Origin of the sequence: Polynucleobacter sp. CS-Odin-A6 (genome assembly GCF_018882095.1) — a bacterium.
GTDB lineage: Bacteria > Pseudomonadota > Gammaproteobacteria > Burkholderiales > Burkholderiaceae > Polynucleobacter.
Window position 1 is genome coordinate 623,507 of sequence record NZ_JACVPD010000001.1, and the last position, 56,283, is coordinate 679,789.

Annotated in this window: 61 protein-coding genes (1 of these 61 running past the window's edge); 44 read left to right on the forward strand and 17 right to left on the reverse strand. The window is 46.0% G+C overall.

Translation table 11 applies throughout. The features are described from left to right. The 4 genes in view from ICN15_RS03180 to ICN15_RS03195 are tightly spaced (at most 31 nt apart) and all read right to left on the reverse strand, a layout consistent with a single transcriptional unit that may run on beyond the window. On the reverse strand, window positions 1-681 hold the 5' portion of the coding sequence (locus ICN15_RS03180) for a glycosyltransferase (RefSeq protein ID WP_216201179.1). It extends 291 nt beyond the left edge of the window; the window shows 681 of its 972 coding nt (coding positions 1-681); it begins with the start codon at window positions 679-681; the stop codon falls past the left edge of the window. Between the two features lie 31 nt (window positions 682-712). Continuing rightward, complete coding sequence (locus ICN15_RS03185) at window positions 713-1,894, reverse strand: DegT/DnrJ/EryC1/StrS aminotransferase family protein (protein WP_216201180.1); 1,182 nt, start codon at window positions 1,892-1,894, stop codon at window positions 713-715. Window positions 1,895-1,910: 16 nt separating this feature from the next. Beyond that, a complete protein-coding gene (locus ICN15_RS03190) occupies window positions 1,911-3,605 on the reverse strand; it encodes a glycosyltransferase family 39 protein (protein ID WP_216201181.1) in 1,695 nt (564 codons plus the stop codon). Further along, complete coding sequence (locus tag ICN15_RS03195; protein WP_216201182.1) at window positions 3,605-3,982, reverse strand: MTH938/NDUFAF3 family protein; 378 nt, start codon at window positions 3,980-3,982, stop codon at window positions 3,605-3,607. The genes ICN15_RS03190 and ICN15_RS03195 overlap by 1 nt, the downstream gene beginning before the upstream one ends. Window positions 3,983-4,061: 79 nt before the next feature. Between ICN15_RS03195 and ICN15_RS03200 the strand changes: the two genes are divergently transcribed. Genes ICN15_RS03200 through moaE form a run of 6 tightly spaced genes read left to right on the forward strand, consistent with a single transcriptional unit; the run spans window position 4,062 to window position 10,121 of the window. Further along, on the forward strand, window positions 4,062-5,330 hold the full coding sequence (locus ICN15_RS03200) for an aminotransferase class I/II-fold pyridoxal phosphate-dependent enzyme (protein ID WP_216201184.1): 1,269 nt from the start codon (window positions 4,062-4,064) through the stop codon (window positions 5,328-5,330). After that, on the forward strand, window positions 5,327-6,637 hold the full coding sequence (locus ICN15_RS03205; protein ID WP_216201185.1) for a homoserine dehydrogenase: 1,311 nt from the start codon (window positions 5,327-5,329) through the stop codon (window positions 6,635-6,637). The genes ICN15_RS03200 and ICN15_RS03205 overlap by 4 nt, the downstream gene beginning before the upstream one ends. 8 nt (window positions 6,638-6,645) lie before the next feature. Then, complete coding sequence (thrC, locus tag ICN15_RS03210; RefSeq protein WP_216201186.1) at window positions 6,646-8,088, forward strand: threonine synthase; 1,443 nt, start codon at window positions 6,646-6,648, stop codon at window positions 8,086-8,088. 24 nt (window positions 8,089-8,112) lie between these two features. After that, the gene (gene glp, locus ICN15_RS03215) at window positions 8,113-9,354 is read left to right on the forward strand and encodes a gephyrin-like molybdotransferase Glp (RefSeq protein WP_255532841.1); all 1,242 of its coding nucleotides are present in this window, start codon (window positions 8,113-8,115) and stop codon (window positions 9,352-9,354) included. A 44-nt stretch (window positions 9,355-9,398) separates the two neighbouring features. Further along, window positions 9,399-9,656, forward strand: a complete 258-nt coding sequence (moaD, locus tag ICN15_RS03220) for a molybdopterin converting factor subunit 1 (protein WP_216201187.1) — start codon at window positions 9,399-9,401, stop codon at window positions 9,654-9,656. After that, window positions 9,657-10,121: a molybdopterin synthase catalytic subunit MoaE gene (gene moaE / locus ICN15_RS03225; protein WP_216201188.1), complete on the forward strand. Its 465-nt coding sequence runs from the start codon at window positions 9,657-9,659 to the stop codon at window positions 10,119-10,121. On the opposite strand, the gene ICN15_RS03230 is transcribed toward moaE, so the two are convergent. Together ICN15_RS03230 and ICN15_RS03235 are read right to left on the reverse strand one after the other, a co-directional pair. Further along, the gene (locus ICN15_RS03230) at window positions 10,111-11,127 is read right to left on the reverse strand and encodes an NAD(P)/FAD-dependent oxidoreductase (RefSeq protein ID WP_216201190.1); all 1,017 of its coding nucleotides are present in this window, start codon (window positions 11,125-11,127) and stop codon (window positions 10,111-10,113) included. The two genes, moaE and ICN15_RS03230, sit on opposite strands and share 11 nt — an antisense overlap. Then, window positions 11,124-11,753: an alpha-ketoglutarate-dependent dioxygenase AlkB gene (locus tag ICN15_RS03235; RefSeq protein ID WP_255532842.1), complete on the reverse strand. Its 630-nt coding sequence runs from the start codon at window positions 11,751-11,753 to the stop codon at window positions 11,124-11,126. The genes ICN15_RS03230 and ICN15_RS03235 overlap by 4 nt, the downstream gene beginning before the upstream one ends. A gap of 88 nt (window positions 11,754-11,841) precedes the next feature. On the opposite strand from ICN15_RS03235, the gene ICN15_RS03240 reads away from it, so the two are divergent. Continuing rightward, a complete protein-coding gene (locus ICN15_RS03240) occupies window positions 11,842-12,033 on the forward strand; it encodes a hypothetical protein (RefSeq protein ID WP_216201191.1) in 192 nt (63 codons plus the stop codon). Between the two features lie 15 nt (window positions 12,034-12,048). On the opposite strand, the gene ICN15_RS03245 is transcribed toward ICN15_RS03240, so the two are convergent. Together ICN15_RS03245 and ICN15_RS03250 are read right to left on the reverse strand one after the other, a co-directional pair. After that, complete coding sequence (locus ICN15_RS03245) at window positions 12,049-12,915, reverse strand: oxygenase MpaB family protein (protein ID WP_216201192.1); 867 nt, start codon at window positions 12,913-12,915, stop codon at window positions 12,049-12,051. A 5-nt stretch (window positions 12,916-12,920) separates the two neighbouring features. Further along, the gene (locus ICN15_RS03250; protein WP_216201194.1) at window positions 12,921-13,568 is read right to left on the reverse strand and encodes an LON peptidase substrate-binding domain-containing protein; all 648 of its coding nucleotides are present in this window, start codon (window positions 13,566-13,568) and stop codon (window positions 12,921-12,923) included. A gap of 110 nt (window positions 13,569-13,678) precedes the next feature. On the opposite strand from ICN15_RS03250, the gene ICN15_RS03255 reads away from it, so the two are divergent. The 4 genes from ICN15_RS03255 to ICN15_RS03270 all read left to right on the forward strand — a co-directional run bounded on the left by ICN15_RS03255 (window position 13,679) and on the right by ICN15_RS03270 (window position 16,448). Next, the gene (locus tag ICN15_RS03255; RefSeq protein WP_216201195.1) at window positions 13,679-13,831 is read left to right on the forward strand and encodes a hypothetical protein; all 153 of its coding nucleotides are present in this window, start codon (window positions 13,679-13,681) and stop codon (window positions 13,829-13,831) included. A 36-nt stretch (window positions 13,832-13,867) separates the two neighbouring features. Then, a complete protein-coding gene (locus ICN15_RS03260; RefSeq protein ID WP_255532843.1) occupies window positions 13,868-14,281 on the forward strand; it encodes a DUF2244 domain-containing protein in 414 nt (137 codons plus the stop codon). A gap of 125 nt (window positions 14,282-14,406) precedes the next feature. Then, the gene (locus ICN15_RS03265) at window positions 14,407-14,973 is read left to right on the forward strand and encodes an Rrf2 family transcriptional regulator (protein ID WP_216201198.1); all 567 of its coding nucleotides are present in this window, start codon (window positions 14,407-14,409) and stop codon (window positions 14,971-14,973) included. Between the two features lie 65 nt (window positions 14,974-15,038). Then, a complete protein-coding gene (locus tag ICN15_RS03270) occupies window positions 15,039-16,448 on the forward strand; it encodes a 3'-5' exonuclease family protein (RefSeq protein WP_216201199.1) in 1,410 nt (469 codons plus the stop codon). Window positions 16,449-16,455: 7 nt separating this feature from the next. Here ICN15_RS03270 and ICN15_RS03275 read toward each other — a convergent pair whose 3' ends face one another. Next, window positions 16,456-16,713 carry a GIY-YIG nuclease family protein gene (locus tag ICN15_RS03275; RefSeq protein WP_216201200.1) on the reverse strand — a complete coding sequence of 86 codons (258 nt, stop codon included), beginning with the start codon at window positions 16,711-16,713 and terminating at the stop codon, window positions 16,456-16,458. 103 nt (window positions 16,714-16,816) lie between these two features. Here ICN15_RS03275 and clpB point away from each other — a divergent pair, with 103 nt between their 5' ends. From clpB to ICN15_RS03305, 6 genes are all read left to right on the forward strand, one after another. Further along, window positions 16,817-19,411 carry an ATP-dependent chaperone ClpB gene (gene clpB / locus ICN15_RS03280; protein ID WP_216201202.1) on the forward strand — a complete coding sequence of 865 codons (2,595 nt, stop codon included), beginning with the start codon at window positions 16,817-16,819 and terminating at the stop codon, window positions 19,409-19,411. Window positions 19,412-19,454: 43 nt separating this feature from the next. Further along, window positions 19,455-20,693, forward strand: a complete 1,239-nt coding sequence (locus ICN15_RS03285) for an MFS transporter (protein WP_216201204.1) — start codon at window positions 19,455-19,457, stop codon at window positions 20,691-20,693. 269 nt (window positions 20,694-20,962) lie between these two features. Continuing rightward, window positions 20,963-22,261, forward strand: a complete 1,299-nt coding sequence (gene aceA, locus ICN15_RS03290; RefSeq protein WP_216201205.1) for an isocitrate lyase — start codon at window positions 20,963-20,965, stop codon at window positions 22,259-22,261. Between the two features lie 145 nt (window positions 22,262-22,406). Then, a complete protein-coding gene (locus ICN15_RS03295; protein WP_370625386.1) occupies window positions 22,407-22,847 on the forward strand; it encodes an HIT family protein in 441 nt (146 codons plus the stop codon). 39 nt (window positions 22,848-22,886) lie between these two features. Continuing rightward, window positions 22,887-23,759, forward strand: coding sequence for a DMT family transporter (locus ICN15_RS03300; RefSeq protein WP_216201207.1), 873 nt, complete (start codon window positions 22,887-22,889; stop codon window positions 23,757-23,759). A 169-nt stretch (window positions 23,760-23,928) separates the two neighbouring features. Further along, on the forward strand, window positions 23,929-24,339 hold the full coding sequence (locus ICN15_RS03305) for a BLUF domain-containing protein (protein WP_216201209.1): 411 nt from the start codon (window positions 23,929-23,931) through the stop codon (window positions 24,337-24,339). A gap of 6 nt (window positions 24,340-24,345) precedes the next feature. Here ICN15_RS03305 and ICN15_RS03310 read toward each other — a convergent pair whose 3' ends face one another. The 5 genes from ICN15_RS03310 to ICN15_RS03330 form a co-directional block, all read right to left on the reverse strand. Continuing rightward, window positions 24,346-24,771: a DUF1841 family protein gene (locus tag ICN15_RS03310; RefSeq protein ID WP_216201523.1), complete on the reverse strand. Its 426-nt coding sequence runs from the start codon at window positions 24,769-24,771 to the stop codon at window positions 24,346-24,348. Then, window positions 24,764-25,420, reverse strand: a complete 657-nt coding sequence (gene nth, locus ICN15_RS03315; RefSeq protein WP_216201522.1) for an endonuclease III — start codon at window positions 25,418-25,420, stop codon at window positions 24,764-24,766. Before nth ends, ICN15_RS03310 begins: the two co-directional genes overlap by 8 nt. Next, entirely contained in the window at window positions 25,420-26,097 is a 678-nt protein-coding gene (gene rsxB / locus ICN15_RS03320; RefSeq protein ID WP_370625415.1) for an electron transport complex subunit RsxB, read from the reverse strand. The genes nth and rsxB overlap by 1 nt, the downstream gene beginning before the upstream one ends. Window positions 26,098-26,182: 85 nt before the next feature. Further along, complete coding sequence (locus tag ICN15_RS03325) at window positions 26,183-27,481, reverse strand: polyhydroxyalkanoate depolymerase (RefSeq protein WP_216201211.1); 1,299 nt, start codon at window positions 27,479-27,481, stop codon at window positions 26,183-26,185. Window positions 27,482-27,523: 42 nt separating this feature from the next. Then, window positions 27,524-28,723: an amino acid aminotransferase gene (locus ICN15_RS03330; protein WP_216201212.1), complete on the reverse strand. Its 1,200-nt coding sequence runs from the start codon at window positions 28,721-28,723 to the stop codon at window positions 27,524-27,526. 160 nt (window positions 28,724-28,883) lie between these two features. On the opposite strand from ICN15_RS03330, the gene uvrB reads away from it, so the two are divergent. From uvrB to ICN15_RS03380, 10 genes are all read left to right on the forward strand, one after another. After that, complete coding sequence (uvrB, locus tag ICN15_RS03335; RefSeq protein ID WP_370625387.1) at window positions 28,884-31,037, forward strand: excinuclease ABC subunit UvrB; 2,154 nt, start codon at window positions 28,884-28,886, stop codon at window positions 31,035-31,037. A gap of 117 nt (window positions 31,038-31,154) precedes the next feature. After that, window positions 31,155-31,724 carry a Fe-S cluster assembly transcription factor gene (locus ICN15_RS03340; protein WP_216201213.1) on the forward strand — a complete coding sequence of 190 codons (570 nt, stop codon included), beginning with the start codon at window positions 31,155-31,157 and terminating at the stop codon, window positions 31,722-31,724. A gap of 43 nt (window positions 31,725-31,767) precedes the next feature. Further along, window positions 31,768-33,027: an IscS subfamily cysteine desulfurase gene (locus ICN15_RS03345; RefSeq protein ID WP_370625388.1), complete on the forward strand. Its 1,260-nt coding sequence runs from the start codon at window positions 31,768-31,770 to the stop codon at window positions 33,025-33,027. Window positions 33,028-33,078: 51 nt separating this feature from the next. Continuing rightward, window positions 33,079-33,465 carry a Fe-S cluster assembly scaffold IscU gene (iscU, locus tag ICN15_RS03350; RefSeq protein ID WP_216201214.1) on the forward strand — a complete coding sequence of 129 codons (387 nt, stop codon included), beginning with the start codon at window positions 33,079-33,081 and terminating at the stop codon, window positions 33,463-33,465. Between the two features lie 19 nt (window positions 33,466-33,484). After that, window positions 33,485-33,808 carry an iron-sulfur cluster assembly protein IscA gene (gene iscA, locus ICN15_RS03355; protein ID WP_216201216.1) on the forward strand — a complete coding sequence of 108 codons (324 nt, stop codon included), beginning with the start codon at window positions 33,485-33,487 and terminating at the stop codon, window positions 33,806-33,808. After that, entirely contained in the window at window positions 33,786-34,313 is a 528-nt protein-coding gene (gene hscB, locus ICN15_RS03360; protein ID WP_370625389.1) for a Fe-S protein assembly co-chaperone HscB, read from the forward strand. The genes iscA and hscB overlap by 23 nt, the downstream gene beginning before the upstream one ends. 18 nt (window positions 34,314-34,331) lie before the next feature. After that, window positions 34,332-36,197, forward strand: coding sequence for a Fe-S protein assembly chaperone HscA (gene hscA, locus ICN15_RS03365; RefSeq protein WP_216201219.1), 1,866 nt, complete (start codon window positions 34,332-34,334; stop codon window positions 36,195-36,197). A gap of 18 nt (window positions 36,198-36,215) precedes the next feature. Continuing rightward, entirely contained in the window at window positions 36,216-36,554 is a 339-nt protein-coding gene (gene fdx / locus ICN15_RS03370; RefSeq protein WP_216201221.1) for an ISC system 2Fe-2S type ferredoxin, read from the forward strand. A gap of 49 nt (window positions 36,555-36,603) precedes the next feature. Then, window positions 36,604-37,719, forward strand: a complete 1,116-nt coding sequence (locus ICN15_RS03375; RefSeq protein WP_216201227.1) for a DUF3300 domain-containing protein — start codon at window positions 36,604-36,606, stop codon at window positions 37,717-37,719. Window positions 37,720-37,737: 18 nt separating this feature from the next. Continuing rightward, window positions 37,738-38,106 (forward strand): Rap1a/Tai family immunity protein, encoded by a 369-nt coding sequence (locus tag ICN15_RS03380; protein ID WP_216201229.1) that lies wholly within the window; start codon window positions 37,738-37,740, stop codon window positions 38,104-38,106. A 153-nt stretch (window positions 38,107-38,259) separates the two neighbouring features. Here the strand turns inward: ICN15_RS03380 and ICN15_RS03385 are convergent, their stop codons facing one another. Further along, the gene (locus ICN15_RS03385; protein ID WP_216201231.1) at window positions 38,260-39,321 is read right to left on the reverse strand and encodes a LacI family DNA-binding transcriptional regulator; all 1,062 of its coding nucleotides are present in this window, start codon (window positions 39,319-39,321) and stop codon (window positions 38,260-38,262) included. 172 nt (window positions 39,322-39,493) lie between these two features. Here ICN15_RS03385 and ICN15_RS03390 point away from each other — a divergent pair, with 172 nt between their 5' ends. From ICN15_RS03390 to ICN15_RS03425, 8 genes are all read left to right on the forward strand, one after another. Continuing rightward, window positions 39,494-40,192: an ABC transporter permease gene (locus ICN15_RS03390; protein ID WP_255532845.1), complete on the forward strand. Its 699-nt coding sequence runs from the start codon at window positions 39,494-39,496 to the stop codon at window positions 40,190-40,192. After that, window positions 40,189-40,977 (forward strand): ABC transporter permease, encoded by a 789-nt coding sequence (locus ICN15_RS03395; protein ID WP_255532846.1) that lies wholly within the window; start codon window positions 40,189-40,191, stop codon window positions 40,975-40,977. The genes ICN15_RS03390 and ICN15_RS03395 overlap by 4 nt, the downstream gene beginning before the upstream one ends. Window positions 40,978-40,980: 3 nt before the next feature. Next, window positions 40,981-41,778 carry an ABC transporter ATP-binding protein gene (locus ICN15_RS03400; protein ID WP_216201232.1) on the forward strand — a complete coding sequence of 266 codons (798 nt, stop codon included), beginning with the start codon at window positions 40,981-40,983 and terminating at the stop codon, window positions 41,776-41,778. 32 nt (window positions 41,779-41,810) lie between these two features. Continuing rightward, a complete protein-coding gene (locus tag ICN15_RS03405) occupies window positions 41,811-42,875 on the forward strand; it encodes an ABC transporter substrate-binding protein (RefSeq protein WP_216201235.1) in 1,065 nt (354 codons plus the stop codon). Window positions 42,876-42,958: 83 nt separating this feature from the next. Beyond that, window positions 42,959-44,272, forward strand: coding sequence for a histidinol dehydrogenase (gene hisD / locus ICN15_RS03410; protein WP_216201236.1), 1,314 nt, complete (start codon window positions 42,959-42,961; stop codon window positions 44,270-44,272). A gap of 8 nt (window positions 44,273-44,280) precedes the next feature. Then, a complete protein-coding gene (locus tag ICN15_RS03415; RefSeq protein WP_216201238.1) occupies window positions 44,281-45,042 on the forward strand; it encodes an SDR family NAD(P)-dependent oxidoreductase in 762 nt (253 codons plus the stop codon). Window positions 45,043-45,053: 11 nt separating this feature from the next. Next, window positions 45,054-46,058: a galactitol-1-phosphate 5-dehydrogenase gene (locus ICN15_RS03420; RefSeq protein ID WP_216201239.1), complete on the forward strand. Its 1,005-nt coding sequence runs from the start codon at window positions 45,054-45,056 to the stop codon at window positions 46,056-46,058. Window positions 46,059-46,088: 30 nt separating this feature from the next. Next, complete coding sequence (locus ICN15_RS03425; protein ID WP_216201240.1) at window positions 46,089-47,237, forward strand: iron-containing alcohol dehydrogenase; 1,149 nt, start codon at window positions 46,089-46,091, stop codon at window positions 47,235-47,237. Here ICN15_RS03425 and ICN15_RS03430 read toward each other — a convergent pair. Beyond that, the gene (locus ICN15_RS03430) at window positions 47,232-48,107 is read right to left on the reverse strand and encodes a LysR family transcriptional regulator (RefSeq protein ID WP_216201241.1); all 876 of its coding nucleotides are present in this window, start codon (window positions 48,105-48,107) and stop codon (window positions 47,232-47,234) included. The genes ICN15_RS03425 and ICN15_RS03430 overlap by 6 nt on opposite strands. 82 nt (window positions 48,108-48,189) lie before the next feature. Between ICN15_RS03430 and ICN15_RS03435 the strand changes: the two genes are divergently transcribed. The 7 genes from ICN15_RS03435 to ICN15_RS03465 are packed head-to-tail and all read left to right on the forward strand — an operon-like array spanning window position 48,190 to window position 53,601. Then, window positions 48,190-48,921, forward strand: a complete 732-nt coding sequence (locus tag ICN15_RS03435; RefSeq protein WP_216201242.1) for a succinate dehydrogenase/fumarate reductase iron-sulfur subunit — start codon at window positions 48,190-48,192, stop codon at window positions 48,919-48,921. Next, window positions 48,918-49,268, forward strand: coding sequence for a succinate dehydrogenase (locus ICN15_RS03440; RefSeq protein ID WP_370625391.1), 351 nt, complete (start codon window positions 48,918-48,920; stop codon window positions 49,266-49,268). The genes ICN15_RS03435 and ICN15_RS03440 overlap by 4 nt, the downstream gene beginning before the upstream one ends. Beyond that, window positions 49,265-49,624 carry a succinate dehydrogenase, cytochrome b556 subunit gene (gene sdhC / locus ICN15_RS03445; protein WP_216201243.1) on the forward strand — a complete coding sequence of 120 codons (360 nt, stop codon included), beginning with the start codon at window positions 49,265-49,267 and terminating at the stop codon, window positions 49,622-49,624. Before ICN15_RS03440 ends, sdhC begins: the two co-directional genes overlap by 4 nt. Window positions 49,625-49,647: 23 nt before the next feature. After that, complete coding sequence (locus ICN15_RS03450; protein WP_370625393.1) at window positions 49,648-50,511, forward strand: fumarate hydratase; 864 nt, start codon at window positions 49,648-49,650, stop codon at window positions 50,509-50,511. 8 nt (window positions 50,512-50,519) lie between these two features. Further along, a complete protein-coding gene (locus tag ICN15_RS03455) occupies window positions 50,520-51,131 on the forward strand; it encodes a fumarate hydratase C-terminal domain-containing protein (protein WP_216201245.1) in 612 nt (203 codons plus the stop codon). Further along, entirely contained in the window at window positions 51,128-52,846 is a 1,719-nt protein-coding gene (locus tag ICN15_RS03460) for an L-aspartate oxidase (protein WP_216201246.1), read from the forward strand. The genes ICN15_RS03455 and ICN15_RS03460 overlap by 4 nt, the downstream gene beginning before the upstream one ends. Before the next feature lie 11 nt (window positions 52,847-52,857). Further along, a complete protein-coding gene (locus tag ICN15_RS03465) occupies window positions 52,858-53,601 on the forward strand; it encodes a sulfite exporter TauE/SafE family protein (protein WP_216201247.1) in 744 nt (247 codons plus the stop codon). Between the two features lie 66 nt (window positions 53,602-53,667). On the opposite strand, the gene ICN15_RS03470 is transcribed toward ICN15_RS03465, so the two are convergent. Then, window positions 53,668-54,654, reverse strand: coding sequence for a tripartite tricarboxylate transporter substrate binding protein (locus ICN15_RS03470; protein ID WP_216201248.1), 987 nt, complete (start codon window positions 54,652-54,654; stop codon window positions 53,668-53,670). 302 nt (window positions 54,655-54,956) lie between these two features. Here ICN15_RS03470 and ICN15_RS03475 point away from each other — a divergent pair, with 302 nt between their 5' ends. Continuing rightward, on the forward strand, window positions 54,957-55,967 hold the full coding sequence (locus ICN15_RS03475) for an Ldh family oxidoreductase (protein ID WP_370625394.1): 1,011 nt from the start codon (window positions 54,957-54,959) through the stop codon (window positions 55,965-55,967). Between the two features lie 32 nt (window positions 55,968-55,999). After that, entirely contained in the window at window positions 56,000-56,281 is a 282-nt protein-coding gene (locus tag ICN15_RS03480) for a flagellar biosynthesis protein FlgA (RefSeq protein WP_216201250.1), read from the forward strand. The last annotated feature ends 2 nt before the right edge of the window (window positions 56,282-56,283 follow it).

Consider the following 56,283-nt stretch of genomic DNA (forward strand, 5'->3'; position numbering starts at 1 on the left):
GCGAATCAGTTGATAAAGGCTGTATTTCGATTCACCCGCAAACCGTTCTTCATGCTTAACGGTGATTTCAGTCGGGTTAGCTGCAAAGGTGTAAGCCAGGGCTGGAATAAAGGTATTGCTTTCATCGCACTGCCCCACGAGATCAACAATGCGACGGCTATAGCCACGCAACATGCATCCTTGATCAGTCATTGTGATGCGCGTAATTTTTTGGCGTAACTGATTCATAGCGCGGGAAGCGAATTTTCTAAAGATACTATCGCGACGATGCGCGCGAATGGTACCAACATAGTCGTGACCTTTGAGTAATTCATTGGCAAGAGCATCAATTTCTTCCGGAGGATTTTGTAAGTCAGCATCCAAGGTGATGATGTATTCACCACGAGAGTACTCAAAGCCAGCCATGATGGCCATGTGCTGACCAAAGTTACTGTGAAATAACACGGCACGGGTTACATCAGGACGCAAATCCACTTGTTTCGCCAAGATGCCAGCGGAGCGATCTTTGCTGCCGTCATTGACGAACACGACTTCATAGGTGATGGTACGTTTACTAGCCATCGCATCCAGCGCTGGATAGAGGCGATCGAAAAGGGCTTGGAGACCGTCTTCCTCGTTATAAACGGGGATGACAATACTTAGTGTGGGATTGCAGGTCTGGTCAGCTAAATTTGCAGTCATACTGCAATTTTGCCTGATTCTGCCCCCAAGACTAATTTTTACGATGTTTCTTCAGAATTCCTACTAAAGACCGAGCGATGCGGGCAATATCCTCATCCGCCATCCCTGGAAAAAGGGGGAGGGTAAGGATCGAGCGACCTATCCGCTCCGCAATCGGGGTAGCCCCTGTTTTATAGCCTCGCTTTTGGTACAGCGTAAATCCAGTAATAGCGGGGTAATGAACACCTGTGCCAATACCTAAATCCTTGAGCTCCGTCATCACTTGCGCGCGATCCGCATTCAGTTGCTCAAGCGGCAAAACAACTTGGAACATATGCCAATTGCTATCAGTGAAATTTTCTACTGGAAGTTCTAAATGGAGGCTATCTAACCCAGCAGATTTCATCTCAGTGCGAATGACATCAAAGTATTGTCTGGCCAAAGATTTTCTACGAGCCTGAAATTCGGGGAGTTGTTTGAGTTGATGTAAGCCAATCACTGCATTGACATCGGTAAGGTTATCTTTTCCACCAAGCACATCCACATCCATGCCATCCATACCTTGGCGCGTCACTCCTTGTAAACGCAACTTCTCTGCGAGCTTCGCTTCATCAGGATTGTTGAGCACAAGACAGCCACCCTCAACAGTCGATAAATTTTTATTAGCCTGAAAACTAAAGCTGACTAAGTCACCAATGCTGCCAATCTTTTGACCCTTCCATTGCGAGCCAAATGCTTGAGCGGCATCTTCAATCACGCGGAGCTTGTATTGCTTAGCTAGGGCATAGAGTTGATCCATATCGACTGGTAGGCCAGCAAGATAGACCGGCATGATGGCGCTGGTTTTAGGGGTAATGGCCGCAGCTACTTTATTGAGATCGATATTGCGTGTGATGGGATCAATGTCTACAAAGACTGGTGTTGCACCTACACTCAGAATGACATTTGAAGTGGCCACCCAAGAAATTGGAGTGGTGATGATTTCATCGCCAGGCCCGATGCCAGCGACCTGCAAAGCAATCTTCATCGTTGCAGTGCCATTGGCAAAGCAGCGCACAGGACGGCCGCCAAAATAGGCACTCAATGCAGCCTCAAACTCCGCTAACTTAGGGCCTGAAGTAACCCAACCAGAACGCAAGACCTCAGCAACGGCATCAATCGTTTCTTGATTGAAGTGGGGGCGCGTAAATGGAATGAAGGGAATCAATGGGAGCGTGATTTCGTTGGTCGACATAGTTGATCCTAAGATCTTATTGTGGGGAAGTACTAGCAGATTCAGGGTGCTTCACAATGACGCGTCTTGAATCACGCCCCACTTCTTGCATTGGTACATTGAGTTTTTGTAGTTCAATATATTGCTCTGGAACCATTAGCGCGTATGCCGTTTGGTCTTCTTTCCAGCGCTCAATAAATGCACCTAAGGTAGGCAGCCATAACTCAGGCTCTTGCTTGACACCAAACTCGAGTTCATCGGGAAACTCCACCATCGTCATGGTTCTGCCTAGATAGAAAGGCACTGTGTGGTCTAAGATCCGAACAGAATAAAAGTTTACCTTTTCAGGAATGCCTGCCTTGACTTGCTCTACTAGGTCGATACCAGAAACTGCCCGCCCTAGAGTCTGATGGCCCGTTCCTGCAATGAGTGCGCAGAGAAAAAAACCACTCGCAAAACTGGTAATGCTGGACAAGCCATTCCGTTTACTTTGGATGAGTGCCAAGAGGCTAAATGACATTAATGCAATGAGTGCTGCAATGACCCAATAAGTGTAATGTGCATACGATTCAATTTCATCGGGTCGGGCTTGTTTGCCAACCTCACCCAAAAAGAAAAATCCAATGCCCCCTAAGATTGCAAAGAAGAGGGTTTGCAATTGCCATGGCAATGCGAGTGCATTACTAAATCCGAGATTACGATCTAAGCGATGGCCGACGATCATGGCTAAAGCTGGGAAGATCGGGATGATGTAGCCCGGCAACTTTGATTGAGAGATACTAAAGAATCCCAGGATCACGGCAAACCAACAGGTGAGTAACCAGCCGCTAGAGAACTCGCGATTACGCTCTTGCCAACTTTGCCAAATTGCCCCGGGGACTTGCGCGATCCAGGGTAAGAAGCCTGCCAGCAGTAGCGGTAGGAAGTAATAGATCGGTCCTGTTCTACTGTGGGCCTTCTGAGTAAAGCGCTGCAAGTGCTCATGAATAAAAAAGAACTCCAGAAATTCTGGATTGCGTTGCGCAACTAAAACAAACCAAGGGGCAGTAATTGCCAGGAACAAAATGCTGCCACTAATAATGTGAAGACGCTGCCAAATTTTCCAATCCCAGGCAGTGATGGAATACACAACAAACACCATGCCAGGTATAGCCACCCCAATAACGCCCTTGGACATCGAAGCTAGGGCCATGAAAGCCCAGCAGGCCCACATCCAATATCGACCATGCGTGTTGTTGCGTGAAGTCTGTGCTAATAACAGACTACAGAGCGCCGCAACTAGAAACGCTGAAAGCCCCATATCCAATGAGTTCACATGGCCGCTGATGACCCACATGGGGCTGGATGCTAAGGCAATCGCTGCCAGCCAACCGGCTCTGGCGCTATAGATGCGCGCTCCAGTGAAGCCAATAAAAATAATCGTCAAAAATCCCGTGAGTGCAGTCCACAACCGTGCTTGCCAATCGCCAATGCCAAACAAATGGAAGGTGGCAGCAGTAGCCCAGATTTGTAGCGGAGGCTTTTCAAAATATTTGTAGCCGTTATAGCGAGGGGTAACCCAATCTCCGGTAACTAACATCTCACGGGCAATTTCAGCATATCGACCTTCATCCGATGGAATGAGGTGACGGTAGTTCAGAGTACCAAACCAGAGCGCTGCGTATACCAGTACCAATATCAAAATAGAGACTGGGTTGAGTGCGCTTGATTGCCGAACTTGACTAAATTGCATTAGAGAGCTTCCACGATCAAGGCTAGTAAGACTTGGCGACCTTCGCCAACCAGAATGTTGTAAGTACGGCAGGCTGCTTGTGAATCCATTACCTCAAAGCCAATTTTGGCTTCAATCAGGGTTTTTAGTAGCTCAGGTTTAGGGAAGCGCTGGCGCGTGCCGGTTCCGATCAGGATTAATTCAGGCTTGAGGGCGGCCATTTGACTGAAATCTCCGACACTCAGTTCGTCAAAGGATTTCACGGCCCACTCGAGGATTTCACCATCGGAGCTCAATAAAACCGCGTGACTATAGGGAGTTCGATTGATCTCTACGTAGCCATCACCGTAACCGGTGATCGTATTGGCTCCGGAATGGGGGTCAGATTGAAGCTTCACATGGACTCTCTGTCATAATTATGAGGATTATAGCCAGCTGTTTTTTCCTAGATTTCAAGAACTTACCCTTTAATTTATTGTGAAACCCATCCTAAAGTCCGAAAAACTGAAGCACGTCTGTTATGACATTCGTGGCCCCGTACTGGAGCTTGCCCAGCGTATGGAGGAAGAAGGCCACAAAATCATCAAACTGAACATCGGTAATGTCGGTGTTTTTGGCTTTGATCCTCCTGAAGAGATTCAGCTCGACATGATCCGTAACTTGGGTAATGCCTCAGCGTACTCCGATTCCAAAGGGATTTTCGCGGCTCGTAAGGCAATCATGCAGTATTGCCAGGAAAAAGGCATTCAAGGCGTTACTTTGGATGACATTTATACCGGCAATGGCGTATCCGAGTTAATTGTCCTGGCGATGAACGCCTTGCTCAATAACGGCGATGAAGTGTTGGTGCCGGCTCCTGATTACCCACTTTGGACAGCTGCAGTCAGTTTATCTGGCGGTACTCCAGTGCATTATCTTTGTGACGAGTCCAAAGAGTGGGCGCCTGATTTAGCCGATTTACGCAAAAAGATTACCCCTCGCACTAAGGCGATTGTCGTAATTAATCCCAACAATCCAACCGGGGCGATTTATTCAAAAGAAGTATTGACGGAGTTAACTGTCATTGCGCGTGAGCATGACTTGATTCTGTTTGCTGATGAGATTTACGACAAAATGCTGTATGACCAAGAGAAACATATTTCCTTGGCCTCTTTATCCACTGATGTAGTGACGATCACCTTTAATGGCCTTTCTAAAAACTATCGTTCTTGCGGCTACCGTGCAGGCTGGATGGTCGTTTCAGGCGATACAGAGATGATTCGAGATTACGTCGAAGGCCTGAACATGCTGTCCTCGATGCGCCTGTGTGCCAACGTGCCGGGTCAGTACGCCATTCAGACCGCTTTGGGCGGTTATCAAAGCATTAATGACTTGGTGGCTGAGGGCGGTCGCTTAGCAAAACAACGTGACCTCGCTTGGAAATTAATTACAGCGATTCCTGGAGTGACCTGCGTTAAACCAAAATCTGCTTTGTACCTCTTTCCAAAGCTCGATGCCGAGATGTACCCGATCGAAGATGATCAGCAATTTGTAGCGGATCTTTTAAAGGAAGAAAAGGTTCTACTAGTCCAAGGTTCCGGTTTTAATTGGACCAAGCCTGATCACTTCCGTGTCGTGTTCTTACCTCATGAAGATGTGCTCACAGAGGCGATTGGTCGTCTTGCGCGTTTTTTAGAGCGTTATCGTCAAAAACACAGTCGTAAGGTAACTCATTCGACTAATTCAACAGCAACAAAGGCATCATGAAACCGATTCAAGTGGGTCTATTAGGCATTGGCACTGTAGGTGGAGGTGTATTTACCGTTCTAGAGCGTAACCAAGAAGAAATTACTCGTCGCGCTGGTCGTGGCATTCGCATTCACACTGTAGCTGATCTCAATGTAGAGCGTGCCAAGGAGTTGGTAAAAGATCATGCTCAAGTCGTGAGTGACGCTCGTGCCGTCATTAAGAATCCTGAGATTGATATCGTAGTTGAGTTGATTGGTGGTTACGGTATTGCGAAAGACTTGGTACTAGAAGCAATCGCTGCTGGTAAGCATGTAGTTACGGCCAATAAGGCTTTGATCGCTGTGCATGGTAATGAGATCTTTAAAGCCGCCCATGAGAAGGGCGTCATGGTCGCATTTGAGGCCGCTGTTGCTGGTGGCATTCCGATTATTAAAGCCTTGCGTGAAGGCTTAACTGCGAACCGTATCGAGTGGATCGCCGGTATTATTAACGGTACGACCAACTTTATCCTCTCTGAAATGCGCGATAAAGGTTTGGACTTCGCAACGGTTTTGAAGGAAGCGCAACGCCTAGGTTACGCAGAAGCAGATCCGACATTTGATATTGAAGGTGTGGATGCTGCCCATAAAGCCACCATCATGAGCGCGATTGCATTTGGTATTCCAATGCAATTTGAGAAGGCCCACGTCGAAGGTATTACCAAGTTAGATGCGATCGATATTAAATATGCCGAGCAATTAGGTTATCGCATTAAGTTACTCGGTATCGCCAAAAAGACGACTACTGGTGTTGAGTTGCGCGTCCATCCGACCTTGATTCCGACTAAGCGTTTGATTGCAAACGTCGAAGGTGCGATGAATGCCGTGCAAGTATTTGGCGATGCAGTGGGTACTACCTTGTATTACGGCAAGGGCGCAGGTTCTGAACCGACTGCTTCAGCAGTGATTGCCGATTTGATGGATATTACCCGTTTACTCAGTGCTGGCTCTGAGAGTCGTGTTCCATACCTCGCATTCCAGCCCGATGCCGTGCGTGATATCGCCGTGTTGCCTATCGGTGAAATCACCACTAGTTACTATTTGCGCCTGCGCGTAGCTGACCAAGCTGGCGTGTTGGCTGACATTACCAAGATCTTGGCTGCTCATGGCATCTCGATTGATGCGCTCTTACAAAAAGAAGCGGATGAGGGTGAGAGTCAAACGGATTTAGTTGCGCTGACTCACGAAACAAAAGAAAAACACATGCTTGCTGCGATTCAGGAGATTCAGAACCTGAGCACTGTCGCTGGCGAAGTGGTGAAGATCCGTTTAGAAAATCTGTCCTAAGACAAATCATGCGTTACCAATCCACTCGGGGTAATAGCCCACAACAATCCTTTTTAGAAATCTTGCTGGGTGGTTTAGCGCCAGACGGTGGCTTATACCTACCGACTGAGTATCCACAAGTCACTAAAGCCCAGTTAGATTCTTGGCGCGGTCTATCTTATGCCGATCTCGCTTATGAAGTCTTAAGTCTGTATTGCGACGATATTCCTGAGCAGGATTTGCGCGCTATATTGCGAAAAACTTACACCGATCAAGTTTATTGCAATGGGCGTACTGAAGATCAGGCCAAAGACATTACTCCATTACATTGGTTGGGCGAAGAGCAAGGTACGCGCATCGGTTTATTAAGTCTCTCGAATGGCCCCACTCTGGCTTTCAAAGATATGGCGATGCAGTTGCTCGGCAATCTCTTTGAATATGCCTTAAAGAAAAAAGGCCAAAAGCTCAATATTTTGGGTGCTACTTCTGGTGATACCGGTAGTGCTGCTGAGTATGCGATGCGTGGCAAAGAGGGCGTCAAGGTTTTTATGCTCTCACCGCGCGGCAAGATGAGTTCCTTTCAGTCTGCGCAAATGTATTCTTTGCAAGACCCCAATATTTTTAACCTAGCAGTTGCTGGTGTATTTGATGACTGCCAAGATATTGTGAAGGCAGTGAGTAATGACCATCGCTTTAAGGCGGATCATCAGATTGGTACTGTGAACTCTATTAATTGGGGTCGCGTTGTGGCCCAGGTGGTGTATTACTTCCAAGGTTACTTGTTAGCTACAAAATCGAGCACTGAACAAGTTTCCTTTACGGTACCCTCAGGCAACTTTGGCAATATCTGCGCTGGCCATATTGCTCGTATGATGGGTCTTCCGATAGCGCATTTGATTGCTGCCACAAACGAGAATGATGTTCTTGATGAGTTCTTTCGCACTGGTGTGTATCGTGCGCGGAAATCTGCTGAGACTTTGCATACCTCTAGTCCATCTATGGACATCTCTAAAGCGAGTAACTTTGAGCGTTTTGTCTTTGACCTCATGGGTCAAGATGGCAAAGCCACTGCCGGAATGTTTAAGCAGGTAGATGAAGCTGGTGGATTTGATATTTCTCAAGAGGCGATCTTTAAAGATATTGGTAAGTATGGTTTTCAATCTGGTCGAAGTACCCATCAGGATCGTTTAGATACGCTGCGCGATATTGATCAACGCTATGGCGTTATGATTGATACGCACACTGCGGATGGCGTGAAGGTAGCGCGCGAGCATTTGCAAGCAGGTATTCCGATGTTAGTGCTCGAAACTGCGTTACCGATTAAGTTTGAGGAAACAATTGAGATTGCCCTAGGCCGTCCTGCAGAGTGTCCAGCAGCATTTAAAGATATCAAGTCTTTACCGCAGCGCGTTGAAAATATGGATGCGGATGTCAATCAAGTGAAGCATTTCATCACCACCCATCTTCACTAAGTTCATCATCAAGTCAATCACATCATGACAAAGCCGCCGATGTTGACTGCCCAGCAGGCTTTAGATCATTTACTCTCAAATGCTCAAGTTGTTAGTGAGCATGAGCTATTACCGATGCAGTCCGCTCTGGGACGAATTCTTGCTGAGGACGTAAAGAGCTTAGTTGATGTGCCACCACTCGATAACACTGCAATGGATGGCTATGCAGTCAGTACTGCAGACATCCAAACTCCAGGAAGTATTCTGAAGATTGCGCAACGCATTCCGGCAGGCTCCATTGGTATTACCCTTGAGCCAGGTACGGCTGCCAGAATATTTACTGGGGCCCCGGTTCCTCAAGGTGCTGATGCAGTTGTGATGCAAGAGGACTGCGCTATTCCAGAGGGATCTACTGATCATGTACAAGTCAATGTCGTACCTACTTCAATGCAATGGATTCGTCGTAAAGGCGAAGATCTTCAAGCGGGAAAGACAGCGCTCATCGCAGGCACCTTTTTGCGTCCACAGGAGTTGGGTGTTGCCGCTTCTGCTGGCTTAACGCACTTAAGTGTGAAGCGCAGAGTAAAAGTTGCCGCCTTCTTTACTGGTGACGAGCTTTCTCTACCTGGGGAGCCTCTCAAACCCGGTGGCATTTATAACTCCAATCGCGATACCATATTGGCGTGCATTAAAGCTTTAGGATGCGATGCTACTGATTTAGGTATCGTTCCAGATAATCTCAATGCCACCAGAGAGGCTCTGCGCAAAGCTAGTAAAGACCATGACCTCATCATTACCTCTGGCGGAGTCTCGGTCGGGGAAGAAGATCACATTAAGCCTGCAGTCACGGCTGAAGGTAGATTAGATCTGTGGCAAATTGCCATCAAGCCAGGCAAGCCTTTGGCTTTTGGTGCGGTTCGTAAATCCAGCGCCACAGCAGACGGTGAAGCTTGGTTTATAGGTCTACCAGGAAACCCAGTCTCGAGCTTTGTTACCTTTTTATTGTTTGTCAGGCCATTTATTCTCAAGCTACAAGGGCGAGAGGAGGGCCGTGTTCAAACTTACCCTATGCGTGCTGACTTTGATTGGCTTAAAGCCGATCGTCGCAATGAGTTCTTGCGCGTCAAGATCAATGCCCAAGGCGGCTTAGATTTATTCCCCAACCAAAGCTCCGGAGTCCTCACAAGTGCCTCTTGGGGTGATGGCTTAGTAGACTGCCCACCAGGTCAGGCCATTAAAGCAGGCGACTTAGTGAAGTACATCCCCTTTAATGCTTTGCTCAATTAGAGCAAACTGAAGCAATCTCTCGCAAATCTGTTTACGATTTCTATATGAAACTTCAATTACGATTCTTTGCATCTCTCAGGGAAGGGCTCGGGGTTTCGGACGAGAGCATCAATACTCCACCTGAAATAAAAACGATCGCTGACTTAAGACTTCTCTTGATTGGTCGCGGAAATCCTTGGGCTGAGGTATTAGCTAGCAACAAGGTGATTCGTAGCGCCTTAAATCAAGAGATGGTCAATGAATCTACTCCTTTGCAAGAGGGTGCTGAAGTCGCGTTCTTTCCTCCGGTCACTGGTGGCTAAATGTCGAATCATTTCATCCGCATTCAAGAGGCCGATTTTGATTTAACAACTGAAATCAAGGCACTACGCAAGGACGATCCTCGCGTAGGTGCAGTGGTGACTTTCGTGGGCACCGTGCGAGATGTAAATGATGGCAGTCAAGTCAAAGGGATGACGCTAGAGCACTATCCTGGCATGACTGAAAAAGCCCTAGAAGACATCATTACGCAAGCCAAGAGCCGCTGGGATCTGTATCAAACTCTCGTGATTCATCGTGTTGGCCCATTGCTACCGGAAGATCAAATTGTTTTAGTGGCAGTCACGAGTGCTCATAGAGGCGAAGCATTTGCCGCTTGCGAGTTCATCATGGACTATCTCAAAACAGCAGCCCCATTCTGGAAAAAAGAAGAGACCCCTGAGGGCGCTAGATGGGTTGATGCTCGCAATACTGATGATGTTGCAATGACGAAGTGGATCAAGTCCTAGAGGGTGCACTTTCTTGGGACTCAATAATAGCTTCTGCTAATTGAAAGCCGCTTAACCAACCACCTTCCACTCTTCCGCCGTTTAGCCAGTCCCCGCACAAGCCCAGAGAAATATCACCCAGCCAGAGGAAATGAATTGGATGCTCTAGCGCGCCGCTTGCATAACGCCAGCGGTGCATGCTGATTTCTGCATCGCGATAATCAAAACCCAGTTTCTCTAAACAATCCAGCATCTGACTCTGTGCTTCTTCCTTGCTGAGTTCAATATTGGCTTGACTCCAAGTGGGACTGCCATGAATCGTCCAAATTGGCCGACCTTGGCGCATTGGCTTGGATGTATTTTGACAAATCCAACTAATCGACTCGCCGTTGATAAAAGCAGCATCATATTCTGGAGGTACTTGATGCGGAAAATGCGCCATCATGGTCCAGCAGCCCTTCATCTGTGCTGTATCGATAACAGAGGAAATGCGAGGGTCAATATCCCGAGCCAAAGCGCTGCCTTGAGGGGCGGGCAGAGCCAGTACTACAAAATCATAAGCAGTTTCAATTTCGCCATTTTCAGTGCACTGCAAAACCCATTGATCTTTTCTGCGATCAATTTGAGAGATCGTCTTGTCATACTGAATGGAGAGACCTTCCGCTAGAAATTTCCCGGGTGAATTCATATTCGGAGTGCCAACATACCGGATCTCTTGTGAATGACTTTCGCGCCATACCATGTCTTCGAACACCCGAATTCTGGGGCGCCAAATATCAGCAACCCCATTTTTAATCCACTCCTCTACCGCTTCAATAAAGCGGGGATCCCTCGCAGTGAAATATTGGGCTCCATGATCCGCTGACCATTCTGGCATTTGACGCGTACTCATGCGTCCACTTGGACCCCGACTCTTCTCATAGATATCAACCGATAGGCCGAATGATTGCAACTCAACTGCGCAGGACAGGCCTGCAATGCCAGCACCAACTACAGCAACCTTTTTTATCTGCGTACTGGAATTCATGTGTTGAGGCGAATTGTTCGAAAGGTTAAATTAATTCGAGGCCCGATAGTGATCTGAGTTTTCAGAAGAGCGTGGTGCCAGTGTTCTTGGATAGGTGGGTACATCATGAGTAGGCTGCCATTTTCAAGAAAGAGGGAGGAAGCCGTTTTATCCTGTTTATGGCGAAAGGCAAACTTCCGTCGAGCACCTAGACTAAGTGATGCGATTGGGGCACTGCTATCTAACTCTTTCTCATCATCACTGTGCCAGCCCATGCCCTCATTGCCGGCATGATACAAGTTGAGTAAACATGAGTTATAAAAGTGGCCAGTCTTTTGCTCTAGCCGCTGTTTTATTTGAAGCAGTTCCGTTGTCCAGCCTTGAGGCGATTTTTGAACTCCAGAATAGGTATACCGGCATTCCGGATCACCGAACCAGGCCACTTTTCTGCTGGTAGTAATCAGCTTGCCAAACATCTGAATGCGATCCGATTCCCATGAGACTGAGCGCAGAAGACTCTCAAATAAATGATGGCATTCATCAGCGCTATAAAAACTGCTGAAATATTCAGCTAGCCCATCCTTAGTCACGATGCTGATGGATTCAGTGGATTGTGAGTGGTCGAATAAGGGGTTTTGCATAACCATTCAATAGTGCCGAGGATCAGTACGCTCATGCATGAAAAACTCTAGAATAGACTGCATTATGAATTGTTCAAAATAGGCCGGGTAAATTATGAAAGCTCCAGATAATCGTTGTTGCGGTTCGGGCGTCTGCATCATCAATGATGCAGGGGAGTGTTGGTGTGGACAGGTGTGGGATGGTGAAAAAATGAGTGCACCGCCCCTCTTGTCAAAAAAGACTGCATCCCCCGACTCTAGTCCTGAAAAGCCCGATCTGAAGCCCGACGCTGATACTGAGGCTTAGCCACTGATCCTCTTATCAGGAAGATCCGTACACCCTCCGACGGGAGTGGGCAGCCACACCATCCTTCAGCGCTTCTCTGACCGGTATCGCCATCAGTTGGATGGCTGAGCTCATCGCAAGACGCTCTAAACGACTTGGTTGAGGCCGTTGAAGAACTGGGTATGCCCAGTTGGGTAAATTCAGAAAGCCTGCATTGGTAATCATTTTTACAAATGGCCTAGCGATGAGACTGCTGGGAAAATTTTCTAGCAATCCAATGATGCTTTTGGCTCTATCCCCATAATGCAATTGAGGGATGTAGTTCTGAATGGCCAAATCCGTCGCGGCATAAGACTGCGGTAAGTCTACCGCCCCCAATCTTTCCCCTAGCATTTTCATTTCTAAGAAATATTGATCTTGTTGATGTCTATTGAGGAATTCACTTCTGTAGGACTCATAAGAGTGCATAAAACTGCGAGTTTCTGTTAGGTGCACCCACGCCAGTAAATTAGGATCGTCTGCCCTGTAGGGTTGATTAAATTCATCAAGACCGGTTACCTTCTGATGGATATGATTAACGCGATTGATTATCTTGTCTGCCATTTCCTGAGAGCCATAAGTTGTGGCGGCAATAAAAAAAGCCGTTCTTCCTAATCTTCCCTTGAGGTCCTCTCTGAAGCTGGAGTGGTCCCATACGCCAGCAAGCGCTTTTGGGTGGAGGGCTTGAAGGATAAGTGAACTAATGCCACCAATCATCATTGAAATAAAATCGGCGTGCACCTTCCAGGCAATCGACTCTGGACCAAAAAGGCCTCTATCTCCTGCCGGAGTTAAGAAGGCAACTGGTGGACCTCCTCCACCCACCATCTCACGAATAGATCGTCGGATGAGATCATCAAACATGTTTTTTAGTGAACGATGATCTCGCGCAAACCATCATCCTCGATGATCTCGGATATCAAGTCCAGCCGGATTCGGGGATTGACCTGAGCCAGTAAGTGGTTCTTCTGGGCGAGAGAGATTGGTAGAAGCTCGGCTAAGCGGTTAGAAACCCAGCCGCAATCATTTCGATTCTCTGGGATTTTGATTGCCTCATCACCCAAAAGACCCTCACTGGTGATGATGGAAATAATCTCATCAAGCATGGAGGCCACTTTTTCATGCTCTTTCGGCAAGGGAATTTCAGGGTCGGCCTCGATTAGTTCAATTTGACCCATCCATAAGCCATCCGACTCTTGCTTCATCTCCAGCACTCTAAATCGTTGCGTTCCAAATGACTTTGTCATGTAGAGTGCTGGCTGAATCGCGTCAAACTCCTCGAGTTTCGCTAGAGTGCCAATGCTAGAGAGGTTTGTAGTGGGGGTGCTATCAGAGTCTACGGCTTTGTTATCAAGAATGCTGACCACGCCAAAGAGGGTGCTTTCCCGCAGGCAGCGCTTCATCATGTCTAGGTAGCGCGCTTCAAAAATTTTGAGCGCAATAATGCCACCGGGAAATAAGGTGATACCTAGGGGAAATAGGGGAACCCAAAGTGGTGCAGAAGAAGTCTTGGTCATATGTTTAATTTAAAGGATTTAGCGATAGTCTGCTGAGCAGCAAAAAAGCCTGGGCTCAGCAAAAAAGTCACTTTTCAGCTAAATTGGACGCTGTTGATAGGAGAGTAAATATGATTCAAAAACTACGGGTCAAATTGGCGCGGTGGATTTTAGGCAAGCACTGCCCTTGCTACCAGATGGGTCATCACACGATGGTCGATTTTCAGCAGCGTAGTGCAGATCAGATTGCAAAAGCTCAAAAGGCAAAAGCGAGCACTAATTAATTTTCGACGCCATTATTTGTAATGAAAACTTGGAAGATGAGACGGAATTGCGCGCTAACCCCCGGTCAGTTGCTCAAATTTTATCTCGCCTTGGTTTGCTTGTCGGTCACCGTTGCCACCGGTTTTTTATTGGTTGGGGTAAAGATGATCCTCATTTTTACTGCAATCGAGTTAACTGCCGTGACTATCGGCTTCTTTGTCTACTGCCGTCATGCTTTGGATTTTGAGGAAATTGAGATCCAAGGAACCCGCATGATCGTCAGGAAGTTCATTGCTTATAAAGAAACAGTGGTTGAATTCAATACCCGCTGGGTGCGGTTTTCTCAACCTCAAGAACATGCCAAAGTATTTTTAATTGAGCAGACGGGGCAAAGTGTCGAGCTTGGCCAGTTTATCCGGCGCGAGCAATTTAAAGGTCTCATTGCAGAACTGAGGCCTTACTTGGGTTGAAGACTGAGACGCCCCATTTACAACCATAAATGTAAAAGGGTTAAAAATGGGAGCCCTGCAAAAAGAGACATTCAATCCGATACTAATCACAATTCAATATATTTAAGATCTTTGCTAAATTCACCATGAACATTAATACAGCAGTCAAAGCCGCACTGAATACCTTGGTAGATATCGCATCGCATTCGAGTGGTGCTCAGCCTGTTACCGGCTTGGAATTAGCGCAACGCCAAAATTTATCGATTAGCAGGATAGAGTTACTGCTCAGCGCCTTGCGTGCCGCTGGAATTGTTAAAGGAACCAAGGGACGTCGTGGCGGTTACACCTTATTGCAGGATCCCAGAATGGTCACTATCAAAGATGTGGTGCTTGCAATGAATTACATTAAAAAGCGTAAAGTTGAGGCTTGCGATATTGCCAGCGAGCTATATCAGTCCCTAGAGACTTACATGTTGGGCTGTATGGCCAATGTCAGCCTCTCCGATGCAATTAAAGATTATGTGCCCCGTTTTAGTGAAGCTAAATCTGCCCCAGAGCGTCAGACGTATTCCTATCCAGAGCTGAAGGCAGTTGGACCATCAAAGGGTGAGGTTCAGCGAGTAATTAAAGTGCCATTCAAAAAGGTTGAAGAGTTACCGCTTGGACCCAACTCTATTTTTAGTTTTGGTGACTATCTGCATAAGGCAGGCTAGAGCATTTTTCTCACGCCTATTTCGTTTTCTTCGGGATGGTATAGGAATCCTCGTTAGCCCATTACATGTCCTTGACTAACCATGATTACTCTCCTTTAGCCTTTGTTGATATCGAGACAACCGGCTCTCATTTTGACCGTGATCGAATTACAGAGGTTGGTATTAAAACCCTAGCACATGATCATGTGGAGATTTGGGAAAGACTCATTAACCCGCAAACTTTTATACCGCAAAATGTTCAACGTTTGACCGGAATTCATCCGGAGATGGTGAGTAAGCAACCGCCCTTTGATGAATTGGCAATGGAGATTGCTCGGGAGTTGGAGGGAAAAATTTTTGTCGCTCACAACGCCCGTTTCGATTATGGATTTTTGAAGGCGTCATTTAAGCGGGTAGGTGTCGATTTCAAGCCCAAGGTATTGTGTACCGTGAAGTTATCTCGAATGTTATTTCCGGAGCAGGCTCGGCATAACCTCGACACGATTATTCAGGCTCATGGTCTGAAGGTGAGCGCTCGGCACCGCGCACTCGGTGATGCCGATTTGCTGCTACAGTTTTGGCACATATGTGAAGCAAAGCTGGGTCGTGAGGCTTTGTTCAAAGCAGTCAATCAACTGATTGGTAATCCCAGTTTGCCGCCGAATATCAATAAAGAATTGATCGACTCTATTCCTGATAAACCAGGTTGTTATATCTTGTACGGTGAGAATCACATTCCGCTGTACATTGGCAAGAGCATTGCATTGCGTAGTAGGGTGATGAGCCACTTTCAAGGGGCGCTGACCTTGCGTAAGGAAATGAAGCTTTCCTTGCAGGTCAGAGATATTGACTGGATCGAGACTAGCGGAGAATTGGGCGCATTAATTCTAGAGTCACGGCTGATAAAAGAACGCATGCCCAGTATGAACATCAAGCTACGTCGCTCTAAGGATCTCTGTGCCTGGAAACTCATAGTGGATGAAAGCGGCGTTCTAGTCCCTCACCTAGTGGGACATCGTGAACTTGATCCTGGCGTACAAGAAAACCTCTATGGATTGTTTTACAGTAAAAGGGAAGCCAACTCCTACCTCAAGGCGATTGCAAAAAAATATCGCCTGTGTGAAGCACTCCTAGGCTTAGAAAAACGGATTGAGGGTAAAGCCTGTTTTGGATATCAGGTGAAGCAATGCGGGGGAGCTTGTATTGGGGAATCCCTACTGGAGCTACATCACCTCCAATTACAAACGGCATTGAATTTATTCAAGGTGCAGGTATGGCCATATCAAGGTCCTATTGCGATCAAAGAGGCTGGTCATTTGCATGTGATCGATCAGTGGCGCTATCTTGGCACGGCTATTAATGAAGAGGAGCTCTATGAGTTAGCCGATTCTGGGGAAGGGGAGTTTGACTTGGATATCTATAAGATCCTCAAAAAAGCACTGGCAGGCACCTTCAAAAATCAATTGCTTGTGTTGGGCTCTCGAGAGTTAAATTAAATCACTGCTAGTTGCTAACACCCGAAGACTTAAAAAAATCAAGCTTTTCTGCTCTAGGTAATTTCTTCAGCCTGGCTTCTGCTTTAGAAGCTGCAGATCGATCGGGGTGCTCCTGAGTTGCCATTAGGACCACGGGTCTCCGAGTCCTGGTATAGCGAGCACCTTCCCCCGTATTGTGGGCAGTCAAGCGATGCTCTAGACGGTTGGTAATGCCCGCGTAATAACTGCCATCAGAGCACTCTAGGAGATAAACAAGCCAAGTCAAAATAAGGAGAAATTCGCTTTTAAGAGGTTCAAATGCTTGAAATTAGTCAAAATGTCCCTATATTCTATAGATAGCAATATTTAAAGAATAGATGGAGTAAAAAATGAGAGTAGATAAATTAACTACTAAATTTCAAGAAGCGCTCAGCGAGGCGCAAAGTCTGGCTTTGGCAAAAGATAACCAATACATCGAGCCGGCCCATTTGCTGTTGGCCATGATGCGAGATTCCGATGGTGGTGCGAAGAGTTTATTAACGCGTGCCGGCGTCAATGTGCCTGGCTTGGAAAAAGGAGTCGAGAAGCTCATCAGCAATCTCCCAGAAGTGCAAGGCACTAGTGGTGAAGTTCAGGTGGGTCGTGACCTCAGTAATTGGCTGAACCTGTGCGAGAAAGAGGCGAATAAGCGGAATGATCAATTTATCGCTGGCGAGCTGTTCTTGCTGGTGGTGGCAGATGACAAAGGCGAGCTTGGCAAGATCGCACGTGAAAATGGATTAAATCGTAAATCGTTAGAAGCGGCTATTAATGTAGTGCGCGGGGGAGAATCAGTGAATAGTGCAGATGCTGAAGGTCAACGTGAAGCCTTAAAGAAATACACCATCGATTTAACCGAGCGTGCTCGCATGGGTAAGCTAGATCCGGTGATTGGCCGTGATGATGAGATTCGTCGCACTATTCAGATCTTGCAACGTCGGGGTAAGAACAACCCGGTATTAATCGGCGAGCCAGGGGTAGGTAAAACAGCCATTGTGGAAGGCTTAGCGCAACGCATTGTCAATGGTGAAGTGCCTGAAACCTTAAAGAACAAACGAGTCCTCGTATTGGATATGGCTTTATTGCTAGCGGGCGCTAAATACCGCGGTGAATTTGAGGAGCGTCTCAAAGCGGTGTTGAGTGATGTGGCTAAGGACGAAGGTCAAACCATCATCTTTATTGATGAAATTCATACGATGGTAGGCGCAGGCAAGGGTGATGGCGCGATGGATGCTGGCAATATGCTTAAGCCTGCTTTAGCTCGAGGCGAATTGCATTGCATCGGCGCAACTACTCTAGATGAGTACCGGAAGTATATTGAGAAAGATGCAGCACTTGAGCGTCGTTTCCAAAAAGTGATGGTAGAAGAGCCTAGCGTGGAAGCAACCATTGCCATCTTGCGTGGCTTGCAAGAGCGTTATGAGTTGCATCACGGGATTGAAATTACAGATCCTGCCATCGTTGCGGCCGCAGAATTATCTCATCGCTATATTACCGACCGTTTCTTGCCAGATAAGGCTATTGATCTGATTGACGAGGCAGGTTCACGCATTCGGATGGAAATTGATTCCAAGCCGGAGGTGATGGATAAGCTCGAGCGTCGTCTGATTCAGCTCAAGATTGAACGCGAAGCAGTGAAGAAAGAAAAAGACGAAGCCTCACAAAAGCGCCTCGGCCTGATTGAAGATGAAATCAAACGCTTAGGTGCTGAGTATGCCGATCTAGAAGAAATCTGGAAAGCCGAAAAAGGCGCTGTATTAGGTGCTGCCCACGTCAAGGAAGAGATTGAGAAAGTGCGCGCTGATATTGCCAAGCTACAGCGTGAAGGGAAGTTGGAGCAAGTGGCTGAATTGCAATACGGAAAGTTACCGGAGCTCGAAGCCAAGCTCAAGTCAGCTGCCGCCGCTGAAGCTAAAGGTGATAAAGACGGTGTTGTCAAACACAAACTCTTACGCACTCAAGTCGGCGCCGAAGAAATCGCTGAAGTAGTTTCGCGGGCAACAGGCATTCCGGTATCGAAGATGATGCAAGGGGAGCGCGATAAATTGCTCAAGATGGAAGAGTTATTACATCAGCGAGTAGTGGGTCAAGAAGAGGCTATTCGGGCGGTGTCGGATGCAATTCGTCGTTCCCGTGCCGGTCTTGCGGAAGAGCATCGCCCTTATGGCTCATTCTTATTCTTGGGGCCTACCGGTGTTGGTAAAACAGAGCTTTGTAAGGCCTTGGCGGGTTTCTTATTCGATAGTGAGGAGCATCTGATTCGCATCGACATGAGTGAGTTCATGGAGAAACACAGCGTTGCCCGTTTGATTGGGGCGCCTCCGGGTTATGTTGGCTATGAAGAGGGGGGTTACTTAACTGAGCAAGTGCGTCGCCATCCTTATAGTGTGATCTTGTTTGATGAGATTGAGAAAGCCCATCCCGATGTCTTTAATGTGCTCTTGCAGGTACTGGATGACGGCCGCCTGACTGATGGTCAAGGCCGTACTGTGGACTTTAAGAATACGGTCATTGTGATGACCAGCAATATCGGTTCACATCTCATTCAGTCGATGGTTGGCAAGAAGCAGTTGGAGATTAAGGAAGCCGTATTTGAGGAGCTGAAGAGTCACTTCCGCCCGGAGTTTTTAAACCGCATTGATGAGATTGTGGTGTTCCATGGATTGGATAAAGGCAATATCGCCAATATTGCGAAAATCTTGCTTAAGAATTTATCTGGTCGTTTAGCGAAGATCGATATGCAATTAGAGGTTAGTGATGCTGCCCTTGATAAGATTGCAGAGGTGGGTTTTGATCCAGTATTTGGGGCTAGACCGCTCAAAAGGGCCATCCAGCAATATATCGAAAACCCAGTTTCCAAGATGATTTTGGAGGGCAAGTTTGCTCCTAAGGATACTGTTCCGGTGACGATTGATAAAAATGGTGACTTTAGCTTTAGCAAGTAGTCAAAAATTAGCAGAAATTTTCCTGCGCCAGTAAACTCCGTACATGACTGATGCGCTCAAACTGAGGCGTGCCAGTGATGTCCGGGTAGTTGGTTTAATTAGCCTGGCTCACGGCAGCTCCCATTTCTTTCATTTAATTCTGCCGCCCATGTTTCCCTGGTTGAAGGTGGAGTTTGGCTTTAACTATGCCGAGCTGGGTTTGCTGATGACCATCTTCTTTGTGGTCTCCTGCATTGTGCAAGCAGCTTCTGGTTTTTTAGTCGATCGCATTGGTGCTCGCCCTGTGCTATTCGTAGGAGTAGGTTTGCTTGCTTTAGCAGCGCTGACCTATTCACAAAGCAATAGTTATGCAATGTTAGTGCTGGGCGCGATTATTGCGGGTTGCGGTAACGGTGTCTTCCATCCCGTAGATTACACCCTGATTAATCACAAAATTTCACCGCCGAATTTGCCTTATGCCTATTCCATTCATGGGGTCACTGGCTATATCGGCTGGGCTGCCGCTCCCGCATTTATGGTTGCTATTACAACGATTGCGGATTGGAGAGTGGCATTTTTGTCTGCCGCAGTGTTGGAAGCACTCATTCTGGCGATTCTTTGGTTTAATCGAGCCCGTTTAGTAGATGATGTGCAGGCCAGGCGAGATGAATCAGAGGCCAGTCATCTTGCGAGTAATCCAAGCGGTGCACCGATGAGCACTTTTGGCTTTCTTAAATTACCGGTGGTTTGGCTCTGCTGGGTCTTCTTCTTTTTTAGTATGGCAGCAACAACTGGGTTGCAATCTTTCTCGCCGACGGCCTTGTTTCAAATCTATGACATCGCTGTGAGCTCTGGTAATTATTATTTAACGCTCATGTCTTTAGGTGGTGCCGGGGGGATGTTGTTCGGCGGCTATCTCGCCACTAAATTAAAAGTACCTGAGCGCATTATTACTTTCTGTTTTGCTATCAATATTGCGATGGGTCTTTTATTGGCTACCGGTACAGTACCAATAGAGTGGATTGTGATGGCTTTCATTGTGATCGGACTTGGCCTGGGTATCGCCGCCCCATCACGTGACTTGATGATTAGGTCAGCCACACCCTCAGGCTCATCAGGCAGGGTATATGGGATTGTGTATTCAGGAATCGATTTAGGTGCTGCGCTGAGCCCACTCATCTTCGGAATCTTTTTGGACGTGGGTTTGCCTAAGCTGTTATTTGTCGGGGTTGCTCTACTGCAGCTGATGATTATTTTGACTGGATTTAAGGTGGCCAATATCACCTCAGCAAAAGCAGCCTAAAGCTTGCATTCAATTTCACAATGTGAAATGGCTTTCCCATACGCAAAATGCAGTGCAACATTTCACGTCTCAATAGCTTATATCTATTAGATAATAATTTCATATTGCAAAAAATAGTAATTAAGCTACTGATTCTATTGATCTAATTATTTTCAATAGATCTGGAAATAGTTCTTGCATGTTGTTCTTAGATATTTAAACTCTTATATAAGACATAAGACTTGCATGTCTCAGTAGAGGACGTACTTGTTTAATTTAGGGAGAAAACCATGGCAGACCGCAAAGCAGAAATTGCAGCAATTCAAAAAGATTGGGACACCAATCCCCGTTGGAAGGGAATTACCCGAGGCTACACCGCTGAAGATGTCGTTCGTCTTCGTGGCTCACTGAAGATTGAGCACACCTTGGCAAAGCACGGTGCAGAGCGTCTCTGGGAGCTAGTGAATAACGAAGCCTACGTGAATTGTTTAGGCGCTTTGACTGGTGGTCAAGCAATGCAACAGGTTAAAGCAGGTGTGCAAGCCATTTACTTGTCTGGTTGGCAAGTTGCTGCCGACGGTAACTCTTACGCAGCGATGTATCCAGATCAATCTTTGTATCCAGTCGATTCAGTACCAAAGATGGTGGAGCGGATTAATAACTCATTTCAACGTGCTGATGAAATCCAAACTGCCAAAGGTATTAATAAGGGTGATGCAGGTTATATCGAGTATTTTGCTCCGATCGTTGCTGATGCTGAAGCGGGATTCGGTGGCGTATTAAATGCATTCGAACTGAGTAAAGCGTTGATCAAACAAGGAGCAGCCGGCGTTCACTTTGAAGATCAGTTGTCTTCAGTAAAGAAGTGCGGTCACTTAGGCGGTAAAGTATTGCTACCAACAGCTGAGTCAGTTCAGAAGTTAATCTCTGCCCGTTTGGCGGCTGACGTCATGGGCGTTCCAACGATTATTTTGGCGCGTACTGATGCCGAAGCGGCTGATTTGTTGACATCCGACTACGATGAAAACGACAAGCCATTCTTAACAGGGGAGCGGACGCCTGAAGGCTTTTACAAAACCCGCAAGGGCTTGGATCAAGCAATCTCTCGTGGCTTGGCATATGCTGCGTACGCCGATATGGTTTGGTGCGAAACCGGTACACCGGATTTAGATTTTGCTAGAAAATTTGCAGAAGCGATTCGTGCGAAGTTCCCAGGCAAGATGTTGGCTTACAACTGCTCACCATCATTTAACTGGAAGAAGAATTTGGATGATACAACTATTGCGAAGTTCCAGCGCGAGCTAGGTGCTATGGGTTACAAGTATCAATTTATTACTCTCGCCGGCATTCATTCGATGTGGTACAACATGTTCGATTTGGCGCAAGACTATATGAAGCGCGGTATGACTGCTTATATTGAGAAGGTGCAAGAGCCAGAATTTGCTGCTCGTGATCGTGGTTACACATTCGTATCCCATCAGCAAGAAGTGGGTACCGGTTACTTCGATGATGTCACCACGGTGATTCAAGGTGGTAAGTCTTCAGTCACCGCATTAACAGGTTCTACCGAGGAAGAGCAGTTCCACTAAGAAATCCCTTAGTAGTGCCAAGAGGTACCAAGAGGTAGCAAGAAGTACTCAGCAGCAACACAGTAAAAAATCGATCCTTACTGCCGCGGCATCTAAATAACCCCACAAAGGTGACTTAGATGCCGTTTTCGTATACATTCTCCCCATGATGAATTGCGTACTCTGTAAAGAAGATTTGAAGCCTGAAGAGGCTAAATTAATTTGGCGTGGTGATGATTGCCGAATCATTCTAGTAAACGACCCCGATCTTCCTGGTTTTTGCAGAGTGATTTGGAATCACCATGTCGTGGAAATGACTGATCTAAGTTACGGTGAGCGTGAGCACCTCATGTCTCTCGTGTTCTCAGTTGAAAAGGCTGTGCGCCACGTCATGCATCCAGACAAAATGAATATCGCTGCATTAGGTAATATGGTCCCGCATATTCATTGGCATGTTATCCCGCGCTTCAAGGATGATGCCTACTTTCCAGGATCTGCCTGGTCTCAAAGAATTCGAGAATTACCTGCTGATATATTGGCAGCTCGAAAACAACTGACCGAAGCATTACCCGCAGCGATTAAAGCCACTATTGCCGCACTTTCTTAAATATCCTTGTCGACAATTAATGAACTCTAGGGCCTCAGTGTGAATAAAGAGACCAAAGGAATGCTCATTGGTTTTATTGGCATTCTGGTTTTTAGCTTAACTTTGCCTGTGAGCAAGATAGCGGTTTTAACTTTCAACCCTTATTTCATTGCATTTGGCAGAGCATGTTTGGCTGGTCTTTTTGCTTTAGCCTATCTTTTATACACGCAAGCTCCACTTCCCAGCAAAACGGATTTAGCCAAGATTGCTGTGATTGCATTGGGTGTCGTGTTTGGTTTCCCAATTTTTACGACGGTGGCAATGAAAGAAGGCTCATCCTCTCATGGCGCTGTCATCTTGGGAATGATGCCTCTTGCTACTACGGTGATCGGAGTCATTCGTTTTAAGGAGCGTCCCTCGATTGGTTTTTGGCTCGTCTCTATTTTGGGAGCGGGATTGGTGATGACGTATGCGCTTCTCAAAAGTTCTGGTAGCTTGACCTATATAGATGGTCTATTGGTATTGGGTGGAATTTGTGCATGTATTGGATATGTGGAAGGTGGTGAGCTATCTAGGAGGATGAACCCACGCGCGGTGATTTCATGGGCGCTGGTTATTTCATTACCCATCAATATCATGGCGACGTATTTCACCTTTTCTCCAGCGTATTGGAGCGCCGATCCGATTGCTGTGACGAGTTTCATCTATCTGAGCTTATTCCCCATGTATTTAGGCTTCTTTTTTTGGTATGAAGGCCTCGCTATTGGCGGCATTGCGAGAGTTAGTCAAGTTCAGCTTATCCAGCCATTCTGTACGCTACTGGCTGCGAGCTTTTTCCTAGATGATCCGCTCACTGCGATAAATATGGTGTTTGCATTTCTGGTTATTTCTACGGTGATCTTAAGTAAAAGAATGCTGGTGAAGCGTCAATGACTGGGTGTTGCTCCCAATCTGCGTAAGACTTGGCGCATTTACCACTAATAAGTACCTTATGTGCGATATCGAACATATGGACGGTCTATGACCATGTCAATATCGAGTCAATTCAATGTCGACTGGTGATTGCCAGTGGCACTTCATTAATCTATATCGGTTCTCTGTAATGAATAAATCAGATTTGGTGGAATTAAAATACCTTAGTGAGGCAGAGGGGGGTATTAATGTCTGGAGTTTGACAGATATAGTGAATGCCTCAGTAGCCTCCAATGATCGGCTCGGAATTACGGGCATTCTCTTTTTTGATCACGGATATTTTGGTCAAATCCTGGAAGGTGACAGAAGTGCAGTGGAGGAAACGTGGAGCAGAATTCAAAATGACACAAGACACCACAATGTTGAATTACTCGGGATTACCGAAATTCAAGAAAGACGTTTCCCGAAATGGTCGATGAAGTTGTTTGACGCCAAAGAGTTTTCTGAGGCCTTTCCTCAATTTGCTGAGCAGGTTAATAGGATGGATGATCCGTATGCGGAAATACTACGGATGATGAAGCAACTTTGGCAAAAAGTGTAACTTGACTTAGTCTAATTTTTTTAATACTTCTAAATACTTCTCCGGACTCAGTGCTTGACCTTCGCGCTGCGCTTCCCACATCACTTGGCCCAAACACTCCATCATGACATGCTGCGCTTCATGTGCGGAACCTAGTTTTTGAGTCAGTTTTTCTGAAATCGCTTTAATGCCTGGCGGTTGATCAATCGAGATTTGCTCGCTGATCGATAAATGCATCGAGAGATGCAAAAAGGGATTGGTTTCTCCACGCTCTGGCGTGTAGTCTTGACTAACTGCACCTTCTGGATCTGCGAGGAGGGTGTGGTATTCAGGGTGAAGCACCATCCAGTCGCTCGCGAGTATTTCCATCGGCGTCAGAATATGATCTTCCGTTTTCTTTTTCCAGGTGTCACAGAAAAAGCGACGCACTTCTTCGCGTGTAGGATTAAATATGGCCACGTACTTTTCCTTTGCCCGTTTTTTGTTTAAAGCCACAGAGCGGCTCAACAATACATTGTTGACATTCTGGATTACGCGCTTTACAGGTATACCGGCCATGCAGAATGAGCCAGTGATGGGCATCCTGTAAAAACTCCTTTGGTACCCGCTTCATGAGTTGCTCTTCTACCTTCACGACATCTTTACCGGGTGCCAAGCCAGTACGATTGGAGACTCTAAAGATGTGGGTATCGACTGCCATCGTGGCTTGCCCAAAGGCAGTATTGAGAATGACATTAGCCGTTTTTCTGCCCACACCGGGGAGTGCTTCTAGGTCCTCTCGATTTTGCGGTACTTCACCCCCGTGCAAATCCATCAGCATGCGGCAAGTTTCCTGGATATGTTTCCCTTTGGAATTAAATAAGCCAATGTGCTGAATAAAGGGTTTCACGCCTGCTTCACCCAAGTCGAGGAGTGCTTGTGGTGTATTTGCAATCTGAAAGAGTTTTTTCGTTCCTTTGTTAACGGAGATATCTGTGGCTTGGGCTGAAAGTAATACCGCAATGAGCAACTCAAAGGGCGAGCTATATTCCAACTCAGTTTCTGGATGGGGATTGTTTTCTCTAAGCAACTCAAAGAAGGACTGACGTTTTTCAAGATTCATCATTGCTTTTGCTGCGCCCTCGCAATGGCAGCGGCAATGATGGCACGCTTTCTTTCCTGTTCTTTTTTAGCTTCTTCTGACTCTGGATTCTCGGCATTGACTACCACTAGCTTAGCTGCTGCTTTCTTGGCTAGGCGCTCATCGTTATCCCGTTGCTCGCGATCCAAGCGTACATCACGTGCCTCATAACGTGTACGGGCAATCTCCGCCAATGCTGGTGACCAAGCATCCCAACCAGTCTGCGTGCCAGTAACATCAATCATGGTGATGCAATCAACCGGACAAGGAGGAATACAGAGATCACAACCGGTGCACCAATCACTCAGGATCACATGCATTTGTTTAGATGCTCCCACAATGGCATCTACTGGACAGGCCTGAATACAGAGTGTGCAGCCGATACAAGTCTTGGGGTCAATCAAGGCAACGGGCCGAGGGCGCTCTAAGCCGCACTCAGGATTAATGCTGGGATGAAGTGCAAATGCATCTTGTGGGTATATAGGCTCAAGAATAGTGCTGAGTCTTTTGATACCCTCTACACCCCCAGGAGGGCAGCGATTCGGTAATGCTTCTCCACAAGCCAGGGCTTCTGCATAGGCACGGCAATCTGGGTAGCTACACTTTGTACATTGTGTTTGAGGAAGAGTGTCCTCGAGGCGATTAGCCAGTTCTTGCATCTGCTTTGTATTCATTGCAATGAGAACACCCTAAAACAAGAAACACAAGAAACGAGAAACGCGACCCTGAAGTCGCGCTACTGTTTTATGCAGACTTTGAACCTTCTAATTTTGGAGGTCTAGCGCGGCTTTTCTTCTGCACGCCTTGGTGTTCACGAATAAAAGATTTAATTTTCGGATACACCTTCTCGCGCCAACGACGACCAGAGAAGATGCCATAGTGACCTGCGCCAGCAACTTCATAGTGCGCTTTGTCAGATTTCGGAATTCCTGCGCACAAGGCATGCGCTGCGCGAGTTTGTCCGCTACCAGAAATGTCATCCAATTCACCCTCGACTGTGAGGAGTGCAGTTTTCTTGATATCTTGGGGCTTCACTAAGTCGCCTGAGACTGACCATGTTCCATTCGGTAAAGCATGGTCTTGGAACACCGTCTTAATGGTATCTAAGTAGAACTTCGCATCCATATCAATCACTGCGTTGTACTCATCGTAGAAACGAATATGGGATTCCGCATCTTGCTCATCGCCACGAACTAGGTTTTGGAAGTAATCCCAATGGGATTGCACATGATTCTGCGGGTTCATTGCTAGAAAGCCGCTGTGCTGCAAGAAGCCTGGATAAACATCTCGCCCGGCGCCAGGGTAGTTTGGGGGCACTTTATAAATCACGTGACTTGCAAACCAGTTATACGACTTTTGATCAGCCAAGTCATTTACTGCAGTAGGTGATTTGCGGGCATCAATAGGGCCACCCATCATGATCATGGAGGCCGGTGTTTTTTCACCGGCAGAGGCCATTAAGGAGATCGCCCCCAATGTCGGTACTGTTGGCTGGCAAACAGAGATTACATGCAAATTTTCAGCACCAATCGTGCGGATGAAATCTTGTACGTAGTGAACATAATCATCTAAACCAAAAGCATCTACATCAGCAGGAACAATACGAGCATCAATCCAATCGGTAATGTAGACCTTGTGATCTTGCAGCAGGGTGCGCACAGTGTCACGCAGTAAGGTGGAGTGGTGACCCGACAGCGGCGCCACTATCAATACCACTGGATCCTCTTTTAATTTCTTGATGACATCAATATCATCGGAAAAGCGTTTGAAGCGAATTAAATTGCAAAACGGCTTAGCAGTAATGGTTCTTTCTTGGACTGCGACCTCTTGTCCATGAGCTTGCACAGTACGAATACCAAACTCGGGCTTGGTATAGTTTTTGCCTAAGCGATAAAGGAGTTGATAGCTGGCAGCTAAGCGATCCGAACCCGGCATCTGGGAGGCTGGATTGGATGCATCGATAAATGCTTTTGAGGCTGCTTGAGCCCATGAGCTAACAGGTTGAAGTAGTGCTGTTTGAAATTCGTGTAACTGATATAGCATCTTAGCTCCTGATATTTCAATATAACCGTCAATGACGGGTTGTTACGCCAATACGCGGGCGATTGCTTTGGCTACCTTATCAATATTTTTAGTATTGAGAGCAGCCACACAAACACGGCCAGTAGAGAGGGCATAAATGCCATCTTCCTTTTGTAAACGCTCTACTTGCTCGACCGTTAAGCCTGAGTAAGAGAACATGCCGCGCTGCGCTTCAATAAAAGCGAAGTCTTGCTTGACTCCAGCAGCAGCGAGTTTTTCTACCAGGCCATGGCGCATTGCTTTAATGCGATCACGCATCTCAGCCAATTCATCTTCCCAGAGTTTTCTTAACTCTGGTGAGTTCAGAACGGAAGCAACGATCGCAGCACCATGCGTTGGAGGATTGGAATAATTCGTCCGAATGACGCGCTTCAATTGTGATAGCACGCGAGTCGATTCATCTTTACTTTGAGTCACAATAGATAAGGCACCAACACGCTCACCATAGAGCGAGAACGATTTAGAGAATGAGCTAGATACAAAGAAAGACATGCCGGATGCGGCAAACAAACGCACAGCGATACCATCTTGCTCAATACCGGCCGCAAAGCCCTGGTAAGCCATATCTAAAAATGGGATCAATTCTTTTGCTTTACAGATTTCGATGACTTGACGCCATTGCGCTTCAGAAATATCGGCACCAGTTGGGTTGTGGCAGCAGGCGTGCAGCAATACAGTAGTGTTCTTTGGGAAGGACTCCAAGGACTTCACCATGCCATCAAAATCAACCCCACGGGTTTTGCCATCAAAGTAGGTGTAGTCCACCACTTCAAATCCAGCAGATTCGAAAATGCCGCGGTGATTTTCCCAGGTAGGATTGCTGATTGCGCAAGGGGCATTCAAATTCAGGCGCTTAATAAAGTCTGCACCAACACGCAATGCGCCAGTTCCTCCCAGGCATTCAGCAGTGACCACGCGACCCTCTTGAATCAAGGCGGAGTCAACACCAAATAAGAGGTTCTGCACCGCGCTGTTGTAAGGGTTTGGGCCTTCGATTGGAATATAGCTCCGTGGGGAGTGTTTCGCCACAATCGCTTCCTCAGCCTTCATGACCGCCTTCAAAAGGGGCACCTTGCCTTCGTCGGTGTAATAGACACCTACGCCCAAATTGACTTTATCTGCACGTTGATCGGCGACATAGGCTTCTGTAAGGCCAAAAATAGGATCTTTAGGGGCTAGTTGGACTGAGGCGAAAAGGTTCATTGGTGGGTCAAAGGGAGTTTTTAAGGTTGAGTGGGGGGGTAATTAAGCTAAATTTACTTTGAATGGCTGTTTTCGAGGGTGGATTCAACTAATTCTAAATAAAAGCGGCAAAATCATTGTTTGTACAAAATTCGCTGCGTACTAACAACGCACAGTTGAAATGATAGCTGAGATGCCCCCTAAGTTGACTAAAAGTTCCTCAAATACCCCGGTTGCCGAAACCCAGAAAAGCCCTGTAACTGATCCCTTGGGTGAGGTAGGTCATGATTTAGATCCAGCCAAGTTCGTTTCCTTTCCCGATTCCCCCTTTCACCTTTATCAGCCATTCCCGCCCGCTGGTGATCAGCCGGCTGCAATTGAGGCCTTAGTGGCTGGAATTGAGGATGGCTTGACCTTTCAGACGCTCTTGGGGGTGACTGGCTCAGGTAAAACCTTCACGATGGCCAATGTGATTGCCAGAATGGGCCGACCCGCCATCATTTTTGCTCCGAACAAGACCTTGGCCGCTCAGCTCTATAGTGAATTTAGAGAGTTTTTCCCGAAGAATGCAGTGGAGTACTTCGTGAGTTATTACGACTACTACCAGCCTGAAGCATATGTCCCGACCCGTGATTTGTTTATTGAAAAAGATTCCTCAATCAATGAGCATATTGAGCAAATGCGACTGTCCGCTACTAAGAGTTTGTTAGAGCGACGCGATGTCATTATTGTGGCCACAGTTTCGGCAATTTACGGTATCGGTAACCCAGGCGACTATCACAGTATGGTGATGACTTTGCGTCCCGGTGACAAGATGAGTCAGCGCGATATTCTGATGCGCCTCATTGCAATGCAGTACGACCGCAATGAAACGGATTTTAAGCGCGGTGTTTTTAGAGTGCGCGGCGATACGATTGATATTTTTCCAGCCGAGCATAATGAATTGGCAGTCCGTGTCGAATTATTTGATGATGCGATTGAAAGCCTACAATTTTTTGATCCGTTAACGGGAAAAATCCGTCAAAAGATTCCTCGCTTTACCGTATATCCTAGCTCTCACTATGTAACGCCGCGTGACACCGTTCTCAAAGCCATCGAAACGATTAAGGTCGAGTTACGCACCCGTCTCGATGAATTTGTTAAGGACGGCAAACTGGTAGAAGCGCAGCGCTTGGAGCAGCGCACCCGTTTTGATTTAGAGATGCTGAACGAGCTTGGGTTCTGCAAAGGTATCGAGAACTATTCCCGCCATCTCTCAGGCGCCATGCCGGGTGAGGCTCCGCCGACCTTGGTGGACTATTTACCGAATGATGCATTGATGTTCTTAGATGAGAGTCATGTCCTCATTGGCCAGCTGAACGCAATGTACAACGGGGATAAATCGCGTAAGCATACTCTAGTAGAGTTTGGTTTCCGCCTGCCTTCAGCTATGGATAACCGACCACTCAAGTTCACCGAGTTTGAAACGAAGATGCGTCAAACTGTATTTGTTTCAGCAACACCAGCGGATTATGAAAATACACATACTGGACAAGTTGTTGAGCAGGTCGCTAGACCAACTGGCTTGGTTGACCCAGAAATTGAAGTATTACCAGCAAGCACGCAAGTCGATGATTTGCTCGGACAGATTCATGAGCGGGTCAAAGTGCATGAGCGGGTATTGGTGACGGTGCTGACAAAACGGATGGCAGAGCAACTGACCGATTACCTATCGGATAACGGCGTGAAGGTGCGCTATGTTCACTCCGATATTGATACCGTAGAGCGCGTAGAAATTCTGCGGGATCTGCGCTTGGGGGTCTTTGATGTCCTAGTGGGTATTAATTTATTGCGTGAGGGCTTGGATATTCCCGAGGTCTCACTAGTGGCGATCTTGGACGCAGATAAAGAAGGCTTCTTGCGCTCTGAGCGCAGCTTGATTCAGACGATTGGTAGAGCTGCTCGAAACATCAAAGGCAAAGCAATTTTGTATGCCGATCGGATCACTGACTCCATGAAGCGGGCGATGGGAGAGACTGAGCGTCGTCGCAATAAGCAAATTGCCTTTAATAAGGCCAACGGGATTGAGCCTCGTGGAGTGCAAAAACGCATTAAAGACATTATTGATGGGGTTTACGACGTCAAAGAGAAGCGCTCCGAGATGCAGGTGGAGCAGGAGCGGGCTCGCTACGAGGATATGAGCGAAAAGGACCTAGCAGGCGAAATCAAGCGTTTAGAGAAGCAAATGAACTCAGAAGCCAAGAATCTGGAGTTCGAAAAGGCCGCTTCAACCCGCGACCGCCTTACCAAAGTCAAGGAGATGGCCTTTGGCGCTCGCTCCCGGGATGCCATTTAAAGTCTGGGGTTAATGCTTGAGCAGTTTAGTAGGGTATATGGTAAAGTTGAGTGGAATGGTCGGGTATTACTCGCCCGACTGTTAGCTGTCCATAACAATCCATTACCAAGGTGACATATGAGACTTACAACCAAAGGTCGTTTTGCAGTAACCGCAATGATTGATTTAGCCCTGCGTGAAACGCACGGGCCTGTAACTTTGGCTGGAATCAGCCAGAGACAGAAGATTTCCCTGTCTTATTTAGAGCAGTTGTTCGGCAAATTACGCCGTTTCAACATCGTGGAGAGTACTCGTGGCCCTGGCGGCGGATACACCCTCGCCCGCAAGTCTGAAGAAATTAGCGTCGCCGACATCATCGTGGCGGTGGATGAGCCATTAGACGCTACCCAATGTGGCGGCAAGGGCAATTGTCATAGTGATGAAGAAAATCATGGTCGTTGTATGACGCATGATCTGTGGTCGAACCTGAACTCCAAAATGGTGGAGTATCTCAGCTCCGTTTCGCTAAAAGACCTCGTCTTCCAACAGGAAGGGCGCAGCATCGTGTTACAGGATTTGCGTCCCAAAAAAATGAAGACTGATAGTGTCAAGGCAGCAAAGCCGGCATCAGCAGTCTCAGCAGCAAAAGAAGTTGCCCCTAAGCGACCTCTTGTGAACTCCGTTTTTAATCTGGCCAAATTAGGCTAGCTCAAGAACTTCGCAACACAGTTAATTAAACGAAAAGTAAAACATGAACGCACCACACGACATTCCTCGGCAAGCAGTCCCCATGTTTAGTCCTAAGCACTTCCCAGTGTATATGGATTATTCATCTACCACGCCGATTGATCCGCGCGTAGTAGACAAGATGTTGCCTTACTTGCGTGAGCAGTTTGGTAATGCCGCATCCCGTAGCCATGCCTACGGTTGGGCTGCAGAGGAAGCGGTTGAGTGGGCGCGTTCGGAAGTCGCGCAGTTGGTGCACGCTGATCCAAGAGAAATCGTGTTTACCAGTGGTGCAACAGAAAGTATTAACTTAGCCCTCAAAGGCGCAGCCCATTTTTATAAAGAACGCGGTAATCACATCATCACTGTGAAGACCGAGCACAAGGCCACTTTAGATACCTGCCGCGATCTCGAGCGTGAAGGTTTTGAAGTAACCTATTTAGATGTGTTGCCTGATGGTTTAATTGATTTCGCTCAATTAGAATCAGCAATGAAGCCAGGAACGATCTTGGCATCCGTGATGTATGTCAATAACGAAATTGGTGTCATACAAGATATTCCCCGGATTGGCGAGTTGTGCCGTTCACGCAACGTAATTTTGCATGTCGATGCAGCGCAAGCAACTGGCAAGATAGAAATCGACCTGGAAAAAACTAAAGTAGATTTAATGAGCTTTTCTGCTCACAAGACTTATGGGCCAAAAGGGATCGGTGCTTTGTTTGTCCGTCGTAAGCCCCGTATTCGCATTGAGGCACAGATTCATGGTGGTGGTCATGAGCGCGGTATGCGTTCTGGCACTCTGGCAGTGCATCAAATTGTCGGCATGGGTGAGGCTTTCCGCATTGCCCGTATCGAAATGGCTGAAGAGAGCGCGCGCATTAGAGCTTTGCGTGATCGATTGCTAACTGGTTTAAAGGACATTGAAGAGGTTTATGTCAATGGCGATATGGACGATCGTGTTCCCCATAATCTCAACATCAGCTTTAACTATGTTGAAGGCGAGTCGATGTTGATGGCATTAAAAGATTTGGCGATCTCCTCTGGATCTGCATGTACATCCGCATCTTTAGAGCCATCTTATGTATTAAGGGCACTTGGCCGCAATGATGAATTAGCGCATAGCTCTATTCGCTTTACCTTGGGTCGATTTACGACTGAAGAAGAAGTGGATTTCACAATCAAGTTAGTGAAAGAGAAGATTGCCAAGTTACGCGAGCTTTCACCATTATGGGAAATGTTTAAGGACGGAATTGATATCAGTTCCATCCAGTGGGCTGCTCACTAAGCAGCATTGAAATAATTTAAAGCAAGACTAAAGAAATCACGAGGAAATACCATGGCATATAGCGACAAAGTAATCGATCATTATGAAAACCCCCGCAACGTCGGCTCTTTCGAAAAGGGTGACGATCAGGTAGGTACTGGTATGGTGGGTGCACCTGCCTGCGGAGATGTCATGAAATTGCAAATCCGTGTAAACGATCAAGGCGTGATTGAGGATGCGAAGTTCAAGACCTATGGTTGCGGCTCTGCAATTGCCTCCTCCTCTTTGGTAACAGAGTGGGTAAAGGGTAAAACTTTGGACCAAGCCTTAGAGATCAAGAACTCTTTAATTGCTGAAGAATTAGCCTTACCCCCAGTCAAGATTCATTGCTCGATCTTGGCAGAAGATGCAATCAAGGCGGCGGTAGCAGATTACAAAGAAAAGCATCTAGCCAAGTAAAGATAAAGAGACTTTCATCATGGCAATTACCTTAACGGATAAAGCAGCAAAACACGTGCAGCGCAATTTAGATAAGCGCGGCAAGGGTTGTGGCTTGCGCCTGGGTGTTCGCACCACAGGTTGTTCAGGCTTGGCATATGAACTTGAGTATGTTGATGAAGCTGCGCCAGAAGATCAGCTGTTTGAGTCCAATGGCATTAAATTGTTTGTAGATCCAAAGAGCTTGGCTTATATCGATGGCACTGAATTAGATTTTGTACGTGAAGGTTTGAATGAGGGTTTTAAGTTTCAGAACCCGAATGTAAAAGATGAATGTGGTTGTGGCGAATCTTTCCGCGTCTGACGATTACTTTCGTTTTTTTGGTTTAGAGCAGCAATTCAGTCTTGATTTGTCGGCATTGGATCAGGCTTACCTAGCGATCCAAAAAGAAGTTCATCCTGACCGTCATGCACGCGGTAGCGATACGGAACAAAGGCTAGCGATGCAGATGGCCACACTGGCCAATACCGCTTTGCAAACGCTGAAGAATCCCATTCAGCGCGGACTCTATCTCTGCCAGCTTCATGGCGTGGATGCCCGTCTAGAAACCAACACAGCCATGCCAGCTGCTTTTTTGATGAAGCAAATGGAATGGCGTGAAAGTCTTGAGGAGCGGGAAGAAGATTTGGGTGCGCTTGAGGCATTGGCCGAAGAGGTTGATCAATCTAAGCGCGATATCCTGACAGAAATTACTCAGGCTATAGATGGCGGCAAGAACTACACCCGTGCCGCAGAGTTACTTCGAGGTCTGCTTTTTATAGATAAGTTTGCGCTTGAGATAGATGATGCCATCTCAGCCTTGGTATAGCTTTACACTCGAGTCCCTATGGCCCTATTACAAATTTCTGAACCTGGCAAATCGCTTGCTCCTCATCAACGCAGGATTGCTGTCGGTATCGATTTAGGCACCACCAATTCTTTAGTAGCGATTGTGCGAGATGCTCTGCCAAAGGTACTTGCAGACTCTGAGGGGCGCGAATTATTGCCCTCCGTCGTGCGTTATCTACCGAATGGTAGAACTCAAGCTGGCTTTGAAGCCCTTGAAAGCATCGTGTCTGACCCAAAGAATACGATTGTCTCCGTAAAGCGTTTCATGGGGCGCGGCATTGTTGATGTCGAGCATATTGAAAACACGCCTTATGATTTTGTTGATGAGCCTGGTATGTTGAAGCTCAGAACTGTGGCAGGCGATAAGAGCCCTATCGAGGTCTCCGCAGAAATCTTAGCCCGCTTACGTCAGCTTGCAGAAGATTCAGTAAATGACGATATTGTTGGTGCAGTGATTACGGTGCCTGCGTATTTTGATGATGCTCAACGTCAAGCGACTAAAGATGCTGCTAAGTTGGCCGGCATTGAAGTATTGCGTTTGCTCAATGAGCCTACCGCTGCTGCGATTGCCTATGGCTTAGATAATGCCTCTGAAGGTATCTACGCTGTTTATGACTTAGGTGGCGGCACCTTTGACATCTCTATCCTGCGGATGAGTAGAGGCGTATTTGAAGTTCTCTCTACCGGTGGTGATTCTGCCTTGGGTGGTGATGACTTTGATCATCGTCTCTATTGCTGGGTGCTTGAGCAGGCCAAGTTATCTCCTTTATCTGTCCAAGATCATCAGAAGCTACTGCGCGCCTGCAAGCACGCAAAAGAGTTGCTCAGCCATAATCCATTAGCAACCGTTCACGAAACCCTCGCTGACGGTACGGTGGTCAATGTCGGAGTTAGTCAAGCGCAATTCTTTGAGATTACTCAGCATTTGATTAATAAAACACTGGTAGCGGTGAAGAAAGCTTTGCGCGATGCTGGTCTCAAGGCAGAGGATATTAAAGGCGTTGTGATGGTGGGCGGATCAACCCGTATGCCGCTTGTACAACGTGCAGTGGGAGAACTATTTGGCACTCAGCCTTTAAATAATCTCAATCCAGATCAGGTGGTGGCATTGGGTGCCGCCATGCAGGCGGACTTACTTGCCGGCAATCAAAGCAAGGATGATGAGTGGCTGTTACTGGATGTCATTCCACTGTCCCTTGGTATTGAAATGATGGGTGGTTTAGTTGAAAAAATTATTCCTCGCAATACACCTATTCCGGTAGCGCGTGCCCAAGACTTCACGACCTTTAAGGATGGTCAAACAGCATTAGCCATTCAGGTGGTGCAGGGTGAACGTGAATTAGCTCAGGACTGTCGCTCATTGGGTAAGTTTGAATTACGCGGTATACCTCCAATGGCTGCTGGAGCGGCTCGCATTCGGGTCACTTTCCAGGTGGATGCAGATGGCTTACTTTCAGTTAGTGCGATGGAGCAGGGCTCTGGAGTGCAAGCCTCGATAGATATTAAGCCCTCTTATGGTTTGACTGATTCTGAGATCGCTCGCATGTTGAAAGATGGTTTTGCCTCTGCCAAGATCGATATGGTGGCTCGCTCCTTGCGTGAAGAGCAGGTGAATGCACAGCGCTTATTGGATGCCGTTCAAACCGCATTAGATAGTGATCGTGACCTACTGACTGCTGATCAGCAAGTATTGGTTGATCAAGAGATGGCCACTTTAAAAAATATCCTCAAACAAGAAACGGATAGCGCTGTTTTAAGAAAGGCAGTAGATCATGCCGCCAAGGCGACGGATGATTTTGCTCAAATGCGGATGAATGCGAGTATCAAGAAGGCATTGGCTGGTAAGAATGTTGCTGAAATTTAAGAAAAGAAAATTACCAAAATGACTCAGATTGTTATCCTTCCTCATAGTGAATACTGCCCTGAAGGCGCAGTAGTTGAAGTCAGCCCTGGAACTTCTATTTGTGAAGCGTTATTGGAAAACAATATCCCTATCGAACATGCTTGCGATATGGTGTGTGCTTGCACTACCTGTCACGTCATTGTTAAAGAGGGATATCAAAGTCTTAATACTCCCGATGAGAATGAAGAGGACTTGCTAGATCGCGCTTGGGGGCTAAATCCTCAGTCACGCCTATCTTGCCAGGCGATTGTTTCCCGTGAAGACTTAGTGATTGAGATCCCGAAATACACAATCAATCATGCCAAAGAAAATCACTAATTTGTAACTCGGCATTACATTCCAGAAATACAAGAGGATCAACGAGCAGATGAATAATCAATATAAAGCGTGGTACTGTATTGGTTTTATAGCTCTATTAAGTGCCTGCTCGAACAATAGCGACCCCTATCAAAATACGGCCTATCCTCAACCCTATACACAAAGTGGCGCTTATAACAATTCTCCGCAATTGATTTCATCGGAGCAATTACAGTCATTGGTTTCTCCAATAGCACTGTATCCAGATTCCTTGTTATCCCTCATGTTGCTGGCTTCCACTTACCCTCTAGAGGTAGCAGAGGCATATAACTGGCGGAATGTTAATGCCAGCCTCAGTGGAACTGCATTGCAGAATGCCTTAAATGCACAGTCATGGAACGATAGCGTGAAGTCACTCATTTCGTTCCCGCAAGCATTCAATATGATGGGTAGTAAATTGCAGTGGACCCAAAATCTTGGTAATGCGTATAAATTACAACCAGCAGACACCATGAAAGCGGTTCAGGTTTTACGCAAGCGTGCGATTCAAGCCGGTACCCTCAAGTCAAATCAGCAAATCACTGTGAGTACTGATGCCAGTTCAAATATATTAATTAGCCCCGCCAATACTCAAGTGGTCTATGTTCCAAGCTATAACCCTACTGTTGTTTACGGTTCATGGCCATATCCGGAGTACCCACCTTATCCTGCATACAATCCAGCATGGGGGATGATGTCGTTTGGTCTTGGGATGGCTGTAGGTGGTGCATTTTGGTCTACGCCGAGTTGGTCTGATGGCACGATTAACGTGAACAACACTAATTCTCCCGAAAGATCTAATAGAGGATTAATTGGCCCAAGTAGCATTCAGAATCAACAGCGTCTTCTGAGTGATTGGAAAAATAATGCAACCCCGCAAGATCGACAGGCGGCCAAGACGGCAGGGCAGAGAGCCGATAATGACTTTCAGAAGAATGCCACTCCGCAAGAGCGTGCTCAAGCAGATCGCCTAAACCAAGAAGCACGCAACGATTATCAGCAAGACCGCTCCAATCCGAATGCCTATCGTGAGGCAGCTCAAGAAAATGCAATGCGAGAGCAGACGCGTTATGACCGAATAAATGATGATCGATTTAGTGGGCGTGGCGGTTTTGGTGCTGGTCGTATGGGTGGATTTAGACGCTAATCTATAGATAAAATGACTATGAAATTATTTCGCACAACTCTATTTACTATCAGCACAACACTGTTGCTGCAGACAAACGCCTTCCCGCAAACTAACTTACCCAAGAATGATGCGTCCACTGCTGCATTAATTGAGTTATGTAAAAACCTCAATGATATTGATGGTCAAAACTTTTGTTTTGGTTTTGGGGAAGGTGTTTATCAGGCCTACTTGGCCAACCGAAGTCCAAAGCTAAAACAAAGTGTTTGTTTCTCCTCGGAGGCTGGCACAAGGGAGGTGATTCTCCAGGAGTTTCTAGTTTGGAATCAAAAGAGCCCCCAATTTAATCAGGAGCGTGCAGCGAAAACTCTTATCCGATTCTTTGAGGAAAAGTATCCCTGCAAGTAGGTCAAGCCGGGCTTAGTGAATGTAATGCACCAATTTAAAGCATGCTGCACATCAACAATGCAATCTTTAATTGGAAAGAATTTCTAAAGGAATACGATGAACTTGCTGTTCATTTTTTTAGGTAGTGCCTCCATAGTCTTATTTTCAGCCACCCTACGGGGTGGCTTTTTTCTGTGATTTCTTTATGTATTTTCCAGCCGCAGAGCTTGACCCACGGATAACTAAATTGACAGCAGTGTTAATCTTTCTAGGCAAGCTCTCCACCCCATTGATTTGTGAAATTAAATGATTAGCAGCTTGAGCCCACATGCCAATTGCATCAATATGAATTGTTGTTAAGCTTGGTATTAAGTGCCTTGATATTTCTAGATCGTCAAAGCCGATGATTGAAAGTTCTTTCGGAATTTTGATGCCTTGGCTTTGCGCTTCTAACATTGCTCCCAGAGCTAATACATCCTGCCCGCAAATAATGGCTGTTATTTTAGGATTGGACAAAAGTAGCTTTTTCAAACCTAGTCTAGCCTCCTGAAGGTCATAGTTGCACTCCACAATGACTTCAGGTTTAAGGTTAATTTTTTTCTGAGCTAATAATTCGAGGGCTCCTTGAACTCTGTCATTGGCGCGGTCATTATTGGCTGTGATGCCGGTCAGGATCCCAAAATGTTGATGTCCTATGCCAAGAAGATGTTCAACACCGAGTTTAATTGCCTCTCTATTATCAAATCCTGATGCAAAGCCATTTAGAGGAGTTGAGAGTGTGCCAACGTGGATATAGGGAATACTCCTAGTCTTTAGTAGTTTCAGGGCGTCCTTTTCCTGACTACTGCCAAAAAGTGCCACTCCTTCTACCCCCCTTGAGAGTAGGTTATTAATTTGGGTTGATTCAATAACGGGATCATAGTTGGTGCTGGCAACTAGAAGTTGATACCCGGCTTGATTTAACTGTTTTTGAAATTCTGCAAGGCCCTGGGCAAAAATAGCATTATCTAGAGTTGGAACAATCGCTCCAATCGTCCCTGAGCGCTTGAGCATAAGTGAGCGCGCTCCGGCATTGGGGATATAACCTAATTTTTTAATAACATTATTAATCTTTTCCCTAAGTGCAGTGCTGACTGTCTCAGGCCGATTTAAAGCTCGAGATACGGTTGCAATCGACACTTTTGCTGCGGATGCAACATGATCGATAGTGACCGTGCCGGTAGTTTTTCTTATCATCAGTTGGGGTAATTACTAATCCGATGTCGTGGACAGAATTTATATTACTGGTAAATTAAAGATATTATGAAAGCGCTTACATTTTCTATCATTCTATAGGGAATTACAAATTTTTAGCAGACTTTTCTCTTTCGTTTTATTTTTTGCCATACTGCTTTTTTCTTGGTTTGCATTGACTGAGTGGAGCGGTGCAATATCAAGCGCAAGATTTCCCACCCCTACTGAAACTTGGAGTTCATTCAAAATCATTGCATTGCAAGGCTACGGAAATGGCAAGTTATATCAGCATGTCTTGCAAAGTATGGCGCTGGTAACAACTGGATTTTTAGTTTCATCTTCAATGGGTATTTTGGTGGGAATCTTGATGGGGGCTAATAAAAAAATTGAAGCTTTCATAAACCCCATTTTTCTAACCTTAAGACCGATACCACCTTTGGCATGGATACCATTGGCAATTGTATGGCTAGGGCTTGGTAATTCAGCCAAGGTCATGGTGATCTATGTGGCTGCATTTGTTCCGGCTGTCATCAATAGCTTCACAGGAGTTAGGTCTATAGAGGCACCTCAACGCGAAGCAGCCGCCATGCTGGGGATCAGGCCCTTTGCTTATTACCGGGAAGTGCTTATTCCCGCTGCTTTGCCACTCATCTTTACGGGGCTAAGATTATCGTTACAGGCCTCATGGACCACCTTAGTTGCAGCAGAACTTGTTGGAGCAACACTAGGTTTGGGGTCCATCTTGAATCAAGCAGCACAAGATATTAATCCCGCAATGATCCTAGTAGGCATGATTAGCGTGGCAATTTCTGGTTGGCTCATGACGCAGATTTTGGCAAAAGCCGAACGATTTTTAATGCCATGGAGAGCATGATGCTTGATCGTAATCGCTTAAACCAGGGCGAATATATATTGTGGACTGGGTTGGGTATTGCTAGCTTTATTGGCTGTTGGTATCTCTCCGTTCTAGCAGGTTTGGTGCCCAGACAATTTCTACCGCCACCTCATGAGGTTCTTATTAAATTTATCCATTTAATGCAAGAGCCTTTTTCAGGACATACCTTAGTAGCGCATATTGCCTCGAGCTTTCAGCGCTTTTTCTATGGCTTTATTTTGGCGGTTGCGATTGGCATCCCTCTCGGTTTATTGATGGCTCTATCGAGATTTGCAAATCAGATCATTACCCCATTTTTTGAAAGTATTCGTTTTGTAGCGCCGATTGCTTGGGTTCCATTTGCGGCACTTTGGTTTGGTACAGGGATTGGTGGACCTATCCTCGTGATTTTTATGGGCGCATTTCCGCCAGTATTAATTAATACCTATCGTGGTGCTATCCATGTGGATAAAAAATATCTTGAGGCTGCAAGAGTGCTAGGAGCGGGTAAATTTCGTTTGATGACTGAGGTCTTATTTCCCGCGGCTATTCCATCAATCATTGCTGGGCTCAGAATCTCTGCAGGTTTAGGCTGGCAATCTTTAGTGGGCGCCGAATTAATTGTGGCATCTAGTGGTGTCGGTTACCTGATGGTTAAAGGTCAGGCAAGTATCCAGACGGATATTGTGATGAGCGGGATGATCGCAATCGGACTCATTGGTTTATTAATTGATGTGCTTTTAAGGCAGGCTGAAAAGTTTGCTGTTCACTATAAAGAAATTTGAGTTATGGCAGATATCGTTTTTGACTCCGTAGAGCGAAGCTTCAAGCAAGGCGGCAAAGAATTTTTGGCAGTAGGTGGTATTGATTTGACGATTAAGGACGGGGAGTTCGTAGCAATTGTGGGACCATCTGGCTGTGGCAAAACAACTTGTATGCGCATGGTTGCTGGCCTGGAAATGCCCAGCAAAGGTCGTGTCTTAGTTGGCGGCAAGGAAGTCAAAGGTCCCGGTCCAGACCGCGCAGTCGTATTTCAGCAATTTGCTTTATTTCCCTGGAAAACAGTTCATGACAATATTGCATTCGGCCTGAAATCAATGAGCATGAATGTCGAAGAAAAATTAGATAAGATCACTAGACTCATTTCTTTAATGGGCTTAGAGGGTTATGAAAAGGCCTACCCTCATCAACTATCTGGCGGTATGCAGCAACGCGTTGCAATTGCGCGTGCTTATGTTTTGGAGCCGGAAGTACTGTTGATGGATGAACCTTTTGGCGCGTTGGATGCTCAAACCAGAGTAGTGATGCAAGAGGAATTGGTGAGATTGGCTCGAAAAAATCCAAAAACAGTTCTTTTTATTACCCATGCTGTTGAAGAGGCGGTTTATCTAGCAGACCGTGTTGTGGTGATGTCTAGGCGGCCTGGGTTAATTCGAGACGCGATTGAAATTAAACCGATACGCGAGAAAGAAGGCTGGGATTCTCATTCTCGGATTGAGGATGTGATGGATCTCAATTCATTTGTGCAGTTACGTAGTCAGATTTGGAAGTTGTTGCGGGAACAAAACTTGGGTGTTGATCATTAATTTACTTTTTATAATATTTAAAGGAGTTAAAAATGCATTTTAAAAAAATATTAGTCAGTACTTTGGGGGTAGCAGTACTCGCTATAGCAAGTATTGGTAATCTTTATGCGCAAGCAAAACCTGCACTAACAGAGATTAAAGTGAGCTATCAGCCCGCTTTATATTGGGCACTTCCTTTCTTTGTTGCTACAGAAAAAAACTGGTGGAGTGAGTTGGGGCTGAAGCCTGAATTTAGTACATTCCCCGCAGGTGTGCCTCAAATCGCTGCATCAGCCTCTAAATCTTGGGATGTAGGCGGCACTGGATCAGTGCCAGCGGTTCTGGGTTATGTACGATTTGGTATTAAAACAATTGGACTTAGTAATGACGAATCTGCAGGCAATGCCTTGCTTGCGACTCCAAAAGCTGCAGAGGCATTTGCTGCAAATCCACAGTCCTTAAAAGGTCAAACTATCGTACTAACCGGAAACTCCACTGGTGACTATGCAGTTCAGTCTTGTCTTAAGAAGTATGGTCTAGCAAAGACCGATGTTGTTATTAAGAATATGGGTCAAGGGGAAATTATTTCTGCAATGTCATCGGGCAATGCTGACTTTGGTGGCGTATGGGCTCCAAACATTTACACACTAGAAGAAAAAGCTGGTGCTAAAGTGATTTGTAGTGGTAAAGATGGCGGGGCATTTGTTCCTGGAGCCCTAATTGTGCGCGGGGATTATGCAAAGGAAAATCCACAAAATGTGGCCAAGTTCTTGGCAGTATATTTGCGTGCTTGGAAGTGGATGAATGCTAATAAGCCACAAGCTATAGCAATGATGAAAAAGTTCTATGAGCAGGGCGGTGTCTCCATCTCCGAAGCTTCAATGAAGAAAGAATTTGATACTCGACCAAATTATGACTTGGCTACCGAGTTGAAGATTATGGATAGCTCTAAAGGACCATCTCAGGTTGATGGTTGGTTTAATTCAATTGCTGCGTTTATGCAATCGACTGGAGCTATACAAGCCGTACCACCTGCAAATGATTACATCACTGATGAATTTATGAAGATGGTAAATGCAGATAAAAAGCTACGTGAATTTGCAAATAACTCTAAGTAATTTCTAAAAAACTAAAAATTGGGGGAAACCCCATTTTTTAGAGGTGCCACTGTAAGCGCTTACAAAAACTGAAGGCAAGAGATATGACGATTAATTATTTAAAAAAAGCATCAAAGACGCCTGAAACGGAGACTTCTACAGCACAACAGGTGGTTAATGAGATGCTGGCGAATATTGAGAAAAATGGTGAGGCTGTCGTTAGGGAATATGCTGCTAAATTGGATAAATGGTCTGGTGAAATTGTGATGTCGGATCAGGTTATTAATGCGGCAATCGCTGAGGTTCCTATTGGCGTTAAAAAGGATATTGATTTTGCTGTCAAGCAGGTTTATGACTTTGCGATTGCTCAAAAAAATAGTATTCAGGATTTCTCGACCGCTCTTCATACCGGCGTAACTGCGGGTCAGAAGGTATTGCCAGTTAATGTAGTTGGATGTTATGCCCCATCAGGTAGGTATGCCCATATTGCTTCTGCTTACATGACGGTAGCAACAGCGAAGGCTGCTGGGGTAAAAAATATTATTGCTTGCTCTAGCCCTTTTCGTGGGGGGGGAATGCACCCCTATGTTCTTTATGCTTTTAAAGCTGCAGGTGCGGATGTCATTATGACCTTAGGGGGTGTGCAAGCAATTGCTTCCATGGCCTATGGCTTATTCACAGGAAAACCTGCCGACGTTGTTGTTGGTCCTGGAAATAAATTTGTTGCCGAAGCCAAGCGATCCCTATTTGGGAAGGTTGGTATTGATGTCTTTGCTGGACCATCTGAAATAGGAATCATTGCCGATGAGTCTGCCGACCCTAAAATAGTTGCGAGCGATCTTGTCGGCCAAGCTGAGCATGGCCATGAGTCTCCTGCATGGCTATTCACCACCTCTGAAAATTTAGCTAAAGAAGTGATGCAATTAGTACCTCAAATGATTGATTTACTACCCCCCATAGCAAAAGACGCCGCGGCTTGTGCTTGGCGCGACTACGGCGAAGTAATTGTATGTAGCTCGCGCGAAGAGGTGGCTCAAGTATCGGATAAATATGCCAGCGAACATTTAGAGGTACATGCAGCAGATTTGGATTGGTGGCTTAGTAATCTAACGTGCTATGGATCACTCTTTTTAGGCGAAGAAACTACGGTTGCATTTGGGGATAAAACTAGTGGGCCAAATCATGTATTGCCTACAAAAGGCGCTGCGAGATATTCAGGTGGTTTATCGGTTCATAAATTTATGAAAACTCTCACTTGGCAAAAAATGACTCGGGAAGGCAGTAAAGAGATGGCATTAGTTACTGCCAGAATTAGTCGCCTAGAGGGTATGGAGGCGCATGCTCGAACAGCTGATGATAGGCTTGCAAAATATTTTCCTAATGAGGATTTTGATTTGGGAAATCCAGTACTGGTATAGATTAAATGATGAATACACTATTTGATTTGCGCGGAAGAACTGCTCTCATTACCGGTGGCAGCAGCGGCTTAGGTGAGAGGATTGCCTTAGCTTTAGGTTTAGCTGGCTCTGATATTGTCATCGCCTCTCGTGGGGAAGAGCATTTAAATGATGCGTTGATTCGTTTAGATCAGCAAGGGGTGAGAGCAACCGTACTCTCGGCGAATCTAAGCAATTTAGAGGATGCAAATCAGCTCGCCACTAAAGTGTTGGATAAATTGGGTAAGGTTGATATCCTAGTGAATGCTGCCGGCATTAACTTGAGAGAGTCGTTTGGTGAAATATCGCCTCAAAGTTGGCAGGAGCAATTGAACGTTCACTTGGGCGCCCCTTTTTTTATGACTCAGGCATTAGCTCCTCAAATGAAGGCTCGAAATTGGGGGAGGATTATCAATATCGCATCTCTACAAAGTTTTCGAGCTTTTGCAAATAGTGCGCCTTATGGTGCTGCAAAGGGTGGGGTGGTTCAGCTCACTAAAGCAATTGCACAAGAATGGTCTCGTTATGGCATCACTTGCAATGCCATAGGGCCTGGATTCTTTCCAACCGCACTTACTGCACCAGTTTTTGATGATCCAGAATTGGTCAAAATGCACGCAGGTAGAACAGCGATTGGGCGTAATGGGGAAATAAAAGATGTTGATGGCCTAGCCATCTTCTTAGCCAGTGATGCATCTGCCTATATCACCGGACAAACCATCATGCTGGATGGTGGATATACCGCACAATAAGGATCGAAAAAATGAAAGCATTGGTTTATACACAGCCAAATGAAATGCAGATCTTAGATCGTCCCTACCCTTCACTTGACTCTAATGAAGTGGTTCTTAAGATTGAGTCAGTTGGGATTTGCGGCAGCGATATGCATGCTTTTCATGGGCATGATCCCAGAAGGAATCCAGGCATAGTTCTTGGGCATGAATTTGCTGGAATCGTTGCAGAGTCTAGTGCCCCATTATTTTCTTTGGGTCAAAGGGTGACTGGTAACCCATTGATTACCTGTGGACATTGTGAGTATTGCTTGCAGGGCAGAAATAATTTATGCGCTAATCGGACAATGGTAGGCATGACAAGACCGGGTGCATTCGCTGAATATATGAGCATTCCAGCAAGCTCATTGATTGCTATTCCGGAGGAGCTCAGTTTAGATGCGGCAGCTCTTACTGAGCCAGCTGCAACAGCAGTGCATGCCATTAATTTATCTATGCGCGTACTGGTTCGCCCGATACAAGAGTGTCGTGTATTGATATTGGGTGGTGGAGCAATTGGCATGTTATCCGCATTGCTCCTAAAGCACTATGGCGTTGATGATTTGACGGTTGCCGAGGTAAATCCATTACGCAGAAAAGCCATTGAAGAGCACGTTAGTTGTAAAACATTGAATCCAACTGAAGAAAAAGTATCTGATAGTTCTTATGAATTTGTAATGGACTGTGTTGGGGCTGTGGTTACTAGAAATTCCGCTCTAGCGGCCATAAAGCCCGGCGGTGTCATTATGCATGTTGGCTTACAGGATTGGTCTAGCGAAATCGATATGCGGAAACTAACTCTAGCTGAAATTACATTGCTAGGAACTTATACTTACTCAACCGTAGATCTGCAGGCTACAGTGAATTTATTGGCACGTAATGCATTCGGTGATTTGTCTTGGGTGGAAAAACGTTCTCTCGATGAGGGACCGCAGGCATTTATGGATCTGCACGCTGGAAAGATTGCTGCGGCAAAGGTGCTGTTGAAGCCGTTCTGATTAAGTCCAAACATCGCAAAAGGATTGCTTATGCAGTTTGATTTCTATTCCACCCGTTCTATTTTAGTTCAACGTGGTGGCTCTTCTCAGCTTGCAAAAATCACTCAAGAGTATGGCGCTCATAAGGTACTGATTATTACTGACCCTGGCATTCTTTCTTCAGGGTTACTTGACAAAGTATTGCCGCAGTTCAGTGATTTGAATATTCCTGTAGATATTTTTTCCGATGTGCAGGCAGACCCCTCTGTTGCAGTGATCGAGAAAGCTGCTCAGGTGGCACAGGCATGTAAAGCGGATTGTGTGATTGGATTTGGGGGTGGAAGCTCCATGGATGTAGCGAAACTAGTAGCTTTGCTATCGCTGGGTAACGAGAAATTAGTGGATATTTACGGAATTGGTAATGTTAAGGGGCCACGCCTACCTTTAATTTTGGTTCCTACTACAGCAGGCACAGGTTCTGAGGTGACTAAAAGTTCAGTGGTTACGTTTAGCGAGAGCGAAAAGAAGGGCGTGCTTTCCCCTCATTTATTACCAGATGTTGCACTGCTAGATGCAGAATTAACTCTGGGTTTACCTGCTCCTGTTACTGCAGCTACAGGAATTGATGCCATGGTTCATGCTATCGAAGCATTTACAACCAAGCATTTAAAAAATCCAATAGCTGATTGTTTGGCAAAGGAGGCGCTCAGACTCTTGTCTAACAATATTCATCAAGCTGTCCATTCAGGTTCCGATATCGCGGCTCGTGAAAATATGTTGCTTGGTGCATGTTTAGCTGGCATGGCCTTTACCAATGCACCAGTTGCTGGAGTCCATGCTTTAGCCTATCCAATAGGGGCAAGATTTCATATACCCCATGGGCTTTCTAATTCTTTAATATTAGCCCCGGTGATGCGTTTTAATATAGAGGCAGCGCATGTGATGTATGCAGAGCTTGGACAAATTATTAAACCAGGTCTTAGAGGTTCAACCATGGAGCAAGCCTCTGAACTGGTAGATTATCTTGGAGACTTAGCAGGGGAGTTGGGCCTACCAACGCGTTTAAGAGATGTGGGGATCGTTAATGGAGATATTGACCAGCTGGCAATTGATGCTATGTTGCAAACTCGACTACTAATGAATAGTCCACGGAAAATAACGCTTCATGATGCCGTAAAACTCTATAGAGAGGCTTTATAAGTTGGCTAAAAAGTGCTGTTTAATAGCCTGAGTAATATTTTGACGGCCATGTTTTTTTCTCTCAAGTAAACCTACTTTTCGGTAGATAATTCTTCCTGGCAGATCTTTGATCTTCAGTTGACGATCACTAGCCCAAGAAATATTTGCCAGTTTTGGAATGATTGAATAGCCGAGCCCTTGCCGAACTAATTCAATGATAGCTTCCACAGAATTTAACTCCATTCCTTCTTTAATAGAAAGCCTATTGGTCCTTATGGTTTGATCTACTAGGTGTCCTGTCCATGTATTACGTTCAAAACGTATAAAAGGTAAGTCGGAATCTAAGATCTCAGAACGATCTCTTTTTTTGAATATAGTGGCTGGAACAATCATGATCATCGGTTCCTTGTAAAGCTCGGTCCATTGAACATGTTGTGGCAATGTATAAGGTGACTCAGTGACAATTGCAGCATCTAAACTGCCATCAAGCACTTGATCTAGAAAATCACTTGATAGGCCGGCGATCAATTTCACTTCAAGACTAGGGTAGGCTTGCTTAATTTTATTCAGCGTACTTCCAAAGGCTCCCATTAAGGTTGAAACGAGTGCGCCCAACACAATAGTTCCACTCAGCTCAGATTTGAAGTCAGAGCCTAAGGCTTCATAGCGGGCGATAATTTCTTGGATCGGCTCAATTAAAGATTTGCCTTGGTGATTTAAGGTCATGGAGCGTTTGGTTCTATCAAAAAGATCCACGCCAATATCTGCCTCTAGCTGCTGTAATTGCTGACCTGCAGCAGCGGCAGTAAGGCCTATCTCGCGTGCGGCCGCCGCCACGCTTTTATGTCGGGAAACGGCGAGAAAATTTTTCAGTATTTTGATGCTGGACATGGGTTTATATATAAAGTAATTTTTTATCTCAAAGAAAATTATATTCGATTTATTTTTTATTATCTGCAGATATAATTAGCCAATGTCTAATACAGATCTCAAAGTAACTGTCTGGCGTGGTGCTCAAGAAGGTGAGTTTGTTGAGTATTTGGTGCCTCGGAACCCAAATCAAACGGTTTTGGATGTGGTGACCTACATTCAACGCAAGCTAGACCCTACCCTGAGCTATCGCTTTGCTTGTCGTGTCGGCATGTGCGGCTCCTGTGCAATGACGGTCAATGGTGTTGCTCGGTGGACTTGCCGCACCCATGTCTCTCAGATAGTGAAGGGCGATTCATTAGAGATTGCCCCATTGAATAATCTCCCTGTGATTAAAGATCTTGCAACCGATATGCGAGAGTTTTTTAATAAATGGAAAGGGGCTGTTGGCTTCTTTAAGGGAGATAAAACCCGACACGATGATTTCGCCAGAGTAGAGCCAGAATCAACTGAGCGTCAGTTAGCTAATGCGGGTATAGAATGCATTGGCTGTGCAGTCTGTTATGCCTCTTGTGAGGTGGTTGAAAGTCGCCCAAATTATCTTGGTCCGGCAGCCTTAAATCGTGCCTGGACATTAACAAATGACGTACGTGATGTGCAGCAATTAGATCGTCTACGAGCTATCGCTGGAGATGAAGGTTGCCATGCATGCCATACGCAGGGATCCTGTACTGAGCGTTGCCCTAAAAAATTAGAGCCTACCGCCAGTATTTCTGGGTTGAAAAAGTTAGTAGCAAGAGCGGCCGTGCGAGGAAGTAAGTGGGGCAAACTGTGAGCCAAGGCGTAATGCAGGCCAAGCTTTGGTATGCCCAAAGAATCAGCGCCATGGTTCTGGGTATTTGTGTGAGCATTCATCTAGTCATTATTTTTTATGCGATACGAGGCGGTCTTACTGCAGAAGAGATTCTTGGGCGCACCCAAGGCAATATTGCCTTCGCTCTTTTTTATGAAATTTTTGTCTTGGCGTGCTTTGTGCATGCACCGATTGGCTTAGCTAATATTCTTGAAGAGAATCTCTCTAAAGGATTTATTTCTAAGAGCTTATCTTTGATATTAGCGGCTCTCATACTCGTTCTGGGTAGCACTGCTGTCATCGGTGTTTACGCCGGAGGGAGCTTATGAGCTCCAGGCCTAAACTCGATCTACGAGCAAAAAATCATCTTTCCTATTTTGCTTATGCATGCCATCGTTTCTCCGGCTTGTTGTTGGCTTGCTTTATTCCTTTGCATTTCTTAATGCTCTCTCAGTCTTTGCGGGGCGCAAGTGGTTTTGAGCGCTACTTAGAATTAACGGATTTTTGGGTTTTTAAATTCGGCGAGTGGGCGCTTGTTATTTTGTTAGCAATTCATTTGGTCGGTGGAATTCGGCTGATCATGATTGAGTTTGGCCCTTGGCGCGGGCTTCGTAAGGCTTGGACCCAAGCAGCTATTTTGTTTGGTATTGCTTGTGGCCTTCTATTTTTGTATTTAGCAAATTGATTGGTTAATTTATGCATTTACAAATGAAAGCTGTTGAAGAGGCTTGCAAAGAACTCTATATCCGTGCCTTGAAGGTACTTCCAGACGATGTCAAAGCGGGTATTGAGCGCTTAAATCAGGGGGAATCAGATGCTCGTGCGCAGGTGGTGCTCAAAACGATGATTACCAATATCGCTGTGGCGGAGCGCGAGGATAACTTGCTTTGTCAAGATACTGGGTTGCCGATCTACAAGGTCAAAATTGGTCGTAATGTTCAGCTTGACGGTATGGAGCTAAAGGCAGCCATTCGAAAGGGATGTGAGCGCGCAACTACTGAATACCCATTGCGCTCCTCTGTCGTTCATCCGATTACCAGAAAAAATAATCACACCTCTTGTGGTATTGATATGCCGGCAATTAGCATTGATTTTTGTGATGAGGATCAGGTGCTTGAAATTGAGATGGTTCCTAAAGGTAGCGGCTCAGAAAATAATTCTTTTCTAAAGATGGCTATACCAGCTGATGGAATTAATGGAGTTAAATCTTTTGTCATTGAGAGCGTTGTCTCTGCTGGTGGCAAGACTTGCCCACCGACGATTGTCGGCGTTGGTGTTGGCGGTACATCCGAGCAATGTGTTGCAATGGCAAAACGGGCAGCTACAAGGCCCTTAGGTACAGTATGTAGTGATAAAGAGGGCGCTAAGCTAGAGCAGGAATTGACTGCTGCTGTGAATAAGCTAGGTATTGGTCCTCAGGGTTTAGGTGGCGACGGTACCGCATTTGCTGTCCATGTTGAATTAGCCCATACCCATATCACCTTAAATCCAGTGGCTGTCAATATGCAGTGTCATTCTGCGCGTAGAGCGCGTGCAACATTTACGCCTGATGGCGTCACTTACGGTTTCTAGGGGTAGAGATGGCACATTACAATCTTTCAACTCCAGTGAGTGAGGCGGATGTTCGTCAGCTCCGCATTAACGACACGGTGACATTACAAAAAACCCTGTTTGGTATTCGGGATGCCACGCAAATTCACATGTTTGATCACGGCCGAAAAACGCGCTTTGATCTTCAAGGCCACGCCGTGATTCATACGGCTCCCAATGTGCGTAAGGTTCCTATTAGCGAGGAGTTCCCAGCGGGTTATCAACCGATTTGTATTGGCACCACTACGTCAGATCGCATGGAGCGTTTCACACGTCCATTGATGGCTGAAAACGGAGTACGAATGATCGTGGGTAAGGGTGGCCTCCGTGAAGGATCTGCTGCAGCTTTTCAGGAAATAGGCGGCGTGTATCTCGCCATTATTGGTGGAACAGCAGCACTCGAGACAACTTGGATCAAGCAAATTGAAGAGGTTGATATGGATGATCTCAACCCAGAATCTCTCTGGCGTTTCAAGATTAAAGACTTTGGCCCTTTATTAGTTGCAATGGATAGTCACGGCGGCAGCATTTATCAAGAAGTGAAAAATGAGGTTTCTCGTAATAAAGAGGCCGTCCTTAAGAGCCTAGGAATTTCTTCATGAATATTGCTATTCTAGAAACGGATATCTTGATTTTAGGATCTGGCGGAGCGGGATTATTTGCAGCCTTACATGCCCACCAAACCAACCCAGATCTCCACATTACGATCGCTGTAAAGGGTCTGCTTGGTAAGTGCGGTTGTACTCGAATGGTGCAAGGCGGTTACAACGTAGCCTTGGCAGAAGGGGATTCTGTTGAACGTCATTTTATGGATACGATCGAAGGTGGCAAATGGTTATCCGACCAGGAGTTGGCATGGACTTTGGTCAATAAGGCGGTAGAACGTATTCGTGAACTTGAGAATGAATTAGGTTGTTTTTTTGATCGCAACCCGGACGGAACAGTCCATCAAAAAGCATTCGCCGGGCAAACCTTTGATCGTACGGTCCACAAAGGAGATTTGACTGGTATTGAGATTATTAGTCGATTAGCTGAGCAAGTGTGGTCTAGAGGAATTCACCGTCTAGAGGAATATAGAGCGGTTGAGTTAATTCATAGCGAGGATGGCAAGTCGCTCGCTGGCGTATTGATGCTAGACATGCAAACTGGTCAGTTCACACTGGTACGAGCGAAGGCAGTGCTCTTGGCTACTGGTGGTGGCCCTACGATGTATAAGTACCATACACCTTCAGGTGATAAGAGTTGTGATGGACTAGCTATGGCACTTCGCGCAGGTCTTACGCTGCGTGATATGGAAATGGTGCAGTTTCATCCAACAGGATTACTAGCTGGTCCCGGCACAAGGATGACTGGTACTGTTTTAGAGGAAGGCTTGAGAGGCGCAGGCGGCTATTTACTCAATGGCAATCAAGAGCGCTTTATGGGCAACTATGATCCTCGTAATGAACGTGCTACACGCGATATTGTTTCGCGTTCTATTAATTCTGAAATCAGGGCAGGCAGAGCCACCCCTAATGGCGGTGTTTATATTCAGATGAGCCACCTTGGTCCTGATAATGTGCGCAAGCAATTTAAAGGCATGGTTGAGCGATGTGCTGACAGCGGCTTTGATTTAGCGGGAGATCTGGTAGAGGTTGTGCCAACTGCACATTACATGATGGGCGGATTAATCTTTAAGGCGAACTGCAGCACTGAGTTGCCAGGTCTATTTGCGGCGGGTGAAGATACCGGAGGAGTGCATGGGGCAAATCGTCTCGGTGGTAATGGCGTAGCTAACTCAACCGTGTTTGGTGGCATTGCCGGTGAGGAGATGGCAAAGTGGGTTGTGTCCCAGACTTTGCAAGAGTGCAATATGGCAGAGGTGCATGCCAGCATAAAGGCTCATGAGGCTCCATTAGAAAGACCGGCAGGGGATATCGAATCCATTCGTGATGCTCTGGCAGAGTGTATGTGGGATGACGTAGGTATCTCAAGAACAAAAGACAGTTTGCTCCGAGCTCGCACTAAGCTGGATGAGTTAGGTCAGCAATTACATCACATTGGTGTTGGCGATATCCAAAGGGAATACAGCATTACATGGCAAGACTGGATGAATTTAAATAATCTGATCTTGGTCAGTAAGTCGGTAACTGAGGCTGCGCTATCTCGAGAAAATTCTAGAGGAGCTCACTATCGTGATGATTTTCCTGAGCCGGGATCAATGGAGGAGTCCTACTTCACTGCGGTTCATTTAGCCAAAGATAGAATAGAAATTAAAAATAGACCAGTTCAATTTACGATGATTAAGCCTGGTGAGACTATTTTGGTAGAGGCTTAATTATTTTTGAATTGATTGAGCCGGCCTCGTTTGCGTTAGCGACCTTGATCGTTCTGTGCGCATTCTTCATCTTTGGGGTTTCAGGATTTGGTTCTTCAATAGTCGCTGTACCATTACTGGTCCAGATGTACCCCTTGAAGGTAGTTGTACCGATGATGGTGATCATCGATATCTGTGCATCGCTTTATATTGGTAGAAAATCTTCCAGCGATGCCAATATTCAAGAGCTGAAATGGTTATTTCCATTTAGTTTGTTGGGGATGATGCTAGGCATCTTCCTCCTAATACAAGCGCCTAGCGAACCCTTGCTTCTGATTCTCGGGATATTTGCCGCCATTAATGGTGTGCGCGTTTTAATTCAAAGAAATGTTGAGTTTCAGGATCCGATTAGCAAGTGGTGGGCTGTGCCATTCGGTTTTTTTGGGGGCGCCTTTACTGCTCTTTTTGCCACCGGCGGCCCTGTTTATGTTTCTTATCTCGGTTTAAGAATCAATAATCCTAAAGTACTTCGCGCAACCATGGCTTTTGCAATCTTTATGCTGGCATTCTTGCGTCTTACCTTGATGTTGGTCACTGGACTGATCTTGAGTTGGCAGGTAATTGGTTTGGCTGGCTGTTTGCTGCCAGTAGCATTTTTAGGGATCTGGACTGGAACTCATGTTCACACTAAGCTTAGCAACACTTCTATGCGCATAGCCTACGGCTCTATATTGGTGTTTGCTGGTTCAATGCTCTTGGTGAGGCAGATTACTTAAATTCCTGCCCCGTTAGAAATAAAAAAGCGAGGATGAGCCTCGCTTTTTTATTTACTGAGCCGCTTTTTACTGGGCGCTAATATTGCGACCCTTAATCACCTTTTCCCAGTTAGCTGACTCAGCTTTAATCTGGGCATCAAAGTCCTTCTGAGAATTTAATACTGGGGTTAAGGCATTCAGTTCTAAGCTCTTTTTCATGGCCTCGGAATTAACTGCTTTAACGGTAGCATCATAAATTTTGTCGGTAATGACCTTGGGTGTATTGGCGGGGGCGACTAAACCGAACCAACCAGTACTCTCAAAGCCCGGAATGCCGCTCTCAGCAACCGTTGGAACATCTGGTAGCTGCTTAACCCGCTTCGCGCTAGTGACAGCAATCGGCTTAATTTGCCCGGCTTTTGCAAAACCTGTTGCCGCAGTGAGGTTGCCCACCATAAAGTCTATTTGGCCTGATACAAGATCATTTATAGCAGCCGATTCACCCTTATAAGGCACATGGGTTGCAGGAATGTTAGCGGCATATGTGAGGTTTTCAGCAGCCATATGCACTTGGCTACCAATACCTGCGGAACCAAAGTTCAGATCTTTAGTTTTGGCGTAGGTGATGAACTCATTCAGATTCTTGGCCGGTATTTTATTACTTACCGATAGCAGCATTGGACCGCTGGCAACATTGGTAATGTTGACGAAGTCTTTACTGTAATTTACTGGTAATTTTTTATAGAGGCTAGGGTTAACAGTGAGCATGCTTCCAGAAACAAGCATGATGGTGTAACCATCAGCTGCAGATTGGGCTACGAATTCAGCGGCGATATTGCCACCAGCTCCCCCTTTATTTTCTACGATAACGTTTTGCCCTAGATCTTTTGTGAGCTGTTGCGCTAAGAGTCGGCCAAGAATATCGGTAGTGCCTCCTGCTGCAAAAGGGATGACTAATTTAATTTGCTTGGTTGGCCAAGATTGGGCGGTTGCGAGCTGAGGTAGTGCGAGTGTGAGTACTCCAGCCAGTAAAACTAAACGCCTTCTTAATTTATATTTTTCAAACTTCAACATCGGTGACCTCCAGTGGTGATTTGATCTTCATATCTTAGCTAATTTATTACCAAAAAGTACGCTTTACTGCAATCGAATAGTTATAAGTGTATGCATTCAAACTGTCTCCTCCAATCCTTACGCAATACTCTTTGTAGCAGTTGCATTGCATAAAGAATGGGGTATTCATCGGGTGTTGCCAGATATCTAAATCATCTATATGATTCAGATATGTCAGTTATTTTGTTCCCCAAACCCAAATCTAGTCAAGCCCTGAAAACCCTGTGTTTTAAGTGGGCCAATGTGGCTATGGAGCCCTCTCGGTGAATCTAAGCTACGCGCAATTACTTGCTCTAGTAGAGGCTGGCCTAAAAGCTGCCGGGGTCAATTCAAAGGCGGCTTATGAAACGGCACAATTTCTGGCTTTAGCAGAATTGGATGGCCTAGCATCCCATGGCTTGGCAAGGGTTGCGCAATATTCTGCGCATGCTAAAAATGGACGTATCGCCTTGTCTCCCAAAATTAAAGTGAAGCCATTTAAGACTTCAGCCGCATTGGTAGATGCTGATGACGGGCTCGCGTTTCCAGCCCTGCGATACGCTACAGATCTTTCGGTGAATCTTGCCTCAAAAAATGGACTGGGATTGGTGGCTGTGACCAATAGCCATCATTTTGGTGTTGCAGGACATTACGTTGAGGCTGCGGCTCGAGCAGGGTATATCTCCTTGTTATTCGGCAATACGCCTGCAGCGATGCCTATGGTTGGTGGTACTAAAGCGGTTTTTGGAACAAATCCATTGGCTGCCGCCTTTCCGCTTGGCAAGGCAGATCCATTGGTAATTGATATGTCACTGTCTGCTGTTGCTCGCGGCAAATTATTAGTAGCAGCTAAAAAAGGCGAGGCCATTCCTGAGGGCTGGGCTCTGACTGCTAACGGTGAGCCTACGACAGATCCAAAGGAGGGTCTCAAGGGTTTGATGGTTCCGCTAGGTGGAGACAAGGGTGCTTTGCTTGCCTTGATCGTCGAACTGCTGGTAGTTGGACTCTCAGGCAGTAGATTTTCTTATGAGGCGGATTCCTTTTTTGACCCTAAAGGCAATCGCCCACGCATTGGCCAGTTGATATTGACGATTGATCCGGGGTTAGCAGGCGCAACCGTTTTTGCCAGCCGAATTCAAGACTTTTTGAAAGTATTAAGTGCTGATGCGGGAACTCGCCTTCCAGGTCAGCGTCGTTTTAAACAACGTGCTTTAGGACTTAGAGAAGGTGTCACAGTTTCAGATGCGGTTGTAGAAGAAATTCAGACTGGCATTCGCCAGTCATGGACTGAGTAGTTTTTATAAATGAGATTATTGAGGAGATAGTAATGATCCACTTTGTCGTGCATGAGCCAGCAGATGGCGTAGGGGTAGTAGTAGTTGAAGGTGTAAAAGCGGGGACTGATTTGATTGGTTGGGTGATGGATGGTGATCTCACTTTAAATATCAAGTCTGAAAGTGATATTCCAATTGGCCACAAGATTTCATTGAATGATTTCAAGCCAGGTGACACAGTCATTAAATATGGTGTCGACATTGGCAAGGTAGTGGCCCCAATTAAAAAAGGCGAACACCTTCACGTTCAAAACGTAAAAACGAAGCGCTGGTAATC

Excerpts from the sequence above, each read along its gene's own strand:
- ICN15_RS03430 (WP_216201241.1), bottom strand. The coding sequence starts at position 48,107 with ATGTCCAGCATCAAAATACTGAAAAATTTTCTCGCCGTTTCCCGACAT.
- ICN15_RS03395 (WP_255532846.1), top strand. The coding sequence starts at position 40,189 with ATGATGCTTGATCGTAATCGCTTAAACCAGGGCGAATATATATTGTGG.
- ICN15_RS03305 (WP_216201209.1), top strand. The coding sequence starts at position 23,929 with ATGAATAAATCAGATTTGGTGGAATTAAAATACCTTAGTGAGGCAGAG.
- ICN15_RS03345 (WP_370625388.1), top strand. The coding sequence starts at position 31,768 with ATGAACGCACCACACGACATTCCTCGGCAAGCAGTCCCCATGTTTAGT.
- iscU (WP_216201214.1), top strand. The coding sequence starts at position 33,079 with ATGGCATATAGCGACAAAGTAATCGATCATTATGAAAACCCCCGCAAC.
- ICN15_RS03235 (WP_255532842.1), bottom strand. The coding sequence starts at position 11,753 with ATGGTTATGCAAAACCCCTTATTCGACCACTCACAATCCACTGAATCC.
- ICN15_RS03340 (WP_216201213.1), top strand. The coding sequence starts at position 31,155 with ATGAGACTTACAACCAAAGGTCGTTTTGCAGTAACCGCAATGATTGAT.
- aceA (WP_216201205.1), top strand. The coding sequence starts at position 20,963 with ATGGCAGACCGCAAAGCAGAAATTGCAGCAATTCAAAAAGATTGGGAC.
- nth (WP_216201522.1), bottom strand. The coding sequence starts at position 25,420 with ATGAATCTTGAAAAACGTCAGTCCTTCTTTGAGTTGCTTAGAGAAAAC.
- ICN15_RS03270 (WP_216201199.1), top strand. The coding sequence starts at position 15,039 with ATGTCCTTGACTAACCATGATTACTCTCCTTTAGCCTTTGTTGATATC.
- sdhC (WP_216201243.1), top strand. The coding sequence starts at position 49,265 with ATGAGCTCCAGGCCTAAACTCGATCTACGAGCAAAAAATCATCTTTCC.
- hscA (WP_216201219.1), top strand. The coding sequence starts at position 34,332 with ATGGCCCTATTACAAATTTCTGAACCTGGCAAATCGCTTGCTCCTCAT.
- ICN15_RS03185 (WP_216201180.1), bottom strand. The coding sequence starts at position 1,894 with ATGTCGACCAACGAAATCACGCTCCCATTGATTCCCTTCATTCCATTT.
- ICN15_RS03375 (WP_216201227.1), top strand. The coding sequence starts at position 36,604 with ATGAATAATCAATATAAAGCGTGGTACTGTATTGGTTTTATAGCTCTA.
- ICN15_RS03230 (WP_216201190.1), bottom strand. The coding sequence starts at position 11,127 with ATGAATTCCAGTACGCAGATAAAAAAGGTTGCTGTAGTTGGTGCTGGC.
- ICN15_RS03250 (WP_216201194.1), bottom strand. The coding sequence starts at position 13,568 with ATGACCAAGACTTCTTCTGCACCACTTTGGGTTCCCCTATTTCCCCTA.
- ICN15_RS03205 (WP_216201185.1), top strand. The coding sequence starts at position 5,327 with ATGAAACCGATTCAAGTGGGTCTATTAGGCATTGGCACTGTAGGTGGA.
- ICN15_RS03435 (WP_216201242.1), top strand. The coding sequence starts at position 48,190 with ATGTCTAATACAGATCTCAAAGTAACTGTCTGGCGTGGTGCTCAAGAA.
- glp (WP_255532841.1), top strand. The coding sequence starts at position 8,113 with ATGACAAAGCCGCCGATGTTGACTGCCCAGCAGGCTTTAGATCATTTA.
- uvrB (WP_370625387.1), top strand. The coding sequence starts at position 28,884 with ATGATAGCTGAGATGCCCCCTAAGTTGACTAAAAGTTCCTCAAATACC.
- ICN15_RS03480 (WP_216201250.1), top strand. The coding sequence starts at position 56,000 with ATGATCCACTTTGTCGTGCATGAGCCAGCAGATGGCGTAGGGGTAGTA.
- ICN15_RS03240 (WP_216201191.1), top strand. The coding sequence starts at position 11,842 with ATGAAAGCTCCAGATAATCGTTGTTGCGGTTCGGGCGTCTGCATCATC.
- ICN15_RS03380 (WP_216201229.1), top strand. The coding sequence starts at position 37,738 with ATGAAATTATTTCGCACAACTCTATTTACTATCAGCACAACACTGTTG.
- moaD (WP_216201187.1), top strand. The coding sequence starts at position 9,399 with ATGAAACTTCAATTACGATTCTTTGCATCTCTCAGGGAAGGGCTCGGG.
- ICN15_RS03325 (WP_216201211.1), bottom strand. The coding sequence starts at position 27,481 with ATGCTATATCAGTTACACGAATTTCAAACAGCACTACTTCAACCTGTT.
- ICN15_RS03255 (WP_216201195.1), top strand. The coding sequence starts at position 13,679 with ATGATTCAAAAACTACGGGTCAAATTGGCGCGGTGGATTTTAGGCAAG.
- ICN15_RS03330 (WP_216201212.1), bottom strand. The coding sequence starts at position 28,723 with ATGAACCTTTTCGCCTCAGTCCAACTAGCCCCTAAAGATCCTATTTTT.
- clpB (WP_216201202.1), top strand. The coding sequence starts at position 16,817 with ATGAGAGTAGATAAATTAACTACTAAATTTCAAGAAGCGCTCAGCGAG.
- ICN15_RS03245 (WP_216201192.1), bottom strand. The coding sequence starts at position 12,915 with ATGTTTGATGATCTCATCCGACGATCTATTCGTGAGATGGTGGGTGGA.
- ICN15_RS03415 (WP_216201238.1), top strand. The coding sequence starts at position 44,281 with ATGAATACACTATTTGATTTGCGCGGAAGAACTGCTCTCATTACCGGT.
- ICN15_RS03420 (WP_216201239.1), top strand. The coding sequence starts at position 45,054 with ATGAAAGCATTGGTTTATACACAGCCAAATGAAATGCAGATCTTAGAT.
- fdx (WP_216201221.1), top strand. The coding sequence starts at position 36,216 with ATGACTCAGATTGTTATCCTTCCTCATAGTGAATACTGCCCTGAAGGC.
- ICN15_RS03265 (WP_216201198.1), top strand. The coding sequence starts at position 14,407 with ATGAACATTAATACAGCAGTCAAAGCCGCACTGAATACCTTGGTAGAT.
- ICN15_RS03425 (WP_216201240.1), top strand. The coding sequence starts at position 46,089 with ATGCAGTTTGATTTCTATTCCACCCGTTCTATTTTAGTTCAACGTGGT.
- ICN15_RS03260 (WP_255532843.1), top strand. The coding sequence starts at position 13,868 with ATGAGACGGAATTGCGCGCTAACCCCCGGTCAGTTGCTCAAATTTTAT.
- ICN15_RS03295 (WP_370625386.1), top strand. The coding sequence starts at position 22,407 with ATGATGAATTGCGTACTCTGTAAAGAAGATTTGAAGCCTGAAGAGGCT.
- hisD (WP_216201236.1), top strand. The coding sequence starts at position 42,959 with ATGACGATTAATTATTTAAAAAAAGCATCAAAGACGCCTGAAACGGAG.
- ICN15_RS03450 (WP_370625393.1), top strand. The coding sequence starts at position 49,648 with ATGAAAGCTGTTGAAGAGGCTTGCAAAGAACTCTATATCCGTGCCTTG.
- iscA (WP_216201216.1), top strand. The coding sequence starts at position 33,485 with ATGGCAATTACCTTAACGGATAAAGCAGCAAAACACGTGCAGCGCAAT.
- moaE (WP_216201188.1), top strand. The coding sequence starts at position 9,657 with ATGTCGAATCATTTCATCCGCATTCAAGAGGCCGATTTTGATTTAACA.
- ICN15_RS03285 (WP_216201204.1), top strand. The coding sequence starts at position 19,455 with ATGACTGATGCGCTCAAACTGAGGCGTGCCAGTGATGTCCGGGTAGTT.
- ICN15_RS03455 (WP_216201245.1), top strand. The coding sequence starts at position 50,520 with ATGGCACATTACAATCTTTCAACTCCAGTGAGTGAGGCGGATGTTCGT.
- ICN15_RS03460 (WP_216201246.1), top strand. The coding sequence starts at position 51,128 with ATGAATATTGCTATTCTAGAAACGGATATCTTGATTTTAGGATCTGGC.
- ICN15_RS03400 (WP_216201232.1), top strand. The coding sequence starts at position 40,981 with ATGGCAGATATCGTTTTTGACTCCGTAGAGCGAAGCTTCAAGCAAGGC.
- ICN15_RS03470 (WP_216201248.1), bottom strand. The coding sequence starts at position 54,654 with ATGTTGAAGTTTGAAAAATATAAATTAAGAAGGCGTTTAGTTTTACTG.
- ICN15_RS03405 (WP_216201235.1), top strand. The coding sequence starts at position 41,811 with ATGCATTTTAAAAAAATATTAGTCAGTACTTTGGGGGTAGCAGTACTC.
- ICN15_RS03385 (WP_216201231.1), bottom strand. The coding sequence starts at position 39,321 with ATGATAAGAAAAACTACCGGCACGGTCACTATCGATCATGTTGCATCC.
- rsxB (WP_370625415.1), bottom strand. The coding sequence starts at position 26,097 with ATGCAAGAACTGGCTAATCGCCTCGAGGACACTCTTCCTCAAACACAA.
- thrC (WP_216201186.1), top strand. The coding sequence starts at position 6,646 with ATGCGTTACCAATCCACTCGGGGTAATAGCCCACAACAATCCTTTTTA.
- ICN15_RS03190 (WP_216201181.1), bottom strand. The coding sequence starts at position 3,605 with ATGCAATTTAGTCAAGTTCGGCAATCAAGCGCACTCAACCCAGTCTCT.